This is a genomic window from Kitasatospora sp. Xyl93 (assembly GCF_055383135.1).
Map to the genome: position 1 here is coordinate 1,869,992 of NZ_AP029185.1, position 54,072 is coordinate 1,924,063.

Annotated in this window: 55 protein-coding genes and 1 pseudogene (2 of these 56 only partly in view); 37 read left to right on the forward strand and 19 right to left on the reverse strand. The window is 74.6% G+C overall.

Going from position 1 to position 54,072, the window contains the following annotated elements; translation table 11 throughout:
* Positions 1–135: the 3' portion of a GNAT family N-acetyltransferase gene (locus ACZ5GH_RS07915; protein WP_464333788.1), read on the forward strand. 618 nt of this gene lie to the left of the window's left edge; only the last 135 of its 753 coding nucleotides appear in the window; its start codon lies off the left edge, out of view; the stop codon is at positions 133–135.
* A 35-nt stretch (positions 136–170) separates the two neighbouring features.
* Here ACZ5GH_RS07915 and ACZ5GH_RS07920 read toward each other — a convergent pair whose 3' ends face one another.
* Entirely contained in the window at positions 171–323 is a 153-nt protein-coding gene (locus ACZ5GH_RS07920; RefSeq protein WP_464333789.1) for a hypothetical protein, read from the reverse strand.
* Between the two features lie 142 nt (positions 324–465).
* On the opposite strand from ACZ5GH_RS07920, the gene ACZ5GH_RS07925 reads away from it, so the two are divergent.
* The gene (locus tag ACZ5GH_RS07925; RefSeq protein ID WP_464333790.1) at positions 466–1,494 is read left to right on the forward strand and encodes a LacI family DNA-binding transcriptional regulator; all 1,029 of its coding nucleotides are present in this window, start codon (positions 466–468) and stop codon (positions 1,492–1,494) included.
* Positions 1,495–1,600: 106 nt separating this feature from the next.
* Here the strand turns inward: ACZ5GH_RS07925 and ACZ5GH_RS07930 are convergent, their stop codons facing one another.
* Together ACZ5GH_RS07930 and ACZ5GH_RS07935 are read right to left on the reverse strand one after the other, a co-directional pair.
* Complete coding sequence (locus ACZ5GH_RS07930; RefSeq protein WP_387758255.1) at positions 1,601–2,119, reverse strand: GNAT family N-acetyltransferase; 519 nt, start codon at positions 2,117–2,119, stop codon at positions 1,601–1,603.
* Between the two features lie 190 nt (positions 2,120–2,309).
* Positions 2,310–2,774: a MarR family winged helix-turn-helix transcriptional regulator gene (locus ACZ5GH_RS07935; RefSeq protein WP_464336804.1), complete on the reverse strand. Its 465-nt coding sequence runs from the start codon at positions 2,772–2,774 to the stop codon at positions 2,310–2,312.
* Positions 2,775–2,911: 137 nt separating this feature from the next.
* Between ACZ5GH_RS07935 and ACZ5GH_RS07940 the strand changes: the two genes are divergently transcribed.
* Positions 2,912–3,694 (forward strand): dioxygenase family protein, encoded by a 783-nt coding sequence (locus ACZ5GH_RS07940; RefSeq protein WP_387758253.1) that lies wholly within the window; start codon positions 2,912–2,914, stop codon positions 3,692–3,694.
* A gap of 57 nt (positions 3,695–3,751) precedes the next feature.
* On the opposite strand, the gene ACZ5GH_RS07945 is transcribed toward ACZ5GH_RS07940, so the two are convergent.
* On the reverse strand, positions 3,752–4,399 hold the full coding sequence (locus ACZ5GH_RS07945; RefSeq protein WP_387758251.1) for an NAD(P)-dependent oxidoreductase: 648 nt from the start codon (positions 4,397–4,399) through the stop codon (positions 3,752–3,754).
* 144 nt (positions 4,400–4,543) lie between these two features.
* On the opposite strand from ACZ5GH_RS07945, the gene ACZ5GH_RS07950 reads away from it, so the two are divergent.
* Complete coding sequence (locus ACZ5GH_RS07950; protein WP_464333791.1) at positions 4,544–5,137, forward strand: maleylpyruvate isomerase N-terminal domain-containing protein; 594 nt, start codon at positions 4,544–4,546, stop codon at positions 5,135–5,137.
* Positions 5,138–5,145: 8 nt separating this feature from the next.
* Here the strand turns inward: ACZ5GH_RS07950 and ACZ5GH_RS07955 are convergent, their stop codons facing one another.
* From ACZ5GH_RS07955 to ACZ5GH_RS07965, 3 genes are read right to left on the reverse strand one after another with little or no spacing between them, the layout of a single operon-like run.
* Complete coding sequence (locus ACZ5GH_RS07955) at positions 5,146–5,532, reverse strand: VOC family protein (protein WP_387758248.1); 387 nt, start codon at positions 5,530–5,532, stop codon at positions 5,146–5,148.
* Positions 5,533–5,542: 10 nt separating this feature from the next.
* Positions 5,543–6,088 (reverse strand): GNAT family N-acetyltransferase, encoded by a 546-nt coding sequence (locus ACZ5GH_RS07960; RefSeq protein ID WP_464333792.1) that lies wholly within the window; start codon positions 6,086–6,088, stop codon positions 5,543–5,545.
* A complete protein-coding gene (locus tag ACZ5GH_RS07965; RefSeq protein ID WP_464333793.1) occupies positions 6,085–6,546 on the reverse strand; it encodes a group II truncated hemoglobin in 462 nt (153 codons plus the stop codon). The genes ACZ5GH_RS07960 and ACZ5GH_RS07965 overlap by 4 nt, the downstream gene beginning before the upstream one ends.
* Before the next feature lie 247 nt (positions 6,547–6,793).
* Here ACZ5GH_RS07965 and ACZ5GH_RS07970 point away from each other — a divergent pair, with 247 nt between their 5' ends.
* The 3 genes from ACZ5GH_RS07970 to ACZ5GH_RS07980 are packed head-to-tail and all read left to right on the forward strand — an operon-like array spanning position 6,794 to position 9,603.
* Entirely contained in the window at positions 6,794–7,558 is a 765-nt protein-coding gene (locus tag ACZ5GH_RS07970) for an SDR family NAD(P)-dependent oxidoreductase (protein ID WP_387758243.1), read from the forward strand.
* Positions 7,559–7,578: 20 nt separating this feature from the next.
* Complete coding sequence (locus tag ACZ5GH_RS07975; protein ID WP_387758323.1) at positions 7,579–8,016, forward strand: MerR family transcriptional regulator; 438 nt, start codon at positions 7,579–7,581, stop codon at positions 8,014–8,016.
* 51 nt (positions 8,017–8,067) lie between these two features.
* Positions 8,068–9,603, forward strand: coding sequence for an AMP-binding protein (locus tag ACZ5GH_RS07980; protein ID WP_387758241.1), 1,536 nt, complete (start codon positions 8,068–8,070; stop codon positions 9,601–9,603).
* On the opposite strand, the gene ACZ5GH_RS07985 is transcribed toward ACZ5GH_RS07980, so the two are convergent.
* Positions 9,596–10,372 carry a helix-turn-helix transcriptional regulator gene (locus tag ACZ5GH_RS07985; RefSeq protein ID WP_387758239.1) on the reverse strand — a complete coding sequence of 259 codons (777 nt, stop codon included), beginning with the start codon at positions 10,370–10,372 and terminating at the stop codon, positions 9,596–9,598. The genes ACZ5GH_RS07980 and ACZ5GH_RS07985 overlap by 8 nt on opposite strands.
* A gap of 211 nt (positions 10,373–10,583) precedes the next feature.
* Here ACZ5GH_RS07985 and ACZ5GH_RS07990 point away from each other — a divergent pair, with 211 nt between their 5' ends.
* Complete coding sequence (locus tag ACZ5GH_RS07990) at positions 10,584–11,402, forward strand: TIGR03084 family metal-binding protein (protein WP_464333794.1); 819 nt, start codon at positions 10,584–10,586, stop codon at positions 11,400–11,402.
* A 150-nt stretch (positions 11,403–11,552) separates the two neighbouring features.
* Positions 11,553–12,164 carry a hypothetical protein gene (locus ACZ5GH_RS07995; protein WP_464333795.1) on the forward strand — a complete coding sequence of 204 codons (612 nt, stop codon included), beginning with the start codon at positions 11,553–11,555 and terminating at the stop codon, positions 12,162–12,164.
* A 107-nt stretch (positions 12,165–12,271) separates the two neighbouring features.
* On the opposite strand, the gene ACZ5GH_RS08000 is transcribed toward ACZ5GH_RS07995, so the two are convergent.
* The 3 genes from ACZ5GH_RS08000 to ACZ5GH_RS08010 all read right to left on the reverse strand — a co-directional run bounded on the left by ACZ5GH_RS08000 (position 12,272) and on the right by ACZ5GH_RS08010 (position 18,286).
* Positions 12,272–15,589: an error-prone DNA polymerase gene (locus ACZ5GH_RS08000; RefSeq protein ID WP_464333796.1), complete on the reverse strand. Its 3,318-nt coding sequence runs from the start codon at positions 15,587–15,589 to the stop codon at positions 12,272–12,274.
* Positions 15,590–15,651: 62 nt separating this feature from the next.
* Positions 15,652–17,439 carry a DNA polymerase Y family protein gene (locus ACZ5GH_RS08005; protein WP_464333797.1) on the reverse strand — a complete coding sequence of 596 codons (1,788 nt, stop codon included), beginning with the start codon at positions 17,437–17,439 and terminating at the stop codon, positions 15,652–15,654.
* A 1-nt stretch (position 17,440) separates the two neighbouring features.
* Positions 17,441–18,286, reverse strand: coding sequence for a hypothetical protein (locus ACZ5GH_RS08010; protein ID WP_464333798.1), 846 nt, complete (start codon positions 18,284–18,286; stop codon positions 17,441–17,443).
* Positions 18,287–18,740: 454 nt separating this feature from the next.
* Here ACZ5GH_RS08010 and ACZ5GH_RS08015 point away from each other — a divergent pair, with 454 nt between their 5' ends.
* The 6 genes from ACZ5GH_RS08015 (at position 18,741) to ACZ5GH_RS08040 (ending at position 22,696) form a co-directional block, all read left to right on the forward strand.
* The gene (locus tag ACZ5GH_RS08015; protein ID WP_387758229.1) at positions 18,741–19,316 is read left to right on the forward strand and encodes an RNA polymerase sigma factor; all 576 of its coding nucleotides are present in this window, start codon (positions 18,741–18,743) and stop codon (positions 19,314–19,316) included.
* Positions 19,301–19,675: a hypothetical protein gene (locus tag ACZ5GH_RS08020; RefSeq protein WP_387758228.1), complete on the forward strand. Its 375-nt coding sequence runs from the start codon at positions 19,301–19,303 to the stop codon at positions 19,673–19,675. The genes ACZ5GH_RS08015 and ACZ5GH_RS08020 overlap by 16 nt, the downstream gene beginning before the upstream one ends.
* Before the next feature lie 111 nt (positions 19,676–19,786).
* The gene (locus tag ACZ5GH_RS08025) at positions 19,787–20,446 is read left to right on the forward strand and encodes an ArsR/SmtB family transcription factor (RefSeq protein ID WP_464333799.1); all 660 of its coding nucleotides are present in this window, start codon (positions 19,787–19,789) and stop codon (positions 20,444–20,446) included.
* Complete coding sequence (locus tag ACZ5GH_RS08030; protein ID WP_464333800.1) at positions 20,443–21,234, forward strand: SRPBCC family protein; 792 nt, start codon at positions 20,443–20,445, stop codon at positions 21,232–21,234. The genes ACZ5GH_RS08025 and ACZ5GH_RS08030 overlap by 4 nt, the downstream gene beginning before the upstream one ends.
* Positions 21,235–21,398: 164 nt before the next feature.
* Positions 21,399–21,971, forward strand: coding sequence for a dihydrofolate reductase family protein (locus tag ACZ5GH_RS08035; RefSeq protein WP_464333801.1), 573 nt, complete (start codon positions 21,399–21,401; stop codon positions 21,969–21,971).
* 134 nt (positions 21,972–22,105) lie between these two features.
* Positions 22,106–22,696, forward strand: a complete 591-nt coding sequence (locus ACZ5GH_RS08040) for a DinB family protein (protein WP_387758221.1) — start codon at positions 22,106–22,108, stop codon at positions 22,694–22,696.
* 58 nt (positions 22,697–22,754) lie between these two features.
* On the opposite strand, the gene ACZ5GH_RS08045 is transcribed toward ACZ5GH_RS08040, so the two are convergent.
* On the reverse strand, positions 22,755–23,312 hold the full coding sequence (locus tag ACZ5GH_RS08045; RefSeq protein ID WP_464333802.1) for an ATP/GTP-binding protein: 558 nt from the start codon (positions 23,310–23,312) through the stop codon (positions 22,755–22,757).
* Positions 23,313–23,509: 197 nt separating this feature from the next.
* Between ACZ5GH_RS08045 and ACZ5GH_RS08050 the strand changes: the two genes are divergently transcribed.
* The 4 genes from ACZ5GH_RS08050 (at position 23,510) to ACZ5GH_RS08065 (ending at position 27,497) form a co-directional block, all read left to right on the forward strand.
* A complete protein-coding gene (locus ACZ5GH_RS08050; protein ID WP_464333803.1) occupies positions 23,510–24,661 on the forward strand; it encodes an SUKH-4 family immunity protein in 1,152 nt (383 codons plus the stop codon).
* Positions 24,662–24,689: 28 nt separating this feature from the next.
* Positions 24,690–24,980, forward strand: coding sequence for a hypothetical protein (locus ACZ5GH_RS08055; RefSeq protein WP_464333804.1), 291 nt, complete (start codon positions 24,690–24,692; stop codon positions 24,978–24,980).
* Between the two features lie 585 nt (positions 24,981–25,565).
* Positions 25,566–26,573: a DUF2332 domain-containing protein gene (locus ACZ5GH_RS08060; protein ID WP_464333805.1), complete on the forward strand. Its 1,008-nt coding sequence runs from the start codon at positions 25,566–25,568 to the stop codon at positions 26,571–26,573.
* Between the two features lie 165 nt (positions 26,574–26,738).
* Entirely contained in the window at positions 26,739–27,497 is a 759-nt protein-coding gene (locus ACZ5GH_RS08065) for a MerR family transcriptional regulator (RefSeq protein ID WP_464333806.1), read from the forward strand.
* Positions 27,498–27,579: 82 nt separating this feature from the next.
* Here the strand turns inward: ACZ5GH_RS08065 and ACZ5GH_RS08070 are convergent, their stop codons facing one another.
* Positions 27,580–27,867, reverse strand: coding sequence for a hypothetical protein (locus ACZ5GH_RS08070; protein WP_387758212.1), 288 nt, complete (start codon positions 27,865–27,867; stop codon positions 27,580–27,582).
* Positions 27,868–27,872: 5 nt separating this feature from the next.
* Here ACZ5GH_RS08070 and ACZ5GH_RS08075 point away from each other — a divergent pair.
* The 3 genes and pseudogenes from ACZ5GH_RS08075 to ACZ5GH_RS08085 all read left to right on the forward strand — a co-directional run.
* Positions 27,873–28,355, forward strand: a pseudogene (locus tag ACZ5GH_RS08075) (LuxR C-terminal-related transcriptional regulator); the annotation flags it as partial.
* Between the two features lie 359 nt (positions 28,356–28,714).
* Complete coding sequence (locus tag ACZ5GH_RS08080; protein WP_464333807.1) at positions 28,715–29,755, forward strand: isopenicillin N synthase family dioxygenase; 1,041 nt, start codon at positions 28,715–28,717, stop codon at positions 29,753–29,755.
* Between the two features lie 193 nt (positions 29,756–29,948).
* Positions 29,949–30,788 carry a MerR family transcriptional regulator gene (locus ACZ5GH_RS08085; RefSeq protein WP_387758209.1) on the forward strand — a complete coding sequence of 280 codons (840 nt, stop codon included), beginning with the start codon at positions 29,949–29,951 and terminating at the stop codon, positions 30,786–30,788.
* A 154-nt stretch (positions 30,789–30,942) separates the two neighbouring features.
* On the opposite strand, the gene ACZ5GH_RS08090 is transcribed toward ACZ5GH_RS08085, so the two are convergent.
* From ACZ5GH_RS08090 to ACZ5GH_RS08105, 4 genes are all read right to left on the reverse strand, one after another.
* On the reverse strand, positions 30,943–33,120 hold the full coding sequence (locus ACZ5GH_RS08090; protein ID WP_387758207.1) for a 3-hydroxyacyl-CoA dehydrogenase NAD-binding domain-containing protein: 2,178 nt from the start codon (positions 33,118–33,120) through the stop codon (positions 30,943–30,945).
* 26 nt (positions 33,121–33,146) lie between these two features.
* Positions 33,147–34,361 (reverse strand): acetyl-CoA C-acetyltransferase, encoded by a 1,215-nt coding sequence (locus tag ACZ5GH_RS08095; protein WP_380451908.1) that lies wholly within the window; start codon positions 34,359–34,361, stop codon positions 33,147–33,149.
* A 132-nt stretch (positions 34,362–34,493) separates the two neighbouring features.
* Positions 34,494–35,636 (reverse strand): acyl-CoA dehydrogenase family protein, encoded by a 1,143-nt coding sequence (locus ACZ5GH_RS08100; RefSeq protein WP_387758205.1) that lies wholly within the window; start codon positions 35,634–35,636, stop codon positions 34,494–34,496.
* Positions 35,637–35,638: 2 nt separating this feature from the next.
* Positions 35,639–36,913: a CaiB/BaiF CoA transferase family protein gene (locus ACZ5GH_RS08105; RefSeq protein WP_464333808.1), complete on the reverse strand. Its 1,275-nt coding sequence runs from the start codon at positions 36,911–36,913 to the stop codon at positions 35,639–35,641.
* Between the two features lie 321 nt (positions 36,914–37,234).
* Here ACZ5GH_RS08105 and ACZ5GH_RS08110 point away from each other — a divergent pair, with 321 nt between their 5' ends.
* The 6 genes from ACZ5GH_RS08110 to ACZ5GH_RS08135 all read left to right on the forward strand — a co-directional run bounded on the left by ACZ5GH_RS08110 (position 37,235) and on the right by ACZ5GH_RS08135 (position 43,598).
* The gene (locus tag ACZ5GH_RS08110) at positions 37,235–37,825 is read left to right on the forward strand and encodes a GNAT family N-acetyltransferase (protein WP_464333809.1); all 591 of its coding nucleotides are present in this window, start codon (positions 37,235–37,237) and stop codon (positions 37,823–37,825) included.
* Positions 37,826–37,907: 82 nt separating this feature from the next.
* Positions 37,908–38,885, forward strand: coding sequence for a hypothetical protein (locus ACZ5GH_RS08115; protein ID WP_387758199.1), 978 nt, complete (start codon positions 37,908–37,910; stop codon positions 38,883–38,885).
* Positions 38,882–40,150 carry a sensor histidine kinase gene (locus tag ACZ5GH_RS08120; RefSeq protein ID WP_464333810.1) on the forward strand — a complete coding sequence of 423 codons (1,269 nt, stop codon included), beginning with the start codon at positions 38,882–38,884 and terminating at the stop codon, positions 40,148–40,150. The genes ACZ5GH_RS08115 and ACZ5GH_RS08120 overlap by 4 nt, the downstream gene beginning before the upstream one ends.
* Positions 40,151–40,218: 68 nt before the next feature.
* A complete protein-coding gene (locus tag ACZ5GH_RS08125) occupies positions 40,219–40,899 on the forward strand; it encodes a response regulator (protein ID WP_387758321.1) in 681 nt (226 codons plus the stop codon).
* A gap of 172 nt (positions 40,900–41,071) precedes the next feature.
* A complete protein-coding gene (locus ACZ5GH_RS08130; protein WP_387758196.1) occupies positions 41,072–41,725 on the forward strand; it encodes a Pr6Pr family membrane protein in 654 nt (217 codons plus the stop codon).
* Between the two features lie 346 nt (positions 41,726–42,071).
* On the forward strand, positions 42,072–43,598 hold the full coding sequence (locus ACZ5GH_RS08135) for a S41 family peptidase (RefSeq protein WP_464333811.1): 1,527 nt from the start codon (positions 42,072–42,074) through the stop codon (positions 43,596–43,598).
* Positions 43,599–43,640: 42 nt separating this feature from the next.
* On the opposite strand, the gene ACZ5GH_RS08140 is transcribed toward ACZ5GH_RS08135, so the two are convergent.
* On the reverse strand, positions 43,641–45,254 hold the full coding sequence (locus ACZ5GH_RS08140) for an ABC-F family ATP-binding cassette domain-containing protein (RefSeq protein ID WP_387758194.1): 1,614 nt from the start codon (positions 45,252–45,254) through the stop codon (positions 43,641–43,643).
* A 587-nt stretch (positions 45,255–45,841) separates the two neighbouring features.
* On the opposite strand from ACZ5GH_RS08140, the gene ACZ5GH_RS08145 reads away from it, so the two are divergent.
* The 4 genes from ACZ5GH_RS08145 (at position 45,842) to ACZ5GH_RS08160 (ending at position 50,368) form a co-directional block, all read left to right on the forward strand.
* On the forward strand, positions 45,842–47,068 hold the full coding sequence (locus ACZ5GH_RS08145) for a trypsin-like serine peptidase (RefSeq protein WP_464333812.1): 1,227 nt from the start codon (positions 45,842–45,844) through the stop codon (positions 47,066–47,068).
* A 207-nt stretch (positions 47,069–47,275) separates the two neighbouring features.
* Positions 47,276–48,913, forward strand: a complete 1,638-nt coding sequence (locus ACZ5GH_RS08150) for an ABC-F family ATP-binding cassette domain-containing protein (RefSeq protein ID WP_464333813.1) — start codon at positions 47,276–47,278, stop codon at positions 48,911–48,913.
* A gap of 67 nt (positions 48,914–48,980) precedes the next feature.
* Entirely contained in the window at positions 48,981–49,664 is a 684-nt protein-coding gene (locus ACZ5GH_RS08155; protein ID WP_387758189.1) for a nitroreductase family protein, read from the forward strand.
* 83 nt (positions 49,665–49,747) lie between these two features.
* Complete coding sequence (locus ACZ5GH_RS08160) at positions 49,748–50,368, forward strand: GNAT family N-acetyltransferase (protein WP_387758187.1); 621 nt, start codon at positions 49,748–49,750, stop codon at positions 50,366–50,368.
* A gap of 10 nt (positions 50,369–50,378) precedes the next feature.
* Here the strand turns inward: ACZ5GH_RS08160 and ACZ5GH_RS08165 are convergent, their stop codons facing one another.
* Positions 50,379–51,332 (reverse strand): aldo/keto reductase, encoded by a 954-nt coding sequence (locus ACZ5GH_RS08165; RefSeq protein ID WP_387758184.1) that lies wholly within the window; start codon positions 51,330–51,332, stop codon positions 50,379–50,381.
* Positions 51,333–51,521: 189 nt separating this feature from the next.
* On the opposite strand from ACZ5GH_RS08165, the gene ACZ5GH_RS08170 reads away from it, so the two are divergent.
* From ACZ5GH_RS08170 to ACZ5GH_RS08190, 5 genes are all read left to right on the forward strand, one after another.
* Entirely contained in the window at positions 51,522–52,148 is a 627-nt protein-coding gene (locus ACZ5GH_RS08170; RefSeq protein ID WP_387758182.1) for a DUF3592 domain-containing protein, read from the forward strand.
* A 253-nt stretch (positions 52,149–52,401) separates the two neighbouring features.
* Positions 52,402–52,980 (forward strand): carbohydrate binding domain-containing protein, encoded by a 579-nt coding sequence (locus ACZ5GH_RS08175; RefSeq protein ID WP_464333814.1) that lies wholly within the window; start codon positions 52,402–52,404, stop codon positions 52,978–52,980.
* Between the two features lie 132 nt (positions 52,981–53,112).
* Entirely contained in the window at positions 53,113–53,559 is a 447-nt protein-coding gene (locus ACZ5GH_RS08180) for a glycoside hydrolase family 18 protein (RefSeq protein ID WP_464333815.1), read from the forward strand.
* A complete protein-coding gene (locus tag ACZ5GH_RS08185; RefSeq protein WP_464333816.1) occupies positions 53,556–53,768 on the forward strand; it encodes a hypothetical protein in 213 nt (70 codons plus the stop codon). Before ACZ5GH_RS08180 ends, ACZ5GH_RS08185 begins: the two co-directional genes overlap by 4 nt.
* 148 nt (positions 53,769–53,916) lie before the next feature.
* On the forward strand, positions 53,917–54,072 hold the 5' portion of the coding sequence (locus ACZ5GH_RS08190) for an SDR family oxidoreductase (RefSeq protein WP_464333817.1). The gene runs 1,278 nt beyond the window's last position; only the first 156 of its 1,434 coding nucleotides appear in the window; it begins with the start codon at positions 53,917–53,919; the stop codon falls past the right edge of the window.

Here is a 54,072-nt window from a genome sequence, read left to right on the forward strand (position 1 = left end):
GACGCCGCCGAGCGCGGGCTCGCCGACGTGACCCTGGTGGTCTCCGAGGGCAACCCGGCCCGCCGGGTGTACGAGGCACTGGACTTCGTGCTCCAGGAGACCTCGCTGACGGTCGTCGTCCCCGACGCGGGCTGACCGGAACCGCCGGAGCTCGCCCGCGCCCCGGCGCCTCAGGGGCGGGCGAGTTCCAGGACGGCGATCCCGCCCAGCACGATGAACGCCGCCGTCAGCCGCAGCCGGCCGAGGCCCTCGCGGAACACCACGGCGGCGATCAGCGCGGCGATCACGATGCTGGTCTCGCGCAGCGCCGCAATCGTCGCCAAGTCCCCCTGGCCTGTGCCCACACCATGGGTGCGGGCCCACGGGCGGGCCGCCGGGCGGGGCGTGGACCTGTCCCGCCACCCTCCGGGCGGCCGGGGCCTCGGCAAACGGGCTGGTCGGAGGGGCTGTGTAGGCTCAACGGTCATGGCGAGGGTGACGCGGGACGATGTGGCGCGGGCGGCGGGGACGTCCACGGCGGTCGTGAGTTATGTGATCAACGACGGGCCGCGGCCGGTGGCGCCGGCGACCCGGGCGCGGGTGCTCGCGGCGGTCGAGGAGCTCGGCTACCGGCCGAACCGGGTCGCCCAGGCGATGGCCCGGCGGCGGACCGACCTGCTCGGGATGGTCGTGCCGGACGCCCGCCAGCCGTTCTTCGCCGGGCTCGCCCACGCCGTCGAGCAGGCCGCCGCCGAGCACGGCCGGCTGCTGCTGATCGGCAACTCCGACTACGCCGACGAGCGCGAGGCGCACTACATCCGCGCCTTCCTCGGGATGCAGGTGGACGGTCTGATCCTGGTCACCCAGGACCCGGCGACCCCCGGGCTGACCGGCTTCGACGTGGCCGACGGCACCCCGGTGGTGCTGCTGCACCACCGGGCGGAGAGCACCGACGGCGTCGCCGTGGTCGCGGACGACGAGGGCGGCGCCCGCGAGGTGGTCCGCCACCTGCTCGGGCACGGGCACGCCGAGGTGCACTGCTTCGGCGGCACCCGCGCGCTCAGCCCGCACGACCCGGTCACCGGGCGGACGGCCGGCTGGGTCGCCGCGCTGGAGGAGGCCGGACTGCCCACCGGGGGACGGCTCACCCCGGCACCGTTCGACCGGGTCCGGGCGCACGCCGAGGCGCTCGCCCTGCTCGCCCGGCCCGACCGGCCGTCCGCCGTGTTCTGCGCGACGGACGACCAGGCGATCGGCCTGCTGCGGGCCGCCGACGACCTCGGCATCCGGGTCCCGGAGGACCTCGCGGTGGCCGGCTTCGACGACATCGCCGAGGCGGTGATCGCCGGGCCCGCGCTGACCACCGTCACCACGGCGCAGGACGAGATGGCGCGCGCCGCGCTGGAGCTCGTCCTCGGCGGGCCGGAGCGCCGCGCCCGGGGCGCCCGCACCTTCCCGGCCCGGCTGGTGGTCCGGCGCTCCTGCGGCTGCCCGCCGGCCGCGGCGCGGGACTGACGCCGGGGCCGCCGGAACTGGTGTCGGGCCGGCACAGGGCCGGGACCGGGGCCCACCGGACCTGACGCCCGGCCGGCGCGGGGCCGGTACCGGCGCGGCCCGGGCGTCAGCCTTCGAGCAGTTCGTCCGCGAGCAGGTCCATCAGCACGTTGTCGTGCCAGGTGCCGTCCGGCCCGCGCTCGTACTGGCGCATGGTGCCGACGGTGCGGAAGCCGACCTTGGTGTAGCAGCGGATCGCGGCGAGGTTGTCCGCGGCCGGGTCGATCACCAGCCGGTGGTAGTGGTGGTCGTGCACCAGATGCCGGGCCATCGTGCGCACGGCGTCGGTGCCCAGGCCCAGGCCGTGCACCGTCGGATCGAGGTAGAGGTCCATCCCGGCGTGCCGGTACTCGTCGTCGTTGTTGGCGTACCACTGGATGGCGCCGACCACCTGGCCGCCGAGGTCGATCGCGAAGGTCTCGGTACCGGGCGATTCCAGGTCGTTGGCGACCTCGCCGGCCAGGTCGTCGCCGCCGCGCCAGCGGGCGAACACCTCGGGCGTGCCGCGGATGGCCGCCAGTGCCGGGATGTCCTCGCCGGTGGCCGGGCGGAGCGTGACCAAGGTGCCGTGCAGAATCGTCCCCATATGGGGCATGTTGGCATGGAAACCCGGCTCCGGCGAGTGTTTTCGGACCACCGTCCGGCCCCTTCCGGCGTGCGGCGGCGGGCTTCGGGCGGCAGACCCGTGGGGCGGCGCCGGGGCGTCAGGCGGCGGGGCGGTCGAGGTGGCCGTGGAGTCGGACGGTGGGCCTCGCCCGGCGTGAGCGGGGCGGACGTCAGACGTCCTCCAGGCGCAGCCGGGCACTGACCGCGCCGAGGCCCTCGGCGAGGACCGCGAGCTGCTCGCGGGTGAGCACGTCGATCAGCAGCTCGCGCACCAGGGCGACGTGTCCGGGCGCGGCCCGGCGCAGCGTCTCCCGCCCCTGGTCGGTGAGTTCGGCGATGACGCCGCGCACGTCGCTGGGGCAGGAGCGGCGGGCGACCAGGCCGGCCCGCTCCAGCTGGGTGACCTGGTAGGTCAGGCCGCTCTTGGAGGTGACCAGCTTGTCGGCGAGTTCGGTCATCCGCAGCGAGTCGCCGGGGGCGGCGGACAGGTGCACCAGGATCTCGTACTGCTGGTGGGAGAGCCCGGAGTCCTCCTTGAGCTGGCGTTCCAGCCGCCGGTTCAGCAGGTTGCTCGCGACCACGAAGCCCCGCCAGGCGGCCGCCTCGTCCGGGTCCAGCCAGCGGGGTTCGTTCAGAGAGGACATGGCTGAAGCCTACTCCTGTTGTTCAAATTCGAACGAAGGTGTACCGTCGACCGCAGTAGACGTTCAAATTTGAACTACCTGCCAATCGCCCACCGCCCATCCGGTCGAACGGTCCCGAGGAGGACGCCATGAGCACCGCGGCCCCCGAGCGCATGCCCGCCCTGTACCTGTCGCACGGCGCTCCGCCGCTGGCCGACGACCCGATCTGGCCGGGCGAGCTGGCCGCCTGGTCCGCCGACCTGCCCCGGCCCAAGGCCGTCCTCATGGTCTCCGCCCACTGGGAGGAGGCCCCGCTCGCCCTCGGCGCCGTCACCACCCTCCCGCTGGTGTACGACTTCTGGGGCTTCCCCGAGCACTACTACCGGGTCCGGTACGCCGCCCCCGGCGCGCCGGAGCTCGCCGAGCGCGTGCGCAAGCTGCTGCGCGCCCCCGGCACGCCCGTCCAGGACATCCCCGACCGGGGGCTCGACCACGGCGCGTACGTCCCGCTGGTGGAGATGTACCCGGACGCCGACGTCCCGGTGCTCCAGGTCTCGCTGCCCACCCTCGACCCGCAGCGGCTGATGGAGATCGGCCGCAGGCTCGCCCCGCTGCGCGACGAGGGCGTGCTGATCGTCGGCAGCGGCTTCTTCACCCACAACCTGCGGGCGCTCAGCGCCGACGGCCGGGTCACCTCGGTGATGGCCGAGTTCGACGACTGGGGCCGGCGCGCCCTGGAGGCCCACGACCTGGACGCCCTGCTCGACTTCGAGCACAAGGCCCCGGCCGGGCGCCTCGCCCACCCGCGCACCGAGCACTTCGCCCCGCTGTTCGTCACCCTCGGCGCCGGCGAGGCCGACCTGGACAGCCAGCGCAGCGTCATCGACGGGTTCTGGATGGGCCTGGCCAAGCGCTCGATCCAGCTGGGCTGACCCCGCGCGACCCGGCGCTCACACCTCCCGGAGGCCCTCCCGCGGCCCGCCCGGTCCTCAGGCGGAACAGCAGGTGAAGCGCTCGCCGATGTGCTCGGGCTGCTCGATCTCGTCCACCAGGGCGACCGCGTAGTCCGGCACCGTGATCCGGCTGCGCCCCTCGGCGTCGGTGAGCAGCTGCTCCAGGCCGGTGCGGTAGCGGCCGGTCCGCTCCCCCGGGCCGATCTCGGCGGCCGGGCTGAGCACCGTCCAGCGCAGGTCGGAGACCGTCCGGTAGTAGTCCAGCGCCTCGCCGTGGGCGTGCATGATCTGGCGGACCGGCTCCGGCAGGCCCGGGGCGTCCCAGACCCGCACGCCCGGCGCGGTCTCCAGGCTGCCCGCGCCGCCGACCGCGACCAGCCGGGGCGCCGCGTCGCCCAGCGCGCGCAGGCCCTCGACCAGGGAGCGGGCGGCGGGCTCGATCAGCGCCAGGTGGCCCGGGCCGTCGCCGCCGCCGACGGCGCTCACCAGCACGTCCTGGCCGCCCGCCACCCGGGTCACGTCCGCCGGGACCAGCACGTCCCCGCGCTCCACGGAGGCGGCCGCGCCCCGGTAGTGGTCCGGGTCGCGGACCACGGCCGTGACCTCGTGCCCGCGCGCCGCCGCCTCGGCGACGACGGCGCTGCCGATGGTGCCGTTGGCGCCGATCACGGCGATTCTGGCCATGGGTACCTGCCTGCCTGGGGGCTCGCGCGGCGGGGGTGCCGGCGACCGGACGGAACACGTCGGACAGGGTCGATTATCGGACGGACTCCCGGCGCGGGCCCGGGCGTTGGGCCTATCGTGTGACGTTCCGTCGAAGGAGTGATCATGCGCAACGGCGACCCCGTACGAACCGCCCTGGACGCCTCGCTGGCGGTCCTCGCCCCGCACACCGGGGACCGCGACTGGGACGTGACCGCCGGACTCCTGGAGTGGAGCTGCCGCGACACCGCCGCCCACATCGCCCACGACCTGCTCGCCTACGCCGGCCAGCTCGCCGCCCGCCCCCGAGACCGCTACCTGCCGCTGGACCTCACCGTGCGCCCCGAGGCGGACCCGGCCCAGGTGCTCACCGTCGTCACCGCCGCCGGGCACCTGCTCGCCACCGCCCTGGACGCCGCCCCGCCCGAGCTGCGCGCCTACCACCACGGCCCCTGCGAGCCGCTCGGCTTCGCCGCGATGGGCGTCGCCGAGACCCTGCTGCACACCCACGACATCACCAGCGGCCTCGGCCTGGCCTGGCGACCGCCGGCCGGACCGTGCCGCTTCGCGCTCGACCGGCTCTTCCCGGACGCGCCGCGGGAGCCGGCCGCCCACCCCGCGGAGGTCCTGCTCTGGTGCACCGGGCGCGCGGAACTGAACGGCCGCCCGCGCAGGTCCTCGTGGACCTGGCGGGCGGCCGTGGGCGAGTGGCCGGACTGACCGGTCGGTCAGGCGCCCTCGGTGGCGGCCCGCTCGGCCTGGCTGCGCTCGACGCAGAACTCGTTGCCCTCCGGGTCGGCCAGGGTCACCCAGCCCTTGCCGTCCGGGGTGCGGCGGTCCGCCAGCACGGTCGCGCCCAGGACGACCAGGCGGGCCACCTCCTCGTCCCGACCGCGGTCCTGCGGCTGGAGGTCGAGGTGCACCCGGTTCTTCGCCGACTTGCCCTCGGGCACCCGGATGAAGAGCAGCGAGGCGCCGGCGGAGTCCACCAGGACCTCGTCGTCACCCGGGTTGTCGTCCTCGCTCACGGTGCCCTCCAGGGCCTCGGCCCAGAAGCCGGCGAGGGCGTACGGATCGGCGCAGTCGATCGTCACGTGTCGTACCAGAGAAGCCATGGGCCTACTCTCACCTGCGCCGATCGGATCCGTCCAGCCTTTTCCGGGAGTGCCGGTGGCCGTCCCGCGGATACGGCGGGAAGGCCGGGACGATCTCCGTGAACGCGTAGCCGCTCTTCTCCGCGACCCGGCAGGAGGCGTGGTTGTCGCCCTCGTGCAGCAGGTCGATCCGCCGCAGGCCGTCCTCGGCGAAGGCGGCGAAGGCCCAGGCGGTGAGGGCCTCCACCGCGCGCGGGGCCACGCCCCGGCCGCGGGCCGGGCCGGCCGTCCAGTAGCCCACCTCGGCCGTCTCCCCGCCCGGGGCGCCGCGCTTGAGCACCACGTTGCCCACCAGCTCGCCGGCGTCCAGGACGGCGAAGGAGTACCGGGTGCCGGCCGCCCGGCCCTCCTCCTGGAGGCGCAGCCAGTGCGCGGCCTGCTCGGCGTCGTCCACCGGGGTGAGGGTGAAGCGGCGCAGGGTCTCGTCCCGGTAGGCCTCGATCAGCGCGGGCGCGTCGGCGTCCTCGAAGGGGCGCAGCAGCAGGCCGTCGGCCACCGGGGCCGCGGCGGCGGTCACTTGAGGCCCTCCCAGCCCCAGCGCGGGGTCGGGCCGGGCTCGCCGAGGTCGGTGCCGGCCGGGGAGGCGGAGACGTCCTCGGCGATCCGGGTGCCCCAGTCGAAGTACTCCAGCACCCGGCGGCGGAGCAGTTCGTCCTCGGGCAGCTCCGCGCGGACGGCCTCGGCCATCAGCTCCATCCAGCGCAGCCGCTGCTCCTCGGTGATGGCCAGGCCGAGGTGGACGCGGAGCAGCGCCTGGTGGCCGCCCAGTTCGTCGGTGTAGCCGGTCGGGCCGCCGAAGACCTCGGCCAGCCAGACCGCGACCCGCTCGATGTGGGTCGGGGTGAAGCCGGCGAAGACCGGGGCGAGCAGGGGGTCGGCGAGGACGCCCCGGTAGAAGGTGTGGCTGAGCCGGCGCAGGACGTCGATGCCGCCGACGGCCTCGTAGAGCGTGGTGTCGGGCCGTGGGTCGTTCATGGGTGTGCTCCCCGTGGGTGGACCGTGCGTTGGCCCCCTTCCTAGCAGTCGGAGGTGGCGGGCGGCGGGGCTTCGGGCCCTGTTCGCGGCGGGCTCAGCAAGCGGAGCGGCAGGTTCGGCAGGCGGGGCGGGGGCTCCCGTCGCCGGGCGAGGCGGGCTCCGGTCGCGGAGGGGCGGGCTCCGGTGGCGGAAGGGCGGGGTTCCCGCTTGACCCTGACGTTGGCGGCAGGGTTGGAGGGTGGGGCCCATGAGCGATGAGAGCGGGACGCGGGGCAGGGTCGTGGTGGTCACGGGGGCCGGGACGGGGATCGGGCGGGAGACCGCGCGGGCCTTCGCCGCCGAGGGGGCGCGGGTGCTGGCGGTGGGGCGGCGGTTCGAGCCGCTGGAGGAGACGGCGGCCGCGTTCCCCGCGCTGATCGAGCCGCTGGCCGCGGACGTGACCGGGCCGGGGGCGCCGGAGGAGATCGTCCGGGTGGCGCTGGAGCGGTTCGGACGGCTGGACGTGCTGGTCAACAACGCGGCAATCGTGCAGGACCGGCAGAGCATCGGCGGCTTCGACCGTACGGGCGTCGAGGCGCTGCTGGCCACCAACCTGGTCGCCCCGGTGCTGCTCGGGCAGGCCGCGCTGCCCGCGCTGGAGCGGAGCCGGGGCGTGGTGGTCAACGTCAGCACCGCCGTCGGGCAGCGCGGCTGGCCGAGCAACTCGGTGTACGCGGCGAGCAAGGCGGCGCTGGAGACGGTCACCCGCAGCTGGGCGGTGGAACTGGCACCGCGCGGCATCCGGGTGGTGGCGGTGGCGCCCGGGGCGATCGACACCCCGATCGGCGACCACTCCGGGTACGGCCCCGAGCAGCGGGCAGCGATCCGGAAGTGGCAGATCGAGCACACCCCGTTGGGCCGGATCGGCCGGCCGGCGGAGGTGGCCTGGGCGATCACCCAACTCGCCTCGCCGCAGGCCTCGTTCGTGACCGGCGTAGTGTTGTCGGTGGACGGCGGCGCGCTGGTGGGCTGACCGGGAGGGGACGGATGGCGGTGCGGATCGGTGAGCTGGCGGCCCGGACGGGCAGTACCGCCCGGGCCCTGCGGCACTACGAGCAGGCCGGGTTGATCGACTCCGACCGCGCGCCGAACGGCTACCGCGAGTACGACGAGTCGGCGGTCGTCCGGGTGCGCAACATCCGCGCGCTGGTGGCCGCCGGGCTCACCCTGGAGGACCTCCGGCCGCTGCTGGGCTGCCTGGACGGGGACGTGCTGGCGGTCCGGCCGTCCGAGCGGGTGCTGGGGATCGCCCGGGAGCGGCTGGCGGTGCTGGAGCGCCGGATCGCCGCCCAGACCGAGGCCCGGGACCGGCTGGTGGCGGCTCTGGCGGCGGCCGGGGTGCCCGCGGAAGGGTCGCGCGAGGCCGGGCCGTACGAGGCCGGGCCGCCCGCGGTGGCGCCGCCCGCCGCCGGTCCTCACGCGGACGGGTGACACCCCCGATCGGGGGTGTGCAGGGCGCGACCGGGAGAGGACAGTGGCCCCATGCAGATTCCACTCTCCGTGATGGACTTCCTCGACCGGGCCGAGCTGGTCTACGGCGACCGGGTCGGCATCGTCGACGAGCCGGTGCAGCCGGCCGAATCCTGGGGCGAGCTGAGCTACCGCCGGATCGCCGAGCTGGCCCGGGCCCAGGCCGCCGGGCTGGACCGGCTCGGCGTCGGGCCGGGCGAACGGGTCGCGATCGTCTCGCACAACTCGGCCCGGCTGCTGACCTCCTTCTTCGGGGTGAGCGGGTACGGCCGGGTGCTGGTGCCGGTGAACTTCCGGCTGAGGGCCGAGGAGGTGTCGTACATCGTCGAGCAGAGCGGCGCCTCCGTGCTGCTGGTCGACCCGGAGATCGCCGACTCGCTGAGCGGGGTGGTGGCCAAGCACAAGTTCGTGCTCGGCGCCGACAGCGACGCCGTGCTGTACGACTTCGACGGCACACCCCGGCAGTACGCGGTGGCCGAGAACGACACCGCCACCATCAACTACACCAGCGGAACCACCGCCCGCCCCAAGGGCGTTCAGCTCACCCACCGCAACATCTGGCTGAACGCGACGGTGATGGCCCTGCACTACGGCGCCGGCGACCGGGACGTCTACCTGCACACCCTGCCGATGTTCCACGCCAACGGCTGGGGCCTGCCGTACTCGCTCACCGGCCTGGGCGCCCGGCACATCGTGCTGCGCAAGGTGGACGGCGCGGAGATCCTGCGCCGGGTCGAGCGGCACGGGGTGACCTTCCTGTCCGGCGCGCCCGCCGTGGTCCAGATGGTGCTGGACGCGGCCGCCGACTGGGACGGCCCGGTGCCCGGCCGGGACCGGGTGCGGATGATCGTGGCCGGCGCCCCGCCGCCGACCTCGGTGGTGCAGCAGGTCGAGGAGCAGTTGGGCTGGGAGTTCATGCAGCTCTACGGCCTGACCGAGACCTCCCCGGTGGTCACGGTCAACCGCTCGCGGGCCGAGTGGGACGCGCTGCCGGCCGCCGAGCGGGCCGAGAAGCTGGTGCAGGCGGGCGCCCCGGCGCTCGGCACCCGGCTGCGGGTGGACGCCCAGGGCGAGGTGCTGGTGCGCTCCAACACCGTGCTGGACGGCTACTGGCAGCAGCCCGGGGCCACGGCCGAGGCGCTACGGGACGACTGGTTCCACACCGGTGACGGCGGCACCCTCACGGACGGCCTGCTGACCATCTCCGACCGCAAGAAGGACGTCATCATCAGCGGCGGGGAGAACGTCTCCTCGATCGAGGTGGAGGACTGCCTGTACGACCACCCGGCGGTCGCCGAGGCGGCGGTGATCGGCGTGCCGCACGAGAAGTGGGGCGAGACGGTGAAGGCGCTGGTGGTGCTCCGGGAGGGCCACCAGGCGGTCACCGAGGCCGAGTTGATCGCGCACTGCAAGCAGCGGCTGGCCGGCTACAAGTCGCCCACCACGGTGGAGTTCCGGGACGCCCTGCCGCGCACCGCCACCGGGAAGCTGCAGAAGTTCCGGCTGCGCGAGCCGTACTGGGCCGGGCGGGACCGCCAGGTCAACTGACCAGCCCCGACTCCCGCGCAGCGAGGGCGAGTTCGGTCCGGTTGCGGACACCGAGCTTGTGCATCGCGGACTTGAGGTAGCCCGTCACCGTGTTGCAGGTCAGGCCCAGTCGGGCGGCGATCTCCGGGTTGGTCCGGCCGGTCGCCGCCCAGCGCAGCACCTCGTGCTCGCGCGGGGTCAACGGCGGTACGGGGGCCGCCTTCCGGGGCTGTTCGCGGTTCCAGGCGGCGGCCCCGGCGAGTGCCCGGGCCGCCGCCTTCGCCAGCGTGCCGACCGCGGAGATCCGCACGTCCCCGAACGGGACGACGGCGCGCAGCGAGGCGTACACCACGCCGTGCACGGTGCCGCCGTCCATCAGCGGGACGGTGAGCATCGCGTACAGGTCCTCGGCGGCCACGGCCGCGTCGTAGTGGTGCGAGATGTTCGTCGCCGCACGGTAGTCGGGCACCCAGGTGGGCGCGCGCTCGGCGAGCGCCCGGCCGCCGAGGCCGAGTCCGGCCGGGACGGGCACGTCGTGCAGCAGGTCGGCCCGGGTGCCGGCCCAGTGGCGCAGCACCATGCCCTCGCTGCCGGGGCGGCTCCCGGGCAGCGGCTCGGGCACGCCGACCAGTCCGACGTCGGCGCCGCACTCGGCCACCACCCGGCGGGCGAGGTCGCCGAGCACGGCGTCCCGCACCAGCTCGGCGGCGCGCGCGGCGAGTTCGGGGTCGTCGGGCCGCACAGCGCCGTCGACGGGTTGCGCAAGGTGGGGGTCCGCAGCCCTGGTCATCGCGGAATTGTCACACGCGGTGGGGCCGGTGGCGAGAGTCCTGACATGCGTGTTCCGTGGAGTCGCGGACGGCGGCGGCCGGGCGGGCGTAGGGTGCGCCGGGACACTACCGGCGGGTAGCAACCGCCGGACGGCGACCGCCCGGGCCCGCAGGGAGAAGTCGATGCCGGAGGGGAACATGTCGGAGGGGAAGATGCCGGAGGGAAGAGCGATGACCGACCCGAACGCCCCGGGTGACGTCCTGGGCGGGCTGCTGGCGGACCTGCGGGCCGAGAGCGCGGTGCTGGACGACCTGGTCGCCGGGCTGCCGGCCGGGGACTGGGCCCGCCCGACGCCCGCCGAGGGCTGGACGGTGGCGCACCAGATCGCCCACCTGGCCTGGACGGACGACTGGACGGCCCTGGCCGCGCGCGACCCGGAGGGCTTCGGCGCGTCGCTCGGCGGGCGCTTCACCGAGCTGCCGGCGGCCGGCGCCGACCCGGTCGAGGAGGGCGCCCGCGCGGGTGCGGCCGCCGAACCCGCGGCCCTGCTCGCCCGCTGGCGGGCCGGGCGGGCGCAGGTGCTGGCCGCGCTCGCCGCCGCCCCGGCCGACGTCCGGCTGCCCTGGTTCGGCCCGCCGATGAAGCCCGCCTCGATGGCGACCGCCCGGCTGATGGAGACCTGGGCGCACGGCCAGGACGTCGCGGACGCGCTCGGCGCCACCCGTGAGCCCACCGACCGGCTGCGGCACATCGCCCACCTGGGGCTGCGCACCCTGGGCTTCGCCTTCACGCTGCACGGACTGCCCGCACCGGAGCACCCGGTCCGGCTCGAACTGACCGCGCCGGACGGCGGGGCCTGGTCCATCGGCCCGGCCGGGGCGCCGGACGTGGTGGCCGGCCCGGCCGTGGACTTCTGCCTGCTGGTGACCCAGCGCCGGCACCGGGACGACCTCGCGCTCACCGCCACCGGACCGGTCGCCACCGCCTGGCTCCCGATCGCCCAGGCCTTCGCCGGGGCGCCGGGCAAGGGGCGGCAGCCCGGGGCGTAGGACGGGCGGGGGCGGGCCCCGAGGCTGAGGCCGGGGCCGGGGCCGGGAGGCTCCCGGTGGCGGGGCCCGGGACGTTCGGCGGCGGCCCCGGGAGGCTCGGCGGCGGCCCCGGCCGCGGCGCTGTCGGACCGCCGGGGTTGAATGGCCGCCATGAACGACCTGCTCAGCCACCTGCCCGCCGTCCCCGACCTGCGCGACCGCTGCCGCGCGCTGGCCACGCTCGACGCGATCCTCAGCCCGGACGACTGGGAGTCGCGCTACCACTCCTTCGACGCCGCCTGGGACGAGGGCGAGGAGATGGCCTCGATGCGCAACGGCCAGGGCGACGACTGGGTCGTGGTCTTCTCCGCCGTCGGCGCCTACGGGCGCGGCTTCGACCACGAGGCGCCCAACGCCCCGGAGCTGCTCGCGGCCGTGCCGGAGGAGTTCCGCCGCTTCGCCGAGGAGCCCGCCTTCGGGGACGAGGACGGGCCGACGGTCACCCGCTGCTTCTGGCGCGCCCCCGGGGACGACGCCTGGCACGGCGCGGCCGCCGAACGCGGCGCGGAGCGCCTCTTCGACCTGCTGCTGGACGGCTCCGCCGAGGCCTACCGGGCGTGGGCCGAGGACTACTTCGAGCCGGAGCAGGCGCTGGACCCCGCCGCGGTCGAGCACGTCCTGGCGCTGCGCCCGCTCACCCCGGCCGTGGTGGCGGCGCTCAACCCGGACACCGACCTCGACGAGCTCGCCGAGGACCTCGCGGAGATCGGGTACCCGGGCTGACGCCCGCCGACTGACTGGCGTCCACGGGCGCCGACGTCCACCGGCGATGGCGTCCACTGGCGATGGCGTCCGGTCAGGCTGGCGTCGGCGCACCCCCTCCGGAGGCCTCAGAGGCCGATCCGGAGCGGGGTGAGCCGAGTGGCGATCAGGTTCGTGGCGCCCCGGTCCCGCTCGATGTGGCCGTGGACCAGCAGCCCGGCCCGGTCCAGGGCGGTGCGGCGCTGGGACTCCCAGACCGGGCGGTTGCAGATCACGTTGATCAGCCCGGTCTCGTCCTCCAGGCTGAGGAAGAGCACCCCGCCGGCCGTCGGCGGCCGCTGCCGGTGGGTGACCAGGCCGCCGACCACCACCGCCGTTCCCGGTGGCACGTCCGGGAGTTGGACGGCGCAGAGGGCGCCGCCGCGCTCCAGCTGGGTGCGCAGGTGCTGGAGCGGGTGGCTGGTGGCGGAGGTGCCGGTGGCCCACAGGTCGGCGATGGTCTCCTCGACCGGGCTCATGCCGGGCAGCTCCGGCGCCTCGGTGCCGGGGGTGGTGCCGGGGATCAGATCGGCCGAGATCCCGGCGAACGCCCCTGCAGCCCACAGGGCCTGACGCCTGGTCAGTCCGAAGCAGTCGAAGGCGCCCGCCGTCGCCAGCGCCTCCAGGACGGGCCCGGGCAGGCCGGTGCGGCAGGCGAAGTCCTCCAGGTCGGCGTACGGCTGCCCGGCCACGATCGCCTCGGCCTGCGGGGTGCCGATGCCGCGCACCGTCTCCAGGCCCAGCCGGATCGCCGGCTGCGGACGTCCGGCGGTCAGCGGCGGCTTCGGGGTCGGCCCCCGGTACGGCTCCAGGGTGGGCCGCGCCCCGCTGGCGTTGACGTCCACCCCGCGCACCCGCACGCCGTGCCGCCGGACGTCCGCGACCAGGCTGAGCGGCGAGTAGAAGCCCATCGGCTGGTTGGCCAGCAGGGCACAGGTGAAGGCCGCCGGGAAGTGGTGCTTCAGCCAGGCGCTGGCGTACACCAGGTAGGCGAAGCTGATCGCGTGGCTCTCCGGGAAGCCGTAGTTGGAGAAGGCCTCGATCTTGACGTAGACGTCCTCGGCCACCTCCGGCGGGATGCCGCGCTCGGCCATCCCGCCCAGCAGCCGTTCGCGCAGCCGGGCGACCCGCTCGTGCGAGCGCTTGGCGCCCATCGCCTGGCGCAGCCGGTCGGCCTCCGCGGGCGTGAACCCGGCGCAGTCGATGGCGAGTTGCATCATCTGCTCCTGGAACAGCGGCACCCCCAGGGTCTTGCCGAGCGCGTTCTCCATCAGCGGGTGCGGGCAGCCGGCCGGCTCCACCCCGGCGCGGCGGCGCAGGTACGGGTGGACGGAGCCGCCCTGGATCGGGCCGGGGCGGATCAGCGCGACCTCGACCACCAGGTCGTAGAAGTGGTCCGGCTTGAGCCGGGGCAGGGTCGCCATCTGCGCCCGGGACTCGACCTGGAACACGCCGACGGTGTCGGCCCGGCGCAGCATCGCGTACACGCCCTTGTCGTCGTCCGGGATGGTGGCCAGGTCGTAGCGCAGGCCGTGGTGCTCCGCGACCAGGTCGCAGGCGTCGTGCAGCGCGGCGAGCATGCCGAGGCCGAGCAGGTCGATCTTCACCAGCCCGGCGCCGGCGGTGGACTCCTTGTCCCACTGGAGCACGGAGCGCCCGGGCATCCGGGCCCACTCGGTGGGGCAGATCTCGCCGATCGGCTCCCGGGTCAGCACCATGCCGCCCGAGTGGATGCCCAGGTGGCGGGGCAGGCCGTGGAGCTGGGTGGCGAGCTGGAGCACGTCGGCGGGGATGACGGCGTCCGCGCCGGGGGCGGAGCGGAAGTCGGTCTGCCGGCTGAACGCGTCCACCTGCCCCTGCGGGTAGCCGAGCACCCGGGCGGCGTCGCGGATCGCCAGCCGGGGCCGGTAGGTGATCACGTTGGCGACCTGGGCGGCGTGCTCGCGTCCGTAGCGGCCGTAGACGTACTGGATGACCTCCTCGCGGCGGCGGTTCTCGATGTCCAGGTCGATGTCGGGCGGCCCGTCCCGGGCGGTGGAGAGGAAGCGTTCGAACAGCAGCTTGTAGTGGATCGGGTCGACGGCGGTGATCCCGAGGGCGTAGCAGACCGCGGAGTTGGCGGCCGAGCCGCGGCCCTGGCACCAGATGTCCTGGCGGCGGCAGAAGTCCACGATGTCGTGCACGATCAGGAAGTAGCCGGCCAGGTCGAGGTCCTCGATCACGTCCAGCTCCCTGGCGAGCTGGCGGCGGGCGGCGGCGTTGCCGGGGCCGAAACGGGCCGGGCCGCCGGCCGCGACCAGGGCGCGCAGGTGGCTGATCTCGGTCTCGCCCTCGGGGACGGGGAAGCCGGGCAGCTCCGGGTCCAGCTTGGCGAAGTCGAAGGCGCAGGCCCGGCCGAGTTCGGCGGTGGCCCGCTGCACCCCGGGGAAGCGGGCCAGCCGGCCGGCCATCTCGCGGCCCGAGCGCAGGTGCGCGGTGCCGGCCGCCCTGGTCCAGCCGACCGCGTCCTGGAGGGTGCGGCGCCCGTGCAGGGCGGCGAGGCTCTGCGCCAGGCGGCCCTGGGCGGGGCCTGCGTGGTGGGCGTTGGTGGAGGCGACGACGGGCAGGTCCAGCTCCGCGGCGAGGGCGGCGAGGGCGTCGTTGCGCCGGTCGTCGCCGGGCAGCCACTGGTCGATCAGCTCGACGTGGACGTTCTCGCGGCCGAACGCCTCGGCGAGGGTGCGCAGTCGGCGCCCGGCCTCGCCCCGGTCGGGCAGTGCGGCCGGGACCCGGCCGAGACGGCAGCCGGTGAGCACCGCCCAGTGACCGTCGTGCGCCCCGGCGAGCGCCGCGAGGTCGTACCGCGGGTTGCCCTTGGCGCCGCCGGCCAGCTGGGCGGCGGCGATCGCGGCGGACAGGCGGCGGTAGCCGGCCGGGTCGCGGGCGAGGACCAGCAGGTGCTCCTCAGCGTCGCCGTCGCGGATGGTCAGCTCGGCGCCGAACACGGTGGCCAGGCCGGTGCCCCGGGCCGCCTCGGCGAGCCGGACGGCGCCGTACAGGCCGTCGTGGTCGGTGATCGCGAGGGTCTCCACGCCCAGCCGGACCGCCTCGGCGACCAGGTCCTCCGGGTCGCTGGCGCCGTCCAGGAAGCTGAAGGCGGAGTGGACGTGCAGTTCGGCCCAGGGTTCGGGGGCCTGACCGGGGGCCTGACCGGGGGCGGGGCCGGGGGCGGGGCCGGTGTTCGGGGTGGAGCCGGCGTTCGGGGCGGCCCCGGTGTTCGGGGCGGGGAGTTCCTCGGGGGTGGGCCCGGCGTCCGGCTGCTCCCGGGTGGAGCGGCGCAGCGGGACGACCGTACGGTCCGGCGCCGTGCCGGACAGCCGGCGGTGCAGTTCGCTCCAGGGGAGGGTGGGGTGGCTGGTGAAGCCCATCAGGGGTTGCCTTCGTCGTTCTCGTGCTCGTTCTGCTCCCCCCTCCGGGTGCCGGGGCGCCGCTAGTCGTAGCCGGCCTCCAGGTACCAGGCACCCCCCTCCACGGTGAGCAGCAGCGCCCGGCCACCGCCCACCACGACCTGGAACCGCGCCCGGCGCCGGGCCCGCGACTGGTCCCACCAGTACTCGACCGCCGGCCAGGGCCCGGTCCAGCCGTCCACCCGCTCCTCCCGGCCCCCGGCCACGACCAGGGCCGGCCGGGCCGACACCCCCGCCCGGCCGTCCACCGTGACCGGCCGCCCGGCCCCGTCCAGCACCCGCACCGGCGCCGGCTCCCGCAGCACCACGGTCGGCCACACCTCCGGCAGCCGCCCCGGCCAGGGCGCGTCGGCGGGCATCGCCGCCTCGTACGGCTCGCCCCACGGCACCTTGACCACCTGCTCGCCCGGGCCGCGCCCGCCGGCCGGCTCGATCCGGCGCAGCCCGGCGTGCCCGAGCACCGCCTGCACCCGGGCGACCGCCCGCTCCACCCGGTCGTCCGCCACGGCCTGGCCCCACAGCGCGAGCTGGCGGCCCTGGTCCGGGGAGAGGCCGTCGGGGGCCAGCCGGAGCAGGGTGAAGCCTTCCTGGCCGCCCGGGTCTCCGTTCGGGTGGGCGTTCGGGTCGCGGCTGGGGTGGCCGTTCGAGAGGCCGTTCGGGTGGCCGTTCGGGTCGCGGCTGGGATCGGGGCTCGCGAAGGTACCCGCGCCCTGCCAGGCCTGGAGCTGCCAGCGGACCCGCTCGGCCAGCGCCGTCGCGGACAGCCGGCCCTCGTGCCGCCACAGCCGGGAGGCCGTCCGGCCGTCCGCGCAGGCCACCTCGACGGCCACCCGGCGGCAGGTCAGCCCGGCCCCGGCCAGCCGCTGGTGCAGCTGCTCGGCCAGCGTGCGGGCGACGAACACCAGCGGCTCGGCCAGCGGCTCCGGCGGGTCGAAGCGCTGCTCGACGGCGAGGTCCGGCTCCTCGTCGCGCGGCACCAGCGGGCGCGGCTGCAGGCCGCGGGCCAGCCGGTGCGCGACCGTCCCGGCCGGGCCGAAGCGGTCCGCGACCGACTCGGCCGGCAGCGCGGCGAAGGCCCCGACGGTGGGCAGGCCGAGCTGCCCGAGCAGTCCGGCCAACGCCTCGTCGCCCAGCGCGCCCACCGGGTACGGGGCGAGGAACTCCGCCGTCCGGCCGGCCGGGACCAGCACCCCCGCCCGGGCGGCGAGCACGGCGGCGAACAGGCCGTCGGCGACACCGACCTGGGCCTGGGGGGCGTCCGCCGGCCGTTCGGCCACGGCCCCCGCGTGCCCGTCCACGGGCACCGGGCCTTCGTCCACGGCCACCGCACGTTCCTCGACGACCACCGCACGTTCGTCGACGGCCACCGGGCCTTCGTCCACGGCCACCGCGCCCGGGACGGCGTCCGGGACCAGCGGCTGCCCGAGGGCGTCCGCCACCGCTCTGCCGACCTTGGCGGCCAGCGCCTCCTCGCCGCCGAAGTAGCGGCCCGGGCCCTTCACCGGGATGGCGCACAGGCCCGGGCGGATCACCTCCACCCGGGGCGTGAACGCCTCCACGGCCGCGACCACCGGTTCGAAGCGTCGGGTCTCCGCCTCCGGGTCGCGGTCGCGCAGCTCCAGCTCCGGGCAGAGCCGTTGGGCCAGCTTGAGCCGCTGCCCCTGCCGCACCCCGGCCGCCCTGGCGCCCGCCGAGCAGGCGAGGATCCGCCCGCCCTCGGTCACCGCGACCGGGTCGTCGCCGGTGACCGCCGCCACCGGCCAGTCCGGGCACCAGACCACCAGCACCCGGGGGGTTCTGTCGTCCGCCATCTCAGACCACCGCCGCCACGAAGGGGGCCACCGGCTCCGCCACCGGTACCACCGGGACCACCGGGACCACCGGGACCACCGGTATCGCCCGTATCGCCGGTGCCGCCGGTTCCGCCATCGGCTTCGGCTGTTCCTGCTGCGGCTGCTCCTGGAACGGGCGCACCGCGCCGTGCTCGTCCGGCAGCCAGAGCCGGGCCGTCCGGCCGCGCCCCGCCGAGCCACGGCCCTCGGCCACCACCTCCACCTGTCGGCCGACGAGCTGCCCGTGGCCGTCGCCCAGCCCGAACCAGCGCCCGGAGCGCACGCCCAGCCGCAGGGCCGCGCCCGGCCACGGCCCGGCGACCAGCAGCACGCAGCCGCTGCGCCGCAGCACCGCCGCCAGCCGGGCGGCCAGCTTCGGCGGCACCGGCCCGTCCGGGCGCAGCATGATCAGCTCGACCGCGCCGGCCAGCACCGAGACCACCTCGGCCCAGTGCGGCCCCGGATCGTCCGCGACCAGCAGCCGGCGCAGGTCCAGCCCGTACCCCTCGGCGGCGGCCAGCCCCAGGTCCGGCAGCCCGACCGCCGCGGCCCAGCCACCCTCGGTCTCCTTCACCCCGGCGGCGAGCGCCAGCAGCAGCCCGGTGTCCCCGCCCGCCACCGACACCGCCGTCCCCCGGCGCAGCCCGGCGTCGGGCAGCACCTCCCGCAGCGCGGGCGCCACCGGCAGCAGCCCCCGGCGCTCCGCCGCCTGCCCCTCCCGCTCCCCCGGCGTCCCCGGCGCGGCAGCCGGGGACGCCACCGGGCGGAGCACGGGACGTGCGGGCTGCTCGGCGGTGGATTCGAAAACAGATTCGAAAACGGGCACACCCCCAGGATCGAACATTCGTTCGCAAAGATTCAAGTCCGACCTGGTCAACCCACCCGTCACTCTCCGTTGCACCGCCCCACCGAAGATCGAGGAGAGGTACGGCGCGGACACCATCGAGAGTCCAGCGGGTACGCCCGGATGGCGCCGAGCGTGTCCACCGTGGTCTCGTGCCGCCGGCGATCAGGCCGCACACGGGGATCCCGGTCCGGCGGCGAACCGCCGACGGACCGATGACGCCCCGTCGGCGACCCTCCGGCGCCCCGCCGGGAACGCGGACGAGTTTTCCGCGGTGGGGCCGAATCCTTTGGAGCGGCCCGTGCCTCTTATAAACGTTCCGACAAACGTCGGGCACGGGATCTGGAGGTAGTGATGGTCATCGGAATCGGCATCGCCGTCGCCCTGGTGCTGCTCTGCACCTGCATGCTGGTCGTGAAGCGCAAGCGAGCCGGGCGTGGCTGAATCGACCTGGCCCGGTGAGCAGTTGATCGCCGCCGCGCAGGGCGGTGACGTCGACTCGATCGCCGCGCTGGTGTCGGGCTCGCACCCCAATGTGCAACGGTTCGCCCGCTCGCTCTGCGCCACCCCGGAGGACGCGGAGGACGCGGCGCAGGAGGCCCTGATCATCCTGTACCGCAAGATCGGGATGCTGCGGGCCTCCGGCGCCCTGGCGTCGTGGATGTTCCGCATCGTCCGCAACGAGTGCCTCCGGCGCGCGCGGACCCGGCTGCGGGACGACGCCGCACCGCTGCGGCAGGACGCCTCGGTGGCCTCGGCCGAGGAGGCGGTCCTGCGGCGCCTGGAAGCGGACCGGGTCGCGGCCGCCGTCGCCGCCCTGCCCGACGACCAGCGCCGAGTGCTGATCATGCGGGACGTCCAGGGCTACAGCGGCCGGATGGTCGCCGACGCGCTGGGCCTCAGCACGCCCGCGATGAAGTCCCGCCTGCACCGGGCCCGTTCGGCGGTTCAACGGGCCCTGCTGGCCACCCCCGAACCAGTCCCCGGAGGGAACCGATGCCCGGAACGATGACCAAGGCGACGGCCAGGACGACGACCACCACGCTGATCAAGACGCCGACCGGAACCGGAGCCGGAGCCCGCCCCCAGGGCCCCGACTACGCCAGCAGGTCCCTGCCCGAGCACGTCGCGCGCGGAGTGGTCGGATTCGGCTCGCTGATCGGCTCGATCGCCCTCCTCCCGCTGGTCGGACCGGTCGGCCTGGTCCTCCTGCCGGTCGGCCTGTTCGCCCTGCGCGGTTGCCCGATGTGCTGGACGATCGGCCTGATGCAGACCATCTCGCGGGGCCGCCTCCAGCGTTCCTGCGAGGACGGCCAGTGCAGGCTGACCGTCGCCGGCCACGAGAAACACCCCGGGAAGACCGGCTCCTGAAGGACCGACCGTGCCCGTGCCTCGCGGGGGAGGCACGGGCACGGGGCCGCTCGGGTTTCCGACAGGAATTTTTTCCTTGACAAATTTTTTTGTCGGGCGGATCCTGGAACGGTGCTGGAAGTCGCCGTGATCGAAGAACCCGCCGCGGCCGAGGCCTCGCTGGACCCGATGCGGTCACGCCTCCTCGCCGCCCTGACCGAGCCCGCCTCGGCCGCCATGCTGGCCGCCCGGCTGGGGCTGCCCCGGCAGAAGGTCAACTACCACCTGAAGGAACTGGAGCGGCACGGCCTCGTCGAACTCGCCGAGGAACGCCGCAAGGGCAACGTCACCGAACGGGTGTACCGCGCCACCGCGTCCTCCTACGTGATCTCCCCCAGCGTCCTGGCCGCCGTGAGCCCGGACCCGACCCGCTCCCCTGACCAGCTCTCCGCCCGCTGGCTGCTGGCGCTCGGCTCCCGGCTGGTGCAGGAGGTCGGCACCCTGCTGACCGGCGCCTCCCGGGCCCGCCGACGGGTCGCCACCTTCGGCATCGACGCCCAGGTGCGGTTCGCCTCCGCGGCCGACCGGGCCGCCTTCGCCGAGGAGTTGGCCCAGTCCGTGGCCGCCCTCGTCAGCCGCTACCACGACGAGTCCGCCCCCGGGGGCCGCAGCCACCGGGTGGTCGTCGGGCTCCACCAGATCCCCGCCGTACAGCCCGGAGCCGGGGCGGAGACCGGCGCCGCCGGGACCGCGCCGAACGGGGAGAAGCCGAACCAGGAGGACCCGCGATGACCCACCCGTTCGAGATCGAGCTGGAGACCTCCCTCCCGGCGAGCCCCGAGCAGGTCTGGGAGGCGATCGCCACCGGACCGGGCATCGACTCCTGGTTCATGGGCCGCAACGAACTGGACCCGCGCGAGGGCGGCACCGCCGTCATGGAGACCGGAGGCCACCGCGAGGAGGCCGTCGTCACCGCCTACGAGCCCGGCAAGCGTCTCGCCACCCGTACGGCCACCGGCGAGGACGGCCGGTTCATGGCCTTCGAGTACCTGATCGAGGGCCGGGACGGCGGCTCCACCGTGCTCCGCGTCGTCCACAGCGGGCTGCTCGGCGACGACTGGCAGGACGAGTACGACGCGCTGCGCCGCGGCTGGCCGTTCCACCTCCACACGCTCCGCGAGTACCTCAGCCACTTCCCCGGCCGCACCGCCGTCCCCGTCTTCGCCGCCGCGCCCTCGGGCGGGCTGCCGGAGCCCGAGGTCCGGGCCCTGCTCGCCCGCGCCCTGTCGCTGCCGCTCCCGGCCGCCGTGGGCACGCGGGTCCACGGCGGACCGGCGGGCCTGCCGCCGCTGGACGGTGAGGTGGTCTGGGCGGACGACGAGCGCCTGGAGGTCCGCAGCGCCGACGGGCTCTACACCTTCCACCACGGCTCCGGGCTGGTGCTGATGTTCCACCACCTCTTCGGCCCGGTCCCGGACGGTGCCGGGGCTGAGGCCGGGGCCAGCGCTGAGGGCGGGGCCGGGGACGGAGTCGGAGCCGAGGCCGCCTGGCAGCGGTGGCTGGCCGGGCTCCTCGCCTGACCTGCTTCGTCCGGGTCGTTCGGACCGTCCAGATCTTCCAGACCTTCGAGACCCTTCAGATCGTTCAGACCATCCGGGCCCGTAGACCTACGGGAACCCCTTCCGAGCTGTCAGGCCCTCGGGGCCGACGGCTCCGGACCCGCACGAGAACCGAGGAACCACCCATGCGCACCCTGATCAGCACCGCCTTCATCTCGCTCGACGGCGTCGTCGAGGGCCCCGGCGGCGAACCCGGCTACCGCAACTCCGGCTGGACTTTCAAGGACGTCGAGTTCCTCCCCGAGGCGTTCGAGATCAAGGGGCGGGAGCAGGAGGAGGCCACCGCGATGCTGCTGGGCCGGACCAGCTACCAGGCGTTCAGCCAGGTGTGGCCGGACATGGCGGAGTTCGCCCGCTACAGGACGCTGCCGAAGTACGTCGTCTCCACCACCCTCACCGACGGCGATCTGGTGTCGAACTGGGGCGAAACCACCATCCTGCGCTCGCTCGACGAAGTCGCCGCACTGAAGGAGACCGAGGGCGGCCCGATCATCGTCCACGGCAGCGCCACCCTCAACCACGCCCTCTCGGACGCCGGCCTGATCGACCGCTACCACCTGCTCGTCTTCCCGCTCCTGCTCGGCGCCGGCAAGCGCCTGTTCAGCGCGACGGACAAGGACGCCCAGAAGCTGAAGCTGGTCGAGCACGAGGTGTACGGGAACGGCATCCAGAAGCAGGTCCTCGACGTCGTCCGCTGACCGCGCACTCTCCGCCTCCCCTCGGGGAGGTTCCCGGTGAACGGGCTTGGTCGGAAGGTGGATTGACTGGCGGCCAGGAGCCGTCGGCGTCGGAAATCGATGGACAGGCATTCTGAGATCAACAGACTGATCCGATGACCGTGACAGACGACAAGACCGACCTCCGGATCTACATCCAGGACGCCCGCGACGCCCTGCTCTGGAAGCTCGAAGGCCTCTCCGAGTACGACCTGCGCCGACCGCTCAGCCCCACCGGGACCAACCTGCTGGGGCTGGTCAAGCACGTCACCGGCGCCGAGGCCCTGTACTTCGGCGACACCTTCGGCCGACCCTTCCCCGAACCGGCCCCCCTGTGGATCACCGGTGGGACCGAGCCGAACGGCGACCTGTGGGCACGGGCGGACGAGGGCACCGAGGAGATCATCGGGCGCTACCGGCGGGTCTGGGCGCACTCCGACGCCACCATCGAGGCCCTGCCGCTGGACGCCGTCGGCAGGGTGCCGTTCGGCGCCCGCCACGAGCAGACCCTGCACCGGGTGCTCGTCCACATGATCGCCGAGACCCACCGCCACGTCGGCCACGCCGACCTGGTCCGCGAACTGGTGGACGGCTCCGCCGGCCAGCGCTCCGACGGCGCCAACACCGCCCCCGGCGACGCCGACTGGTGGCGGGCCCACCACGACCGCGTGGAGCGGGCGGCCCGGGAGGCCGGCGGGCTCGCCTGAGTCGGGGCTTCGGAGACCGGGGGTTCGGGGCGTCAGGGATCCGAGGCAACCGGGGACGTCAGCCTCCGTGCCGGGCGGCCGCGCCGACGTGCCGTACGACGGCCGCCGCCCGGTCGGCCAGGCGCCCCGGGGCGATCGGGACGCACGTGTACCCGAACTCGGCGTAGGCCTCCCGGTGGATCCGCTCGAACCGCAGCGACTCCTCGTACGAGATGCGCCGCGCCCCGGTCGGGGTGACGAAGCCCGGGCTCTCCACGAAGAACACCCGGCGCTCGTAGACCCCCACCTCCCGGACCCGGTCGAGCTCCCCGGCGAGGGCCGGGGTCACCGGATGGCCGAGGTACACCGCCAGGGCGTACGTGCACACCGGCGAGCGGTCGAAGAACCGCACCTCCCCCGGCGGGCCGACCGCCCCCTCCTGCCGCCGCCGCTGCAGGGCGACGACCGCGTCCACGAACGACGGGTCCGTCCACGGCTCCGGCTCGCCCTGGGCCTGCCGCAGCGCGATCACGTCCGTGGCGGCCTCCTCGACCACCGGATGGCCCGCGCACTCCAGCCACCGCAGGATCGCCGTCTTCCCGGCCCCCGGCGTGCCGGTCAGCACGTAGCGCCTCATCCCCGCACTCTACGGGCCCGCCCCACAACACCTCCCCGACGGAAAGCACCCCGGCCGCCACAGACCGCCCCCCACCCAGGCAACCACCACACCCCACCGCCCGCCGCACACCTCCCCACAGCACGCCCGTCGGAGTTGTCCGGCCGGGCCGCTAGGGTCTGTGGGTCACGGGGTAGGTCGGGAAAGGGGTGGGACGGGTGGGGTTCGAGCGGGTGGCGGAGGTGCCGGACGGGGTGGTGCACGCGGGGAGCCGGGAGTTCCTGGTGCGGGAGGGGCTGCCGTCGACGGGGGCGTTCCTGGACTTCGAGGCGCTCGGGGACGGGCAGCTGACGGCGTTCCCCGCGGAGGCGGAGCGGCTGTTCGTCCTCGGGGAGACGGAGTACTGCACGCCCTTCGCGGCCGGCGGCAGCCTGGTGCTGCTGGACGGGGTGACCGGCGAGGTGTTCCTGGACAACGGCGGCCCGCGGCGCGACCTGCTGGCCTCCGGCCTGACCGCGCTGGCGGACCTGGTCCGTGAGGTGGACGCGGTGGCCGAGGCGGCCCGGCGGCCGGAGGCGCTGGACGGGCGGCGCGGGCCTGCCGTGATGGCGGAGGTGCTGGCGGAGACCGAGCGGCGGATGCGGGACGTCGATCCCGGGCTGTTCGGCGACGCGTCCGCGCCGCCCCCGCACTGGGGCACCGCGCTGCTGGTGCGGGCGCTGGGCTGGGGTGCGCTGCCGGGCGGTCCGGGCGGACCCGCGTACGAGATAACCCCGGAGCTGGTGGCGGAGCTGGCGGCGCTGACGGACCAGGACGGCGGCTCCGGCCGGGTGCACCGCTTCCGGTCCGAGGAACTGCCCGCCGCCCTGGTGCACGGGCCGACCCGGCAGCTGTTGACCGAGGTCGGCCTGCCGCTGGGCGGGGCGATGTTCGGGGTGTGCGAGGAGCCGCTGGTCACCATGGGCGAGGCGTACCCCGAGTACTTCGACGGCGAGGAGGAGCGGCCGTACCAGCGGGACTTCCTGGCCCTCGGGGACTGGCCGACCGACCTCACGATCGCCCTGGACGGCGCCACCGGTCGGCTGGAGCTGCCGGACTGGTACGACGACGGCCACCCCGAGGCCTACCTGAACCGCGATCTGTCCGCCCTGCTCTACGCCCTCTGGACGTACGAGCGGCTGCGCGCCGAGTGGGACCGCTGGGACTACGGCCGGGCCCGGGACACCTGGGCGGTGTTCGATCCGCAGGCGCTGCTGAGCGCGGTGGTGGACCGGCTGGTGGAGGCCGTCGACCCGGAGGCCTTCGCCTCGCCGGGCTGCTCCTGGCGGCTGCTCGCCGAGGACGGGCACATGGGCGGACTGCTGGGCTGAGCGCCTCAGCCGACCCGGCCCGGCCTCGGTGCCGGGCGGGGGCCGGGCCGGGCCGATCGGCGGGGCCGTCCTGGCTCCGGCACGCTGCGGCGGATGCGGAGCGGGACAGGAACATCGGCAGGAAGGCCGTCGCCAGGACGGCCCCGCCGAGCCGGATCGTGGAGCGCGGGCCGAGGAGTTCACCGAGCAGACCGGAGAGCGCGGAGCCGACCGCCAGCTGGCCGGGGACGATGCCGCCATCGACCGGCACATCGCCGAGGCGGGCGCGGCGCCGGCCGAGCTGCGGGCCGGGCGCAGCGGCAGCCTGACCGTCCGCTGATTCGCTACCGCCTGCACCGCGTTCCGCCGGGAGCCTCCGGGCGTACGGCTCGACCTCGTCACGACCGAGCCCGGGGGACCGCTCAGGCGAGGTGTGGGACGGCCGCGCCGGGCTGGCGGTGGTGATCCGCCCCACGGACGCGCCGGCCCCGGACGGCCTGCGGGTGGTCCGCCTGCGGGACGATCCGTACCGCGCCGTGCTGCCTTGGGGCCTTCGGCTCGCCGCCCGGTGCGTGCTCGGAGCCGGCCGAACTCGCGGACGGGCCCTGGGTGGGCGCCGAACCGCCCGACCCGGTCCCGGACTACGCCACCGCGCAGGGGTTCGTCGCGGCCGGGCTGGGGGGTGCCGGCCCCGCTGCTGGGCCTGAGTCGGCGCCATCCGGGTGTCGGCGCGCGGCGGTTGCGCGATCGGGACCCGGTTCGCACCGTGCACGCCGTCGTCCGGGAGGGGCCTGGAGCCGGCCGGTGCTCGGCGTGCTGGTCGGTGCGCTGGGGGCGGCGGAAGGCGCGACGGAAGGCGGGGCGGGCCGGGCGTAGGCTGGGCCGGTTCGACCACGCGAGAGAGTGCGGAAGGGACGTGCGGGGGATGCGCGGCGAGACGGGGGAGCTCTACCGGGCGTTCGCGGAGCGGGAGGCGCGCGGCAATTCGCCGAGCTACCAGGAGCTGGCCGAACGCGTCGCCGGGGACGGGCGGTTGTGTGCGCTGCTGGACGGGCTTCCGGCCGCGAAGCGGCAGCCGAACCTGCTGTTCGGCGCCGTCCGGCACTTGGGCGGCCCGGTGACGGAGGGCTGGCCGGCCTTCCACGACTGGGCGGTGGGGCACTGGGCCGACGTCTCGGCGACGATGCTGGAGCGGCGGACGCAGACCAACGAGGCGGGCCGCTGCGCGACCCTGCTGCCGGTGCTGGCCGCGCTGCCGCAGCCGCTCGCCCTGATCGAGGTGGGCGCCTCGGCCGGGCTCTGCCTGTACCCGGACCGGTATCGATATCGCTACGTGACCGGGACCGGCTTCGGCTTTGAGATCGGTCCCGAGTTCGGCCCCGAGGCGAGCCCGGTGACGCTGGACTGCGAGGTGAGCGGGCCGGTGCCGTTGCCCGCCTCCCTGCGGGAGCGGCTGCCCGAGGTGGTGTGGCGGGCCGGGATCGACCTCAATCCGCTGGACGTGCGGGCCGAGGAGGACGTGCGCTGGCTGGAGTCGCTGGTCTGGCCCGAGCAGACCCACCGGCTGGACCGGTTGCGCGGCGCCGTGCGGGTCGCCCGGGCCGAACCGCCGCTGCTGGTGCGCGGCGATCTCAACGCGACGGTAAGGGAGTTGGTGGCACGGGCCCCGGCGGGGGCGACGCCGGTGGTGTTCCACAGCGCGGTGCTCGCGTACCTGCCGCCGGAGGCGCGGGAGGAGTTCGCGGCGACGATGCGCGGGCTGCCCGGGCACTGGATCTCCAACGAGGCGGTCTCGGTGCTGCCGAGCGTCGCCCGGCGCCTTCCCCGTCCTGCCCCGGCCGGCTCCGGGCTGTTCGCGCTCGCCCTGGACGAACGGCCGGTGGCCTTCACCGGGCCGCACGGGCAGTCCCTGGACTGGTTCGGCGAGGCGTAGGCGGCCGGACGACGGGGCGACCGGGGACCGCTGGAGACCGGTGGGAACGGAGCGGGCCGTCGGGCTTGAAGCTGCCGCAGCGGCAGCTTCTACCGTCGTGACCGGGGCCGGAGAACCGGCCCCGGTCCACGCGAACGTGGGGACGCGGAAACGAGGGAGGCGGCCATGGCCTGGCCCATCGCCGAGGTGGCCCGGATGTCGAACGTGACCGCCCGGACGCTCCGGCACTACGACGAGATCGGGCTGCTGACCCCGGCCTGGATCGGCTCCAACGGCCACCGCTACTACGAGGAGCGGCAGTTGCTCCAGCTGCAGCAGATCCTGGTGCTGCGGGCGCTGGGCGTGGGGCTGACCGAGATCGCCCGGATCCTGGGCGATCAGGTGGACGAGCTGGAGGCCCTGCGGGGCCACCGGCGGCGGCTGGTGGCCGAGCGCGACCGGCTCGACGCCCTGGCCGTCACCGTTTCCCGCACGATCGCCGACCTGGAACGCTCCCGGAAGGACGGCACACCCATGACCATCAACCGCCCCGAGAACCTGTTCGAAGGCGTCCAGCCCGACGACGTCGACGCGAGCCTGCGCGACTTCCCCGAGCACGCCGAGGCGGCCCGGCGTGCGACCGCCGCGATGACCCCGGCCGAGATCGAGGCCGGACAGCGCGAGCGGACCGCCCGCATGATCCACCTGGCCGAGCTGATGGCCGCCGGCCACCCCGCCGACGCCGAGCCCGTGCAGAGCGCGATCGACGAGGAGTACCGACTGCTCGGCGCCCTCCGGTCCGTCCCGACCAAGGAGTACCTGGCGATCGCCCGTTCCTGCACCGAGAACGAGCGGTGGAGCGCCGCGTACGAGGCCGTCGCCCCGGGCCTGGCCGCGTACCAGCGTGCCGCCATGGAGGCGTACGCGGCGGCACGGCTGTCCTGATCCGGGCCGGGAGGGGCCGGAGGGCTCTGGCTGGACGCCGCGTCCGGCCCGGCTACCGGCCCTCTCTCGCCCGCACTCCATGTCACTCCGTCCGCAGCGCCGCGACCGTGCGGGTGCGGGCCGCCCAGGTGGCCGGGAGGGCCGCGCCGAGCAGGGCCAGCACCAGGCCGCCGAGTATCAGCGGCCCCACCACCGGCGGGGCGAACACGGCGAGGTCCGCGTCCGGCACCCCGATGCCCGCGGCCCGGGCCATCGCGGGCAGCACCTGGTGGTGCACCAGGACGCCGATCGGGACCCCGACCAACCCGGCCACCAGCCCGCTGCCGCAGACCGAGGTGAGCACCATGCCGACGGTCTGCCGAGAAGACATCCCGACCGCCGGGCTTCACCGACGAGGGGCTGCGGGCCGCGCTGGCGGCCCGTAAGGCCCACCCCGGCCTGCCCGTCCTGGTGCTGTCGCAGTTCGTGGAACAGCTCTACGCGCGCGAGCTGCCGGCCGGCAGCACCGGCGGGATCGGCTACCTGCTCAAGGACCGGGTGATGGACGGCACCCAGTTCATCGACGCCGTACGACGGGTCGCCCAGGGCGGCAACGCGATGGATCCGGAGGTGATCACCCGGCTGCTCACCCACAACTCCTCGGCCGGTCCGGTCTCCACCCTCTCGCCGCGCGAGCGGCAGGTGCTGGCCCTGATGGCGGAGGGCCGGTCCAACGCGGCGATCGCCCAGCAACTGGTGATCACCGAGCGGGCGGTCGCCAAGCACACCGCGTCGATCTTCGTCCGGCTCGATCTCCAGCCCTCCGACGACGACAACCGCCGGGTCCTCGCCGTCCTGGCCTACCTCAACAACTCCTGAAGGGGTCGCCCGTCGGCCGCGCGCCGGCACCGCCACCGGCACCACCACCCCACAGTTTGATAGACCACCGACAAGTGATGGGTGGCCCTCCGCCGCAGGGGGCTCGCCTGCCGCGGAACGGGTCAATTAGGCTGGTGGGGTGCTCATCCTTGTTCGCCGCCGCCACGTGGACCTGCTCCGCGTGACGACCATGTCCTGTCGACGCTCCGGCTGAACCTCGCGCCACCACCCTCAACGGCGACCCCTGCCCGGTCGCCACCACCTCCCGGCTCCCGAGCACCCGCCGCACCAGGCGTTGCTCCGGCCGTCCCCGGTCGACCACCGGGACCAGCCGGGACGAGACCCAGCGGATGTCACACATGACGCAGCAGTACACCCCCATATCCGAAACCGGTGCCGGATCCGTCCCCGACGCCCTCCCGGTGATCGACCTCTCGCTCGCCGACGGCAGCCCGGAGGACCGCCGCCGGCTGCACGACGAGCTCCGCTCCGCGGCCACCGGCGTCGGCTTCTTCCAGCTCGTCGGCCACGGCGTGACCCCGGAGGAGACCGCCGCCCTCACCCGGGCCATGCGTGCCTTCTTCACGCTCCCCGAGGCCGACCGGCTCGCCGTGAGCAACCTCAACTCCCCCCACTACCGGGGCTACACCCGCACCGGAGACGAGCGCACCGGCGGCAGCCAGGACTGGCGCGACCAGCTGGACATCGGCGCCGAGCTGCCCCCGCACGTCCCCGGCACCGGCGAGCCCCCGTACTGGTGGCTGGAGGGGCCCAACCAGTGGCCCGCGGCGCTGCCCGAGCTGCGCACCGCCGCGCTCGGCTGGATCGACCACCTCGGCGACGTCGCCCGCCGTCTGCTGCACGAACTCCTCGCCGCGATCGGTGCCCGCCCCGACTTCTACGACGAGGCCTTCGCGGGCCACCCCCACCTGCGTCTGAAGCTGGTCCGCTACCCCGGCACCGCCCCGGACGGCGCCGGCCAGGGCGTCGGCGCCCACAAGGACTACGGCTTCGTCACCCTGCTGCTGCAGGACACCGTCGGCGGCCTGCAGGTCGAGCGCGCGGACGGCACCTTCCTGGACGTCCCGCCGCTCGACGGCGCCTTCGTCGTCAACCTCGGCGAGCTGCTGGAGGTGGCCACGGACGGCTACCTCAAGGCCACCAGCCACCGGGTGGTCAGCCCGCCCGGCGCCCGCGAGCGCTTCTCGGTGCCGTTCTTCTACAACCCCCGCCTCGACGCCCACATCGAGCCGCTGGACTTCCCGCTCGCCCACCACGCCCCCGGAGCCACCGAGGACCCGGACAACCCGCTCTTCGCCGACTTCGGCCTCAACGAGTGGAAGGGCTACACCAGGGCCCACCCCGAGGTCACCCGCCGCCACCACCCCGCCCTCGCCTGACCCGAAACGCGCACCGTCCCGACGCCCCTGCCCGAAGCCGGACCGGATCCCCGGCGGACGGCAGGGGCGTCGGCGTACCCGGCCGGGCGCCCCGTCCCCGCACGCACCTCCCTCCGCGTCGGTGGACCGCCACGGAGCGCACTGTCACACTGCTGCTGTCACAGCAGGAGTGTGCCAGCGCGGGAGGCGGCAAATGGGGGAGCACGGCGGCGCCGGAACCGGGGCCACCACCGGGACCAGGACCGGAACCGGGGCCAGAGCCGGTACCAGGGCCGGAGCCGGGCCGCGGCTGACGGTGGACGAGCTGGCGGCGCGGGCCGGGGTGACGGTGCGCACGGTGCGGTTCTACGGGACGAAGGGCCTGCTGCCGCCGCCCGAGCTGGGGCCGCGGCGGGTGGGGCTGTACGGGGCGGCGCACCTGGACCGGCTGGAGCTGATCGAGGAACTGCAGCGGCAGGGGCTCACGCTGGCCGCGATCGAGCGGTACCTGGCGCGGCTGCCGGAGGACAGCTCCCCCCTGGACCTGGCGATCCACCGGGCGCTGGTGGCGTCCTGGACGCCGGAGACCCCGGAGGAGGCCACCAGGGCGCAGCTGGAGCGCCGGGCCGGTCGGGGGCTGACGGAGGAGCAGGTCGAGCGGCTCGCCGCCATGGGGGCGCTGGAGCGGACGGACGATCCGGAGGTGTTCCGGGTGGATCCCGGCCTGCTGCCGCTGGGCGTGCGGATCCTGGACGTGCCGATCCCGCTGGAGACGCTGCTGGCGGCCCGGGCGGTGGTGGTGGAGCACAGCCGGGCGACGGCGCGGGAGCTGCAGCGGCTGTTCCGCGAGACGGTGTGGAAGCCGTACCGGGAGAGCGAGCCCGAGCCGGCGGAGCTGGCCCGGATGCGGGCGCTGACCGACCACATCCAGCCGATGGTGGCGCAGGCACTGGTCACGGCCTTCCAGCGGTACCTGCGGGAGGAGCTGGGCGAGGAGTTGCGCCAGGAGCACCAGCACGAGCACCAGCACGAACAGGAGCAGGAGCAGGAGTAGGCCCAATAGCAGCCACGACAGGAGCAGGAACCCGGTGAGGCCGTGCACCGCACGGCCTCACCGGGGCAAGGACCGCCCCGCCGGTCAGCCCGAGAGCCGCAGCCCGAGAACCCCAGCCCAAGAACCCCCGTCCGAGAGCCTCGGCCCGAGAAGCTCAGTCCGTGAACGTCCGCCCCTCCGCCGCGACCCGCTCCAGCAGCGCCGGCGGCGCGAACCGCTCGCCGTACGCGGCGGCGAGTTCGCGGGCGCGGGCCACGAAGCCGGCCGGGCCGCCCTCGTACCCGTTGATGTACTGGAACACGCCGCCCGTCCAGGCCGGGAAGCCGATGCCGAGGATCGAGCCGACGTTGGCGTCGGCGACCGAGGTCAGCACGCCCTCCTCCAGGCAGCGCACCGAGTCCAGCGCCTCGCTGAACAGCATCCGCTCCTTGAGGTCCTCGAACGGGACGTCGGCGGGCGAGCCGCCGAAGTGCTCCAGCAGCCCCGGCCAGAGCCGCCCGCGCTTGCCGTCCTCGCCGTACTCGTAGAAGCCCGCGCCGCCGCTGCGTCCCGGGCGGCCGAACTCGTCGACCATCCGGTCGACCACCGCGTCGGCCGGATGCGGCGTCCAGGTGCCGCCGACGGCCTCCACCGAGCGCCGGTACTCGTCGCGGATCTTGCGCGGCAGGGTGAGGGTGAGCTCGTCCATCAGGGAGAGCACCTTGGCGGGGTAGCCGGCCTGGGCGGCGGCCTGCTCGATGCTGGCCGGGTGGACGCCCTCGCCGACCATGGCGACGCCCTCGTTGAGGAACTGGCCGATCACCCGCGAGGTGAAGAAGCCGCGGGAGTCGTTGACCACGATCGGGGTGCGCCCGATCTGCCGGACCAGGTCGAAGGCGCGGGCGAGGGCGCCGTCCCCGGTCCGCGGGCCGCGGATGATCTCGACCAGGCGCATCTTGTCGACCGGCGAGAAGAAGTGCAGCCCGATGAAGTCGGCCTGGCGCTCGACGCCCTCCGCGAGCAGGCCGATCGGCAGGGTGGAGGTGTTGGAGCAGAGCAGCGCGTCGGGGTCGACCACGCCCTCGATCTCCTGGAACACCTTGTGCTTGAGCTCGGTGTTCTCGAAGACGGCCTCGATCACCGCGTCGCAGCCGGCCAGGTCGGCGGTGTCGCCGGTGGGGGTGATCCGGGCGAGCAGCTCGTCGCGCTCGGCCTCGGTGGAGCGCCCGCGCGCGACGGCCTTGTCCAGCAGCCCCTCGGAGTAGGCCTTGCCGCGCTCGGCGGCCTCGACGCTGACGTCCTTGAGCACGACCTCGATGCCGGCCTTGGCGCAGGTGTAGGCGATGCCCGCGCCCATCATCCCGGCGCCGAGCACCGCGACCTTGCGGACCAGCCGCTTCTCGACGTCCTTCGGGCGCCCGGCACCGGAGTTGACCGCCTGCATGTCGAAGAACAGGGCCTGGATCATGTTCTTGCTGGTCTGTCCGCAGGCCAGCTCGGTGAAGTAGCGGGCCTCGACGGTCATCGCGGTGTCGACGTCCACCTGGGCGCTCTCCACGGCGGCGGCCAGGACGTTGCGCGGCGCCGGGTAGGGCGCGCCGTTCAGCTGCTTGCGCAGGTTGGCCGGGAAGGCGGGCAGGTTGGCGGCGAAGGCCGGAGTGGCCGGGGTGCCGCCGGGGATCTTGTACCCCTTGACGTCCCAGGGCTGGACGGCGGTCGGGTTGGCCTCGATCCAGGCGCGCGCCCGGGCGGCCAGCTCCTCGGGGGTGTCGACCAGTTCGTGCACCAGGCCGTGCTCCAGCGCCTGCGCCGGACGGTACTGGCGGCCCTGGAGGAGGAACTTCAGCAGGGCGTCGGTGATGCCGAACAGCCGGACCGTACGGACCACTCCGCCGCCGCCCGGCAGCAGGCCGAGGGTGACCTCGGGCAGGCCGATCCGGCTGGCCGGGGTGTCCAGCGCGATCCGGTGGTGGCAGGCGAGGGCGATCTCCAGGCCGCCGCCGAGCGCGCTGCCGTTGACGGCGGCGACGACGGGCTTGCCGAGGGTCTCCAGCGTGCGCATCGCGCGCTTGATCCGCATCGACTTCTCGAAGACGGCCCCGGCGTCCTGCGGGCGGGCGGCGGAGAGCATCCGCAGGTCTCCCCCGGCGAAGAAGGTGTTCTTGCCGGAGGTGATCACCACGCCGCGCAGCGCGTCGGCGGAGGCGAGTTCGGCCAGCCGCCCGACGACGGTCTCGAAGTCGGCGGTGAAGGCCTCGTTCATGGTGTTGACGGACTGGGCGGGGTCGTCGAGGACGAGGGTGACCACGCCGTCCTGGTCCTGCTCCCAGCGGATGGTGGTGGTGTCGCTCATCAGGTGCTCCAGGTCTGGGAGGGGGGTCAGATGCGCTCGACGATGGTGGCGATGCCCATGCCGCCGCCCACGCAGAGGGTGATCAGGCCGTAGCGCAGGTCGCGCCGCTCCAGTTCGTCGATCACGGTGCCGAGCAGCATCGCGCCGGTGGCGCCGAGCGGGTGGCCGAGCGCGATCGCGCCGCCGTTGACGTTCACCTGGTCGTGGCGGAAGCCGAGTTCGCGGATGAAGCGGAGCGCGACCGCGGCGAAGGCCTCGTTGATCTCGACCAGGTCGATGTCGGCGGCGGTGAGCCCGGCCTTGGCGAGCGCCTTGTGGGTGGCCGGGGCGGGGCCGGTGAGCATGATGGTCGGCTCGGAGCCGGAGACGGCGGCGGAGACGATCCGGGCGCGCGGGCGCAGCCCGTACCGCTCGCCGACCTCGCGGTTGCCGATGGCGACGAGGGCGGCGCCGTCCACGATGCCGGAGGAGTTGCCCGCGTGGTGGACGTGGTCGATGGCCTCGACCCAGTGGTACTTCTGCAGGGCGACGGCGTCGAAGCCGCCGGCCTCGCCGATGGCGGCGAAGGACGGCTTGAGGCCGGCCAGGGTCTCGACGGTGGTGCCGGGGCGGATGAACTCGTCGCGCTCCAGCACGACCAGGCCGTTGCGGTCGCGCACCGGGACGACCGAGCGGTCGAACAGGCCGTCCGCCTGGGCCTTGGCCGCGCGGGCCTGGGACTCGGCGGCGAAGGCGTCCACGTCGGTGCGGGAGAGGCCCTCGATGGTGGCGATGAGGTCGGCGCCGATGCCCTGCGGGGCGAAGTTGGTCTCGTACGCGGTCATCGGGTCGGCGAACCAGGCGCCGCCGTCGGAGGCCATCTTCACCCGGGACATCGACTCCACGCCGCCGGCCAGGACCAGGTCCTCCCAGCCGGAACGGACCTTGGCGGCGGCCAGGTTGACGGCTTCCAGGCCGGAGGCGCAGAAGCGGTTCTCCTGGACGCCGGCGACGGTGTCGGGCAGGCCGGCCGCGATGGCGGCGATCCGGGCGATGTCGGAGCCCTGGTCGCCGACCGGGCTGACCACCCCGAGCACGATGTCGTCGATCGCGGCCGGGTCCAGCCCGGGGAAGCGGTTGCGCAGTTCGTGGATCAGTCCGACGACCAGGTCGATCGGCTTGGTGCCGTGCAGCGAGCCGGAGGCCTTGCCCCGGCCGCGCGGGGTGCGGATCGCGTCGTAGACGTACGCTTCGGTGGTCACGGTGGGAACGCCTTTCAGCGGGTTTTCGGGGGCGGGAGGCCCGCGGGGCGGGGAGCTCCAGGGGCGGGAAGCCGGGGACGGGCGGGAATCCGGAACGGGGAACGTACGGACAGCGGCGGGAACGGGGTCCGCTCAGCCGAGGACGGACCGGCCGACGATCTCCTTCATGATCTCGGTGGTGCCGCCGTAGATGGTCTGGATGCGGCCGTCGGTGAACGCCCGGGCGACCGGGAACTCGCTCATGTAGCCGTACCCGCCGTGCAGTTGGAGGCAGCGGTCGGCGGTGCGCTTCTGCAGTTCGGTGGCCCACCACTTGGCCATCGAGGCGTCCGCCGGGGTGAGCGCCCAGCGGTTGTGCTCGGTGATGCAGCGGTCCACGAACGCGCGGGTGACGGCGCACTCGGTGGCCAGTTCGGCGATCTCGAAGCGCACGTGCTGGAGCTTGGCGAGCGGGCGACCGAAGGCCTCGCGCTGCTTGACGTAGTCGGTGGTGATCTCGACCAGGTACTCGGCACCGGCGATCGCCGCGGCGGCGATGGTGAGCCGCTCCTGGGCGAGGTTCTGCATCAGGTGGACGAAGCCGCCGTCGAGCTCGCCGATCAGGTTCTCCTTCGGCACCCGGACGTCCTCGAAGAACAGCTCGGCGGTGTCCTGGGCCTTCTGGCCGATCTTGTCGAGGTTGCGGCCGCGCTCGAAGCCGGGCGTGCCGCGCTCGACGGCCAGCAGGCTCAGCCCGTGCGCGCCGCCCTCCGGGGTGGTGCGGGCGACCACGATCACCAGGTCGGCGAGGATGCCGTTGGAGATGAAGGTCTTGGCGCCGTTGAGCAGGAAGTGGTCTCCCTGGTCGACCGCCTGGGTACGGATGCCCTGGAGGTCGGAGCCGGTGCCGGGCTCGGTCATCGCGATCGCGGTGATCAGCTCGCCCGAGCAGAAGCCGGGCAGCCAGCGGCGCTTCTGCTCCTCGGTGGCGAGCGAGGTGAGGTAGGGGCCGATGATGTCGTTGTGCAGGCCGATCGCCAGGCCGGAGGCGCCGGCCCGGGCGAACTCCTCGGCCAGCACGGCGGCGTAGCGGAAGTCGGGGGTGCCGCCGCCCCCGTACTCCTCGGGAACGGCGAGGCCGAGCAGGCCCTGACGGCCGGCCGCGAGCCAGGCGGAGCGGTCGACGATGCCGGCCTTCTCCCAGCGGTCGTAGTGCGGCAGCACCTCCCTGGCCAGGAAGGACCGCACGGTGGCCCGGAAGTCGTCGTGCTGCTCGGTGAAGATCTCGCGCTGCACCGCTACTCTCCTTGCTCTGCCGGAACGTTGGCCGAAGTCTTGGCCGAGGCCTTGGCCGAGGCATTCGCCGAGGGGTCGGCCGAAGCGCCGGCGGCCGAAGGGTCGGCCGAAGCGCCGGCGGCCGAAGGGTCGGCCGAAGGGCCGAGGGAGGGATCCGAGGAGGGGTCGAGGGAGGGACCGGAGGAGGGGTCGAGGGACGGGACGCCCCAGTCCCGGGCCACCTCGGCGGTGTCCGCGCCCGGACGGGCCGGCGGGCGGCGCAGGGCACCCGGGGTGGCGGAGAAGCGCGGGGCGGGGGCGGGCTGGGTGACGCCGTCGGCCTCGACGTACGTCCCGCGCGCCGACAGGTGGTCGTCGACGGCTGCCTGACGCATCGTCAGCACCGGTTCCACACAGGCGTCGGAGCCCGCGAAGACGGCCTCCCACTCGGCCCTGGTCCGGGTTTCGAAGCGGGCGGCGATCAGGGCGCGCAGTTCGGGCCAGCGGGCCAGGTCGTACTGGCCGGGCGCGTCCGGGCCCAGCCCCAGCAGCCGGGCGAACTCCGCGTAGAAGCGCGGCTCCAGCGCGCCGACGGCCAGGTGGCCGCCGTCGGCCGCCCGGTAGACCGCGTAGAACGGCGCGCCGCCGTCGAGCAGGTTGACGCCCCGGCGGTCCTGCCAGTGGCCGGCCGCGAGCAGGCCCCACAGCATGCTGCCGAGGTGTGCCGCGCCGTCCACGATCGCGGCGTCGACCACCTGGCCGGCACCGGTGGCGCGGGCGTGGTGCAGTCCGGCGAGCAGGCCGACGACCAGGTAGAGCGAGCCGCCCGCGTAGTCGCCCAGCAGGTTGGCCGGGATGCCGGGCGGTGCCTCGGCCCCGCCCGGCGCCGCCACCATCCCGAGCACTCCGGCGACCGCCGCGTACCCGAGGTCGTGCCCGGCGGTCGCCGCCCGGGGTCCGTACTGCCCCCAGCCGGTCATCCGCCCGTACACCAGCGCGGGGTTGCGCGCGAGGCACTCGGCGGGCCCGACCCCGAGCCGCTCCGCGACGCCCGGCCGGTAGCCCTCGATCAGCAGGTCGGCCCGCTCGACCAGGTCCAGCACCCGTCCGGGGCCCTCGGGGGACTTCAGGTCGATGAGCACCGAGCGCTTGTTGCGGTTGCTGAGGTCGTACGCCGGGTCGGTGCCGAGCGGCGAGGGGTCCGGCCGGTCCACCCGCACCACGTCCGCCCCGAGGTCCCCCAGCAGCATCGCCGCGAACGGCCCCGGCCCGATCCCGGCGAGCTCCACCACCCGCACGCCCGCCAGCGGGCCGCCGGCCCCCGGGCCACCCGCCGGGGCACCCGGACCGCCCGGGCCCGGTGCACTGCTTGTGTCACGCACTGGCCGCAGAACCCTTCGGGGTTTGACAGTAAAGCTGTAACACTCGGGATGATAGGCAAGCGACCGGTCAGTAACAAGACCTCCGCGCCCGGCCGCGCCCACCGATCCCGAGCCGACTCCGGCGTCGGCTCCGCACCTTCCTGGCAGGCCCCGGGCAGGCCCCGGAAATCAACCGGACGACTGGCCCGGTAACGGCCTATCCTGCGGTGCAGCCATTACGAAGACGGGGGAAGCACCATGACCACCACCGACCGGACCGACCGGACCGGCCAGGCCGACCTCACAAACCGGACCGACCCCACCATCCCCACCGCCCGCACGATCGTCGCCGTCTCCGAACGGCTGGTACTGACGCGGCCGCAGGAAGGGGACGCCGAGGCGGTGTTCGCGATCCACGGCGACCCGGAGACCAACCGGTACAACCCGTACGGGCCGCAGCGGGACCGGGCGGCGAGCCGGGAGATGCTGGACGGGTTCGTCGCCGACTGGGTGCGGGACGGCGTGGGGTACTGCACCGTCGCCACCCGGGAGGACCCGGAGACGGTCATCGGGTTCGCCGGGCTGTTCCTGCACACGCTGGACGGGGAACGGGTGTTCAACCTCTACTACCGGTTCCGGCCGTCCGCCTGGGGGCGGGGGTACGCGGCCGAGGCGGCCCGGGCCGCGATGGCCGAGGCGCTGCCGCGCCACCCCGGCATCCCGGTGATCGCCCTGATCCACGCCGACAACCTGCCCTCCCGCCGCCTCGCCCGACGGCTCGGCCTGGTCGCCGATCCGGACGGCCGCACCGACGAGGAGGACCGGCTGATCCACCGGATGGCCGCCTGAGCCCGGAGATCCCCCGCCAGGGGGAGCGGGATCGCGCGCCGGGCGGAGGACCCGGGGCGCGGCCCGGCGGGACCGTGGGGGCATGAGGATCAACGAGCACACGGTGCGGGCCGGGGCGGCCTGGACGGCGGTGGCGGCGACCGGGCCGTACCTGACCCTGAAGCTGCTCTGGCTGACCGGGCATCCGGTGGGATCGGACGACGCCGGCGAGATGGACCGGCTGTGGCTGGTGAACCTGCTGACCTTCGGCATGGACGCGATCGCCGTGGCCCTGGCGCTGGCGTTCGCCCGGCCGTGGGGGCGGCGGGCCCCGGCCGGACTGGTGGCGTTCCCGATGTGGGTGGCGACCGGACTGCTCGGCACGATCCTGGTCGCGCTGCCGCTGTACCTGCTGAGCCTCCTGGTGCTCGGCCCCGAGCGCGGCGACCCGGACGACAAGGGCGTCGGCGACTGGGTCTTCCTCGTCGTGTACGGCGGCTTCGCCGTCCAGGGCCTCGCCCTGATCACCGCCTTCGCGCTGTACGCCCGCCGGCGCTGGGCCGGGCTGCTGCGGGAGCGGATCGGCGACCTGCCCGACTCCCCCACCCTGACCGTGCAGCGCACCCTCGCCTGCGTCGCCGCGCTGCTCGCCGCGGGCGTCGCGGCGGGCCGGGTCTACTGGGCGCTCGGCGGCACCGCCGGGCTGCCGCAGAGCATGGCGGAGGAGCGCAGCCGGGGCGTGGTGGTGATGGACGGGGTGACCGCGGCGATGGCGGTCGCCGCGACCGCGGCACTGCTGGGCCTCGTCTTCCGGATCCGTCCGGGGCGCCGGCTGCTCGGGCCGCTGGTGGTGGTCTGGACGGCGGCCGGCTCGCTGTTCGGCTGGGGCAGCTGGCAGCTGGTGGCCTTCGGGGTGTCGACGACCCGGGTGACCGAGCTGCGGATGGCCGTGCCCGGGCTGCTGCCCCTGGTGCAGGCCGCCCAGGTGGTGGCCGCCGTGCTGGTGCTGGCCGTCGGGGCGATCGCGCTCACCGAACGGGGCGCCCAGCGGCGCGCCGCTGCCGTAGAGTCGCGCGGGTGATCACGGGGGTGGGCGGCCGCTTGCGGCGTACGGCGGGGGCGACGGTCGGGCGGCGGGCCCGGCTGCGCTGGGTGCACCTGGTGCTGGGCGGCGCGCTGCTGATGCCGTACTGGATGCTGTCGGTGGTGCTGTTCGGGGCGCTCAACCCCGACCAGTCGCCCGCCCGCCAACTGCTCCTGTACGTCCTGTCGCTGCTCACCTCGCTGCCGATGGCCGCCGTCACCGCGCTGGTGCCGATGGTGCGGGGCCTGGAGGGCGCGGCCGCCCGGGCGCTGTGCTCGGTGGCCCGGCCGGAGGAACTGGCCACCGGCCCGGCCCGCTCCTGGGCGGCCCGGTGGCGCACCGCGCTCTGGTACGTGCTGCACGTCCTGTTCGGCGGGGTGGTCGCCGGGATGACGCTGGCCGGCACCCCCTTCGCGGTGGTGCTGCTCCTCGGCTTCCCGGGGACGGAGGAGTTCGTCCGCACCTGGCAGCGGCACTTCCCCGACTGGCTGGCCACCGGCCCCGCCCTCGGCCTCGGCGTGCTCCTGCTGATCGTCGGCACCAACGCCGCCTGCGGCGCGCTGCTCGCCCGCTGGGCACCCGCCCTGCTCGGCCCGACCCCGGAGGAGCGGGTGGCCGCCGCCGAGCGCCGGGCCACCGTGCTCGCCCAGCGCAACCGGCTGGCCCGCGAGCTGCACGACTCGGTCGGGCACGCGCTCAGCGCCGTCGGCATCCAGGCCTCGGCCGCCGCCCGGGTACTGCGCAGCAACCCGGACTTCGCCGCCGAGGCGCTCGCGGCGATCGAGGAGACCGCCCGGGCCGCCGTCGCCGAACTGGACACCGTGCTCGGACTGTTGCGCGAGGAGGATCCGGAGGCCGCCGAGCCGGCCGGGCCCACCCTCGCCGGGCTGGACGACCTGCTGCACCAGCTCGGCCGCGCCGGGGTGGCGGTGGACGCCGAGCTGGCGCCCGGGCTGGCCGGCCTGCCCGAGGCGGTCTCCCGCGAGGCGTACCGGATCGTGCAGGAGGGCCTGACCAATGTGCTGCGCCACGCCGGGCGCGCCCCCGCCGGACTGCGGGTCGGGCTGGCCGACGGCCGGCTGGAGATCGAACTGACCAACCCGCTCGGCCCGGCCCGGCCGAGCCGCCCCGGCGGCGGGCGCGGACTGCGCGGGATCGGGGAGCGGGCGGCGGCCCTGCACGGCGGCAGCACGGCGGGGCCGGACGAGGACGGAACGACATGGCGGCTGGCCGTCTGGCTGCCGACGGAGGGGACGACGTGAACCAGAGCGTGAAGCAGGGCGTGGACCAGAGCGTGAGCCAGAGCGCGACTCAGGACGTGGACCGGGACGTGAACCGGAACACCGAGGCCATCCGGGTGGTGATCGCGGACGACGAGCGGCTGGTCCGCCTGGGCCTGCGGGTGGTGATCGACAGCGAACCCGACCTCACCGTGGTCGGCGATGCCGCCGACGGCGCCGAGGTCGTCCCGCTGGTGCGGGAACTGCGCCCGGACGTGGTGCTGATGGACGTCCGGATGCCCGGCATCGACGGCATCCGGGCCACCGAGCAGTTGGTCAACGGGATGGCCACGCCGCCGCGCATCCTGGTGGTCACCACCTTCGAGCACGACGACCACGTGTACGACGCGCTGCGCGCGGGCGCCGCCGGGTTCCTGCTGAAGCGGGCCCGGGCCGAGGAGATGGTGCAGGCGGTACGGCTGGTCGCCCGCGGGGACTCGCTGCTGTTCCCGGCGGCCGTCCGCGACCTCGCGCTGCGCCACGGCGCGGACCGGCGGCGGGAGGCGGAGTCGGCGGACCGCGGGCCGATCGGCCGGCTGACCGAGCGGGAGGGGCAGGTGCTGCGGCTGATGGCCACCGGGCTCAACAACGGGGAGATCGCGCGCCGGCTGGTGGTGAGCCAGGAGACGGTGAAGACGCACGTCGGCAGCGTGCTGGCCAAGCTGGGCGCGCGGGACCGCACCCAGGCGGTCATCGCGGCGTACGAGTCGGGGTTCGTACTGCCCGGCTGACGCCCGCCCAGCACCCGGCCCGGCTCCGCCCTCGCCCGGCACCCTCCCCGGCCCACCGGCGCCGGGAGCGTCGAACGCGGATTCCATCCGATCGCAACCAGCGAGTAGAGTGCGGCTTTCCCCCTGCAACGTCCGATACCTCCCGTATCGCCTGGAACGAACTGGTGGCCGCATGACAGTCCGGACCCGACCCGCGCTCTGGTGGCGCATGGGCATCGTGCTCTCGGCGGGCCTCGGCCTGATCCTCGGAACCGCGCCGCTGGTCTACTTCACCGTGCAGAGCAACGTAATCGTGTTCGGCTACTTCGTCGGCGCGGTCTACTGGATGCTCAAGCGCGACACCGTGGACGCGCCCGCGCCCCGGCTGCGCGGCGCCGCCACGCTGTACATCCTGATCACCGGCCTGGTCTCGCACGTCCTGCTCGAACACGGCGCCAACCCGCTGCCCGGCCTGGTCAGCGGGCCGGACAAGCTGGCGCACTGGTCGTCGTTCTTCCTGCACTACGTGACGCCGGTGATGGTGATCGTCGACTGGCTGGTGCTCAGGCCGCGCAACGCCGCCGCCTGGAAGGACATCCCGCTCTGGCTGGCCTTCCCGCTCGGCTACGCGGCGATCGTGCTCACCCGCAACGCGCTGTTCGACGACTACCCGCTGCCCTACCCGTACTTCTTCTTCGACCCGACCACCAAGGGCTACGGCTACGTCTGGGGCCAGATCGCCCTGCTGACCGTCGAGTTCGTGGTGCTCGCCGCGCTCGTCGTCGGGCTGGACCGGCTCGGGACGCGGATCGCGGGCAGGCTGCGGCCGACGCCGCAGGCCTCCTGACCCCGGCGGACCCTGCGCGTCGGCCGGCCGCAGATCCGCCAGGCGCGGATCCGGTCGGCCGCCGCGTACACGTCCGCCCGGGCCTCCGCCACGTCGCGCGCCGGCTCCACCAGCACCGCCACAGACGGCGGATTCCCACCCGTGCCCGGACCGGCCGCCGTCGAGACCGCCCGGGACCGTTCGGCCGCCTCCGGATGGGCCCTGAGGAGGATGCCGGATGGGCCCGGAGGAGGAAGCGGGTGCGGCGCGTGGGATGACGACCGGGCCGCCGGGCCGCCGTAGCGTCGGCGGGGAGCGGTGGCGGAGGGGTTCCGCGGGGGAGACCGGGGTTCGGCGGAGGCCGGAGATGAAACGCAGGAGCACGGGCAGCGCCGCGGCCGCGGCGGTGGCGCTCGCGACGGCCGTGGGAGTGGCGGCACCAGGGGCGGCCGCCGCCCAGGGGGCGACCTCGCCCCAGGGCGCGACCGCCCTCCAGGGAGTGCGGTCGAACCCGCTGGAGGGGGTCTGGCGGACGGAGGGCTACGGTCTGCTGATCACGGTCTCCGGGAACAGACTCACCACCTACGACGTGACGGCGCACAGCTGCGTGCCCGGATGGATCAAGGGGACGCAGACCACGGCCCCCGACCCGGACGGCACCACCCGCTACGCCGTGGACGACCTGGCCCTGACGATCACCCCCAAGGGCCGGAACCGGGCCGTCGAGCGCGAGGAGGGCGGGGTCGGCAGCAAGACGCTCACCCGACTGGCAGCCCTGCCGGCGCTGTGCGCGAAGCCGGCACCGAACGATCCGCTCGCGGTCTTCGACCGGTTCTGGGAGAACTTCGAGGAGAACTACCCGTTCTTCGCGGCCAAGGGCGTCGACTGGCACGCCGTCCGGGACGAGAAGCGGCGCACGATCACGCCGACGACGACCACCGACCAGCTGCAGGCCGTCCTCGTGGACATGCTCCGCCCGCTCGGGGACGCCCACACCGGGCTGGCCCGGGTGGTCGCCGGGCAGGCCGAGGACGTGTTCAGCGGGCAGCGGCCCGGGTCCACGGTGCGGACCGAGGAACTGGCCGCGCGGGCCCGACAGGCCGCGGCCGCCCAGCTCACCGGCCCGGAGCAGGAGTTCGCCGGCGGTCGGCTCGGCACCGGCCGGCTCCCCGACGGCCTCGGCTACCTCCGGGTGAGCAGCTTCAACGACTACACCGACGGCGACTTCCGGAGCCAGGTCGACGAGCTGGACCGGGCGCTGGACACCGTGCTGGCCGGCCCGGACCGGCCCGTCGGCCTGGTCGTCGACGTCCGGCTGAACGGCGGCGGATCGGACGCGCTCGCGCTGCACATCGCCGCCCGGCTCACCGACCGCCCCTACGTCGCCTACCGGAAGGTGGCGCGCAACGACCCGGCTGACCCGACGAAGTTCACCCGGCCCCAGCCGATCACCGTACGGCCCTCGGCGGGCGGGCGCTTCACCGGGCCGGTGGCGGTGCTCACCTCCTCGATCTCCACCAGTGCGGCGGAGACCTTCACCCAGGCCATGACCGGCCGCTCCCCGCGGGTGCTCCGGGTCGGCGAGAACACCCAGGGCGTCTTCTCCGACATCATGGTCAAGACGCTCTCGCCGGACTTCCTGGCCATCCTGCCGAACGAGAAGTACCTGACCCGGGACGGCACCACCTACGACGGCCCGGGCATCCCGCCGGACGTCCGCACCCCGGTGTTCACCCCCGACGAGCTGGCCGCACTCAGGGACTCGGCCCTGAGCACGGCCCGCCGGATGCTCACCGAGGACGCGCAGCACGCCCGGGGCGACCAGGGCGCCGAGGACGCGCAGGACGTCCGGGGCACGCAGGCCGACCAGGGTGCGCGGGACCGGCAGGACTGACAGGGCCGGCGGGAACACCGGGCCCGGCAGCGGTAGGAGGCGCTACATCGGCTCCACCGCCCGCAGTTCGCCGTCCAGTTCCAGCCACCGGGTGAGCCCCAGGCCGCGCAGGAACGCCACGTCGTGGCTGGCCACGATCAGCGCGCCCCGGTACGCGGCCAGCGCCTGGGTGAGCTGGCGGACGCTGGCGAGGTCCAGGTTGTTGGTCGGCTCGTCGAGCAGCAGCAGCTGCGGCGACGGGTCGGCCAGCAGCAGGGCGGCCAGCGTCGCGCGGAACCGCTCGCCGCCGGAGAGGGTGGCGGCGGGCTGGTCGGCCCGGGCACCGCGGAACAGGAAGCGGGCCAGCCGGGCGCGGACCGCGTTGTCCCCGGCGGCGGGGGCGAACAGCTTGACGTTCTCCACGACGGAGCGCTCGTCGTCCAGCAGGTCGAGCCGCTGCGGGAGGTGCCGCAGCGGCACCGGGGTGATCACCTCCCCCGCCAACGGCGCGAGTTCGCCCGCGATGGTGCGCAGCAGGGTGGTCTTGCCCGCGCCGTTGCGGCCGACCAGGGCGATCCGCTCGGGCCCGCGCAGGTCGAGGTCGGCGGTGGTGCCGTAGGGCAGCCGGACCTTGTCCAGGGTGAGCACGGTGCGCCCGGCCGGGACGGCGGTGCGCGGCAGGTCGATCCGGATCTCGGCGTCGTCCCGGACGGCCTCCTCGGCCGCGCTGACCCGCGCCCTGGCCTCCTCCAGGCGCTCGGTGTGCATGCCCTGGAGCCGGCCGGCCGTCTCCTGGCCCTTGCGCTTGAGCATCCCGGCGAAGATGTGCGGGTCGTTGCGGGTGACCGAGCGCTTCTTGCCGTACGCGGCGCTGCGGTCCAGCCGGATCCGGGCCTCGGCCAAGTCCCGTTTCTGGCGCTGGACGTCGGCCTCGGCGTTGCGCAGCACCCGCTCGGCCGTCTCCTGCTGGGCCGCGAGGGTGCGTTCGTACTCCGCGAAGTTGCCGCCGTACCAGGTGACTTCGCCGTCCCTCAGGTCGGCTATCTGGTCGACGTGCCGGAGCAGTTCGCGGTCGTGGCTGACGATCAGCATCACGCCGTTCCAGCCGGCCACCGTCTCGTAGAGCCGCTCGCGGGCGGCCCGGTCGAGGTTGTTGGTGGGCTCGTCGAGCAGCAGGACGTCGGGACGGGCCATCAGCAGGGCGGCCAGCCGCAGCAGCACCGCCTCGCCGCCGGAGAGTTCGCCGGTGGTGCGGTCGAGGCCGAGGCGGCGCAGGCCGAGCCGGTCGAGGGTGGCGCGGGCGCGCTCCTCGACGTCCCAGTCGTCGCCGATCGCGTCGAAGTGGCGCTGGTCGGTGTCGCCGGACTCGATGGCGTGCAGGGCCTCGCGGGTGGCACGGATGCCGAGCGCCTCGTCCACCCGCAGGGTGGTGTCGAGCGTCAGGCCCTGCGGCAGGTAGCCGAGTTCGCCGTCGATCCGGACGGCGCCGCCGGTCGGGGTGAGTTCGCCCGCGATCAGCCGCATCAGGGTGGACTTGCCCGCGCCGTTGAGCCCGATCAGGCCGGTGCGGCCGGGGCCGACGGCGAGGTGGAAGCCGTCCAGGACGGGCTTGCCGTCGGGCCACTCGAACGAGAGCTCGGTGCAGAGGACGGCGGTGGTGGTGGGTTGGTGTGCCATACAGGCCTCCCGGGGTGGTTGCCGAAGGGGTGGTGAGCAACACGGGGAGACACCGCGGGTGCGGAACCGGGGACGGCCGGGAGGAGATGAAGGGTGGCGTCACGCAGAAGAGCGCCACGGGCCGTGACTGAGGTCGCACACTCGCGCACCGCGCGACGGCAGCAGGGCCTGCGCGGCGGGGGCGGTGTCCCGGGACCTCAGTAGAGCAACGGCCTTCTCCTTGTCTGGCTGATGACCCGGACCACGCTAGGCAGCCGCTGCGCCACCCGCAACCGATTTACCGTCCCCGGCCCGCCGGGCCTGCCCGGCCGCCGCTTCGGCCGCTCTGCCCGCTCCGCCCGCTTCGTCGGCTCCGCTCGGTGCGCCCGGCACCGCGAAACCCGGCGCGACGGGGGCCCGGTGCCGATCCCGTGCCGAACCGGTGACAGCTTCGTCCCGGTCCGGTGACGGCCCCGTCCCGGTCAGGGGCGGATGTCGGGAGTTCCGCGGCCTCATGGCAGACTCCTCACCTGCCATGCCTGCGGCCGAGTGGGGCCGCACCCGGGGAACGGGCCGCATGGCGGTAGTCAACAGGGGGATTTGAACTCATGTCACCGATATCCCGGCCGGGCCGCGCCGTCCTGGGCGCCTCCGTCGTCGCGCTGACCATGGTGGTCGCCACCGCGTGCGGCCCCGACAACGCCGACCCGGCCGCGACCGCGGCTCCCAGCGTCGCGGCCAGCGTCCCCGGCAAGCCGGGCGCGGCCCCGATCAAGCTTCCGACGCTCGAGGAGCTGAAGACCTGGAAGCTCGAGGACTGGGACAAGTGGGCCCAGGCGAACGTCATCACCCCGGCGGTCAAGGGCTACTGGACCCTGCAGAAGCTGCTGGAGGCCAAGCCGAAGCCGCTGCCGGCGCCCGCCCCGGACGCGACCCAGCCGCCCGCGCAGCCCACCGGCGCCGCTCCGGCCACCAGCGCGCCCGCCCCGGCCCAGCCGACCGCCCAGCCCACCGCGGCCCAGCCCGGCGGCGGCGCGGACCAGCTGCCCGCCATGGTCCCGGCCAAGCCCGTGGCGCACCCGTTCCCGAAGAACATGCACGTCAACGGCAAGATCTTCTTCAAGGACGGCAACGAGGACTACGTGTGCTCCGGCACCGTCGTCTCCGACCCGGCCAACCCGGGCAAGAGCAACTTGGTGTGGACCGCCAGCCACTGCCTGCACGGCGGCAAGGGCAACAAGTACTACACCGACATCACCTTCGCCCCGGCCTTCAACAGCAACGGCGTGCTGAGCAACGGCAACAAGCAGGCCAAGCTGGAGGACGCCGAGCCGTACGGCGAGTGGACCGCCACCTCCGGCATGGTCTCGCCGCAGTGGACCGCCGAGGCCGACCCCGAGAAGGGCGGCCCGTGGAGCCAGTACGACTTCGGCATCATCAAGGTCGCCAACCCCACCCCGGGCGGCAAGTCGCTGGAGGAGACCGTCGGCGGCTCCGTCCCGCTCTGGTTCAACGCCCCGCGTGACCAGGTCGGCGCCGTCAGCAACTACGGCTTCCCGGAGGGCAAGCCCTTCGACGGCGTGGAGCTGGAGCACTGCGACGGCGGCAAGCCGTCCAAGAAGACCGGCGACCCGAGCCGCCCGGCGATGCTGCTGATCGGCTGCAACATGACCGGCGGCAGCAGCGGCGGCGGCTGGTTCGCGACCAAGGACGGCAAGCCGGCCCTGGTCAGCGACACCTCCATCGGCAACGGCGCGAACACCTACGAGGCCGGTCCGTACCTGGAGGACGTGGCCCAGCACATGTTCGAGTACTTCTCGAAGAAGGCCAAGTGATCCACCGGTGACCAGGTGATCCGGTGGTCCTGTGACCCGGTAGTCCCGTGATCAGGTGGTCCGGGGGCCGCGGCTGAGCCAGCCGCGGCCCCCGGCGTTTCCGCGCCCGCCCGCCGGGTTCCCCCGCCCAGCCGCCGCCAGTTCCCCCGGCGCCCGTCCCGCCGTTTTTCCGCCGCCCGGGCCGCTCCTCCTACAATCGGCCCCATCATGAGCGCGACACTCGTAGTCAAGGACCTCAGCGCCGGCCACGGCGAACGCACCCTCTTCTCCGGCCTGGACCTGGTCATCGCCCCCGGCGACGTGATCGGCCTGGTCGGCGTGAACGGCGCCGGCAAGTCGACCCTGCTGCGGCTGCTGGCCGGCCTGGACACCCCCGAGGGCGGCTCGCTGCGGCTGAGCCCGGCCGGCGCCAACGTCGGCCACCTGCCGCAGGAGCCGGAGCGGCGCGAGGGCGAGTCGGTGCGCGACTTCCTCGCCCGCCGCACCGGCGTGGCGGCCGCCCAGGCCGCCCTGGACGAGGCCACCGAGGGCCTGGTCGAGGGCCGGCCGGGCGCCGACGACGCGTACGCGGCGAGCCTGGACCGCTGGCTGGACCTCGGCGGCGCCGACCTGGAGGAGCGCGCCGAGGAGGTCGCCGACTCGCTCGGGCTGAAGGTCTCGCTGGACCTGCCGATGACCGCCCTGTCCGGCGGCCAGGCCGCCCGGGCCGGCCTCGCCTCGCTGCTGCTCTCCCGCTACGACGTCTTCCTGCTGGACGAGCCCACCAACGACCTCGACCTGGACGGCCTGGAGCGGCTGGAGTCCTTCGTCAGGGGCCTGCGCGCGGGCACCGTGCTGATCAGCCACGACCGCGAGTTCCTGGCCCGCACCGTGACCAAGGTGCTGGAGCTGGACCTGCACCAGCAGCAGGTCAACCTGTACGGCGGCGGCTACGAGGCGTACCTGGAGGAGCGGGCGGTGGCCCGTCGGCACGCCCGCGAGGAGTACGACGAGTACGCCGACACCAAGGCCGGGCTGGAGGCCCGGGCGCGGATGCAGCGCGGCTGGATGGAGCACGGGGTGCGCAACGCCCGTCGCAAGTCCTCCGACAACGACAAGATCGGGCGTGCGACGCGCGCCGAGTCCACCGAGAAGCAGGCCTCCAAGGCCCGGCAGACCCAGCGGATGATCGAGCGGCTGGAGGTGGTCGAGGAGCCGCGCAAGGAGTGGGAGCTGCGGATGGAGATCGCCACCGCCCCGCGCTCCGGCTCGGTGGTCGCCACCCTGCGCGGGGCGAGCGCCCGGCGCGGCGACTTCGCCTTCGGCCCGGTGGACCTCCAGATCGACTGGGCCGACCGGGTCGCCATCACCGGCGCCAACGGCGCCGGCAAGTCCACGCTGCTGGCCGCCCTGCTCGGCCGGCTGGAGCTGGCCGGCGGCAGCGCCTCGCTGGGCTCCGGCGTGGTGGTCGGCGAGGTGGACCAGGCGCGCGGGCTGTTCCTCGGCGGGGAGCCGCTGGCGGACGCCTTCGCCGCCGCCGTACCGGAGCTCTCGCCGGAGGAGGTGCGCACCCTGCTGGCCAAGTTCGGCCTCAAGGCGGTACACGTGCTGCGCCCGGCCGGCACCCTCTCCCCCGGCGAGCGCACCCGGGCCGCGCTGGCGCTGCTGCAGGCCCGCGGGGTCAACCTGCTGGTGCTGGACGAGCCGACCAACCACCTGGACCTGGCCGCGATCGAGCAGCTGGAGTCCGCGCTCGCCTCGTACACCGGCACCCTGCTGCTGGTCACCCACGACCGGCGGATGCTGGACACGGTGACGGTGAACCGGCGGATCGAGGTCCGGGACGGGCGGGTGCACGAGCTCTGAGCCGCCGCTGACCGGCGATTGGTCTCTACCTCTTCCCGGAGGGGCCGTCATGTGCTGTGCTGTCGCCATGGTTGACAGCACAGACAGCGCCGTGGCGGGGACGTCCCACCCGACCGTCCCGCTCACGCCCATGACGGTGCCCGCCCACGAGGCCGAGGCCCGCAGCAGGACCTTCCACGAGGTGATGGCCCAGCGCCGGACCGTCCGCGACTACTCCACCCGCCCGATCCCGGACGGGGTGCTCGAGTGGGCGGTCCGGACCGCGGGCACCGCGCCCAGCGGCGCGCACGTCCAGCCCTGGCGGTTCGTGGTGATCACCGACCCGGAGCGCAAGCGGCGGCTGCGCGAGGCGGCCGAGGCCGAGGAGCGCGAGTTCTACGGCCACCGGGCCTCGGCGGAGTGGCTGGCCGCGCTCGCCCCGATCGGCACCGACTGGCGCAAGCCGTTCCTGGAGGACGCGCCGGCCGTGATCGTGGTGTTCGAGGTGCACAAGGGCCCCGACTCGCCGCGCCCGTACTACACCAAGGAGTCGGTGGGGATCGCGGTCGGGCTGCTGCTGGCCACCCTGCACCAGGCCGGGCTGGCGACGCTGACCCACACCCCGAGCCCGATGAGGTTCCTCAACGAGGTGTGCGACCGCCCGGCCGAGGAGCGCGCGGCGTACGTGATCCCGGTCGGCTACCCGGCCGAGGGCGCGCGCGTGCCGGATCTGCGGCGCAAGGAGCTCGACGAGGTGATGGTCCGGCTCTGACGCGCCGGGGTGCGGCCGGGCGCGCCCGCCACCGGGGGGACCTCGAATGGTGACAGGTCCCGGCCAAGGACATAATCGCCGTCATGAGCCAAGCACGACCGCGGTCCTGCGGTCCCGGGCCGCCGGCCGTGGCGGTGACCGCCGGGCGGCCGCCGGAACGGCTGCGGCTGCCCGGCGGCCTCTGGCTGCGGCGCCGTCGCAGCACCCACGCGGAAGCGCTGAACCGGGCCGTCCGCGCCAACCTGGACCACCTGCGGCCCTGGATGGAGTGGGCGGCCGAGGCCCCCTCCCGGGCCCGGACCGCCGAGCTGACCCGGGCCGGCGCGGCCGCCTGGGAGGCCGGCACCGACTTCATGTACCTGGCCGGCCTGGACGCCGAACCCGGCGGCGTGATCGGCGCCTTCGGCCTGCACGGGCGGATCGGCCCGGGCGCGCTGGAGATCGGCTACTGGGTCGCCGCCCGGCACGTCGGCCGCGGCATCGCCACCGCCGCGGCCGGGGCGCTGACCGAGGCCGCGCTGGCGCTGCCCGGGATCACCCGGGTGGAGATCCACTGCGACCAGGCGAACGGCGCCAGCGCGGCCATCCCGCGCAAGCTCGGCTACCGGCTGGACCGGGTCGCCGAGGCGGCTGTCCGGGCGCCGGGCGAGACCGGGCGGCAGCTGGTGTGGGTGATGGAGCGCCGGGAGCTCCGGGAGCCCTGACCGCCGGCCCTCAGTAGCGCTCGCCGGTCGCGGCCGGCAGCGCGTCCAGCTCCGCCAGGTCCGCCGCCGAGAGCTCGATCCCGGCCGCGCCCACGTTGTCCACCAGGTAGCGCGGCGTCCGGGTGCCCGGGATCGGGAAGACGTACCGGCCCTGCGCCAGCACCCAGGCCAGCGCGACCTGCGCGGGAGTGGCACCGATCCGCTCGGCGACCGCCCGTACCGTCCCGACCAGCTCCAGGTTGGCCTTCAGCGCGTCCTGCTGGAAGCGCGGCAGCCGGCGGCGGAAGTCGTCGGCGGGCAGCTCGTCGAAGGACGTGATGCCGCCGGTCAGGAAGCCCCGGCCGAGCGGCGAGAACGGCAGGAAGGCGATGCCCTGCTCCTCGGTGTACGGCAGCACCTCGGCCAGCACGTCCCGGGTCCACAGCGACAGCTCGGACTGCACCGAGGCCACCGGGTGCACCGCCTGCGCCCGCCTGATCTCGTCCAGCGTCGCCTCGGAGAGCCCGATGCTCCGGGCCTTGCCCGCCGCGACGACCTCGGCGAAGGCGCCCCAGGTCTCCTCGATCGGGACCTCCGGGTCGACCCGGTGCAGCTGGTAGAGGTCGACGTGGTCGGTGCCGAGCCGGCGCAGGCTCTCGTCGATCGAGCGGCGCACGTGCTCGGGCCGGCCGTTGCGCTCCTGCTGGCCCCCGCCGCCCGGCACGATGCCCACCTTGGTGGCCAGGAAGGCGCGCTCCCGGTACGGGCCGGCCAGGGCGGCGCCGACCACCTCCTCGTTGGTGTAGGGGCCGTACATGTCGGCGGTGTCGATCAGGCCGACGCCGAGGTCCAGCGCCTGCCGGATCACCCGGACCGAGTTCTCGTCGTCCCGGTTCCGCACGTCGTAGGCCCAGGTCATGCCCATGCAGCCGAGACCGATGACGCCGATCTCGGGTCCGCCGGTACCGAACGAGGCGTTGCGCATGGCAGTGCTCCCATCGTGTTTCGCGTGGTGGTGCCGATCAACGCCCTCAGCATTCACCTTGGAGTGCACTCAAGGTCAAGCCCGTTCCGTCCGGCCCGCACGGCGGAGCAGCCCGGGGAACCGGACGGCGGTGATCACCGTCCTCCTGACGAGGAATCAGACGTTCGACGGAACGATCCACGGGGGGACATGTCCCAGGACGGAACTGCCGTCGGCATCGTGTTCGGAGCCATCGGGCTGCTGGCCGTCGGCCTGGGGGTGGTCAAGCCGGTGCTCGGGATTCGGCGGGCCCGGCTGGACCTCCGGACCCTGGCCGAGGGGCTGTCGGCCGAGGCCCGCTGCCTGGAGACGTACACGACGCAGGAGCGGGACCCGTCCAGCCGGCGCACCCGGACGGAGCGGCACGTGATCCTCGGGTTCCGCACCCGGGACGGCGCGGAGGTCCGGCTGGAGGACACCTCCGGCGCTCCGCGCGTCGTGGGCGACCGCGTGACGGTGCGGTACCTGCCCGACCGGCCGCACCGGGCCGTGGTCGTCGACCGGGCCCGGGCCGGGATCGCGGCCCGGATCGCCGGGGACGTCCTGATCGGCCTGCTCGTCGTCGCCTGTGGGACGGTCTTCGCCATCAGCGGCTACAACACCTTCCAGGACTCCCGGCGCACCCCCCTGTCCCCCCGGCCCCCGGTCTCCACGCCTACGTCCACGTCCGCCGATTGGGAGTACCCTCCGGCGACCGTCTGCACCAACGAGCCGGGCTCCGGCCTCCGGTTCTGCCCGCACGTCGCCCCCACCCTCAAGCTCCCCCACATGCCGTAACGAACCGTCAGGGACGCCTCGCCCCTTCCCGAAACCCGCCCCCCGATGGGGCGTCCGGGCCCGGAAATGCTTGACGTGCACAGCTGGTCTAGTCCAGTTTGATGCTCAGCACCACGTTCCCCGCGTCGTGATCCCCCGCATCGCGCTCCCCCGCCCTCCCCCGACCTCCCCGCACCGGACCACCCCAGGGCCGCCGCCCGCCGCGCGCCCCCCTCGCGGCGCGGGCAGCCGCCACGTCCCGAGAGGCACCCCCATGCCCAGCGCGCCCCAGCACGCCCCCACGCGCCGCCGCCCCGCCCGTCGGACCACCCTGCTGAGCCTCGGTGCCGCCGCCGCGCTCGCCGCCGGCGGACTGGCCGTCCTCGCTGGGAACGCCGGTGCCGCTGACGTCAACCTGCTCGCCGACGGCGGATTGGAGAGCGGCGCGGCCGGCTCCTGGAGCTGCTCCGCCGACACCGGGAGCGCGGTCGACTCCGGTGCCCACGGCGGAACGTACGCGCTCAAGGGCGCGGTGAGCGCGAGCGACACCGCGCAGTGCGGGCAGACCGTCAGCGTCCGGCCCGGCACCGAGTACACGCTCAGCGCCTGGGTGCAGGGCCGGTACGTCCACCTCGGCGCCACGGGCAGCGGCACCACCGACCCGGCCACCTGGACCGCCGGCGGCGCCGACTGGCAGCAGCTGTCCACGCGTTTCACCACCGGGCCGGCCACCACCAGCGTCACCGTGTACCTGCACGGCTGGTACGGGCAGGGCGGCTACCTCGCCGACGACATCGCGCTGACCGGCCCCGGCGGCGTCAACCCGGCTACCCCGCCGCCGAGTTCGACCTAGCCGAGCCCGACCGGCACCCCGACCGGCCAGCCCACCGGCGGCCCGACCACCGGCCCGACCGGCGACCCGGGGGCGAGCGTCGCACTTCCGGTCGCCCCGTACATCGACATGGGCGCCTGACCGACCCCGTCGGTGCCCGAACTGGCCGAGGCCGGCGGCCTCAAGGGCTACACGACGGGCTTCGTCACCGGCGTCGGCTGCAAGGCCGGCTGGTTCAACGCCTACGGCCCTCGCACCGCCTGGGCCGAGGACCAGGTGGACGCGCTGCGCGCGGCCGGCGGCGACGTCAAGGTCTCCTTCGGCGGCGCCGCCGGCACCGAACTCGCCGCCGTCTGTGGCACGGTGGGCGCGCTGTTCGCCGAGTACGACGCCGCGGTGAGGGCCTACGGGCTGCGCTACGTCGACTTCGACATCGAGGGCGCGGCCATCGCCGACACCGCCGCCAACGAGCGCCGCTCCGCCGCGCTCGCCAGGCTCCAGCAGGCCCACCCGGGCCTCAAGGTGTCGTTCACCCTGCCCGTCCTGCCCGAGGGCGGCCCGACGCCCAGCCGCGGGCCATGGTCGGCGTCACCCCGATGATCGACGAGAACGACGACCACCAGGTCTACGACCAGGCCGACGCCCGGCAGCTGCCGGCCTTCGCCCGGCGGTACCACCTCGGGATGGTCTCCTTCCGGGACGCCACCCGGGACGCCAACGCCTGCACCGGCGGCTCGCTGTCCACGTGCACCAACGTCCCGCAGCAGCGGTACGGGTTCGCGAGGCTCCTCGGCAAGTGCGCGGGCTGATCCCGGCGGGTCGCCCACGGGGCGCCGGGCATCCCCACCGCCCGCCGCCGCCCGCCTCCCGCTACTGCCCACCGGGGGAAATTGGCATCTCATCGTTCCGGACCGTCGATTACAGTCCGTCCCACCTGTACGGCACGAGGGGGCGGACATGACGGTCCGAGACGACCACATCCAGTTGCGCACGACCACTCCGGCCTGCGACGAAGCGGCCTGCGACGAAGCGGCCGGCGCGCCGGACGTCACCGCCGAGGAGCTCGCCGCCTTCAGCCGCACTCTCGGCCGGCTGCGCGCCCTCCCCGCCCAC

Bases quoted from the DNA above. Each gene is read 5' to 3' on its own strand.
- ACZ5GH_RS07925 (WP_464333790.1), top strand. From the start codon at position 466: ATGGCGAGGGTGACGCGGGACGATGTGGCGCGGGCGGCGGGGACGTCC.
- ACZ5GH_RS07930 (WP_387758255.1), bottom strand. From the start codon at position 2,119: ATGGGGACGATTCTGCACGGCACCTTGGTCACGCTCCGCCCGGCCACC.
- ACZ5GH_RS07940 (WP_387758253.1), top strand. From the start codon at position 2,912: ATGAGCACCGCGGCCCCCGAGCGCATGCCCGCCCTGTACCTGTCGCAC.
- ACZ5GH_RS07945 (WP_387758251.1), bottom strand. From the start codon at position 4,399: ATGGCCAGAATCGCCGTGATCGGCGCCAACGGCACCATCGGCAGCGCC.
- ACZ5GH_RS07950 (WP_464333791.1), top strand. From the start codon at position 4,544: ATGCGCAACGGCGACCCCGTACGAACCGCCCTGGACGCCTCGCTGGCG.
- ACZ5GH_RS07955 (WP_387758248.1), bottom strand. From the start codon at position 5,532: ATGGCTTCTCTGGTACGACACGTGACGATCGACTGCGCCGATCCGTAC.
- ACZ5GH_RS07965 (WP_464333793.1), bottom strand. From the start codon at position 6,546: ATGAACGACCCACGGCCCGACACCACGCTCTACGAGGCCGTCGGCGGC.
- ACZ5GH_RS07970 (WP_387758243.1), top strand. From the start codon at position 6,794: ATGAGCGATGAGAGCGGGACGCGGGGCAGGGTCGTGGTGGTCACGGGG.
- ACZ5GH_RS07980 (WP_387758241.1), top strand. From the start codon at position 8,068: ATGCAGATTCCACTCTCCGTGATGGACTTCCTCGACCGGGCCGAGCTG.
- ACZ5GH_RS07985 (WP_387758239.1), bottom strand. From the start codon at position 10,372: ATGACCAGGGCTGCGGACCCCCACCTTGCGCAACCCGTCGACGGCGCT.
- ACZ5GH_RS07990 (WP_464333794.1), top strand. From the start codon at position 10,584: ATGACCGACCCGAACGCCCCGGGTGACGTCCTGGGCGGGCTGCTGGCG.
- ACZ5GH_RS07995 (WP_464333795.1), top strand. From the start codon at position 11,553: ATGAACGACCTGCTCAGCCACCTGCCCGCCGTCCCCGACCTGCGCGAC.
- ACZ5GH_RS08000 (WP_464333796.1), bottom strand. From the start codon at position 15,589: ATGGGCTTCACCAGCCACCCCACCCTCCCCTGGAGCGAACTGCACCGC.
- ACZ5GH_RS08005 (WP_464333797.1), bottom strand. From the start codon at position 17,439: ATGGCGGACGACAGAACCCCCCGGGTGCTGGTGGTCTGGTGCCCGGAC.
- ACZ5GH_RS08020 (WP_387758228.1), top strand. From the start codon at position 19,301: ATGCCCGGAACGATGACCAAGGCGACGGCCAGGACGACGACCACCACG.
- ACZ5GH_RS08030 (WP_464333800.1), top strand. From the start codon at position 20,443: ATGACCCACCCGTTCGAGATCGAGCTGGAGACCTCCCTCCCGGCGAGC.
- ACZ5GH_RS08035 (WP_464333801.1), top strand. From the start codon at position 21,399: ATGCGCACCCTGATCAGCACCGCCTTCATCTCGCTCGACGGCGTCGTC.
- ACZ5GH_RS08040 (WP_387758221.1), top strand. From the start codon at position 22,106: ATGACCGTGACAGACGACAAGACCGACCTCCGGATCTACATCCAGGAC.
- ACZ5GH_RS08045 (WP_464333802.1), bottom strand. From the start codon at position 23,312: ATGAGGCGCTACGTGCTGACCGGCACGCCGGGGGCCGGGAAGACGGCG.
- ACZ5GH_RS08060 (WP_464333805.1), top strand. From the start codon at position 25,566: ATGCGCGGCGAGACGGGGGAGCTCTACCGGGCGTTCGCGGAGCGGGAG.
- ACZ5GH_RS08065 (WP_464333806.1), top strand. From the start codon at position 26,739: ATGGCCTGGCCCATCGCCGAGGTGGCCCGGATGTCGAACGTGACCGCC.
- ACZ5GH_RS08070 (WP_387758212.1), bottom strand. From the start codon at position 27,867: ATGTCTTCTCGGCAGACCGTCGGCATGGTGCTCACCTCGGTCTGCGGC.
- ACZ5GH_RS08080 (WP_464333807.1), top strand. From the start codon at position 28,715: ATGACGCAGCAGTACACCCCCATATCCGAAACCGGTGCCGGATCCGTC.
- ACZ5GH_RS08085 (WP_387758209.1), top strand. From the start codon at position 29,949: ATGGGGGAGCACGGCGGCGCCGGAACCGGGGCCACCACCGGGACCAGG.
- ACZ5GH_RS08090 (WP_387758207.1), bottom strand. From the start codon at position 33,120: ATGAGCGACACCACCACCATCCGCTGGGAGCAGGACCAGGACGGCGTG.
- ACZ5GH_RS08110 (WP_464333809.1), top strand. From the start codon at position 37,235: ATGACCACCACCGACCGGACCGACCGGACCGGCCAGGCCGACCTCACA.
- ACZ5GH_RS08115 (WP_387758199.1), top strand. From the start codon at position 37,908: ATGAGGATCAACGAGCACACGGTGCGGGCCGGGGCGGCCTGGACGGCG.
- ACZ5GH_RS08130 (WP_387758196.1), top strand. From the start codon at position 41,072: ATGACAGTCCGGACCCGACCCGCGCTCTGGTGGCGCATGGGCATCGTG.
- ACZ5GH_RS08135 (WP_464333811.1), top strand. From the start codon at position 42,072: ATGAAACGCAGGAGCACGGGCAGCGCCGCGGCCGCGGCGGTGGCGCTC.
- ACZ5GH_RS08140 (WP_387758194.1), bottom strand. From the start codon at position 45,254: ATGGCACACCAACCCACCACCACCGCCGTCCTCTGCACCGAGCTCTCG.
- ACZ5GH_RS08145 (WP_464333812.1), top strand. From the start codon at position 45,842: ATGTCACCGATATCCCGGCCGGGCCGCGCCGTCCTGGGCGCCTCCGTC.
- ACZ5GH_RS08150 (WP_464333813.1), top strand. From the start codon at position 47,276: ATGAGCGCGACACTCGTAGTCAAGGACCTCAGCGCCGGCCACGGCGAA.
- ACZ5GH_RS08155 (WP_387758189.1), top strand. From the start codon at position 48,981: ATGGTTGACAGCACAGACAGCGCCGTGGCGGGGACGTCCCACCCGACC.
- ACZ5GH_RS08160 (WP_387758187.1), top strand. From the start codon at position 49,748: ATGAGCCAAGCACGACCGCGGTCCTGCGGTCCCGGGCCGCCGGCCGTG.
- ACZ5GH_RS08165 (WP_387758184.1), bottom strand. From the start codon at position 51,332: ATGCGCAACGCCTCGTTCGGTACCGGCGGACCCGAGATCGGCGTCATC.
- ACZ5GH_RS08170 (WP_387758182.1), top strand. From the start codon at position 51,522: ATGTCCCAGGACGGAACTGCCGTCGGCATCGTGTTCGGAGCCATCGGG.
- ACZ5GH_RS08175 (WP_464333814.1), top strand. From the start codon at position 52,402: ATGCCCAGCGCGCCCCAGCACGCCCCCACGCGCCGCCGCCCCGCCCGT.
- ACZ5GH_RS08185 (WP_464333816.1), top strand. From the start codon at position 53,556: ATGATCGACGAGAACGACGACCACCAGGTCTACGACCAGGCCGACGCC.